Below are 55,057 nucleotides of genomic sequence, written 5' to 3'. Positions count from 1 at the left end.
CTCAGTCACTATACATAACATAACCTAAAATATTTGACTCTTACAAAGAAAAATTATATCCCCTTACAAATTTAACTTGATACAACAATAGGAATTGATAACAATTTACATCTATAATGACATTGTATAGTACATCAGACAAAAGAAACATACTATTCTCATTTGGTGATAGTCCTACTATCTTAGGCAATCAAGATGAGAAAGTATTTATAGATAAACGAGAAGTTTCTTTTCGATGGTTATCTATAACATTTTTCGCTGGAATCACCTCTGGTATTATTATAGGAGGATCACTTTTAACTTCCTTAGATGGAAATCAGAAAATAGCAATACCATCAAGGTTATCCGTTCAATCATTAGACACTAATTCCAACAATTTAAACGCTATACTATCCTCTATGCAAAGAGAGCGTTTGTCGCATTATAAAAAATCAAAATACCCTGAAAAAACAATAATTGATGTGCCGACTCTTATCAAAAGCTTTGACAAAGATATTATCAAAAAAATTCCATTTGTTTATGCTAAAATGAATTTCTCTATACCATATCCAAATGTGAAAGATTATCCGAAATTTGATCCATTAAAAATTTTTTCTGAAGGAAAAACTGAATCCTCATCACAAATGTTAATGGATACAATGAACAACGTTGAAACGTTATACGGAACAGAATCTAAACTTGAAGTCACTATTAAAAAAACTAACTTCCCTATAGATATTGATCATCTTAAATCAGATCATAACGCAAAAGAAGATGAGATAAAAAACGCAATCATAAATCAAACTACAATCTTAAATAATGAAAAAAATAAATTATTTACTCTTTATTATTCTGGTTCAGATCAATCCTCACGTAAAGAACATGAAAATTCTATTTCTCATAGTACAAAAATAAAAATAATTGAAGAAAATAGAACAATAACAACACCTAAAATATTATTAGATAAAACTCCAGAATTTGCTGATGATTTAATTCCAATACAACATAATACAACAATTTTTGATGCGATGATTCATGCTGGATATTCTAATAGTGATAGCTCTAAAATAGCCAAAGCTTTAAACAATAAAGTACACATTGATCGACTAACAAAAGATAATATTCTACGAATTGGAATCATACAAAAAAACGATAAATTTATAATTATAAGATTCAGTATATATCATAAAAAAGAACATCTATTAACGATTGCTCTTAATGATAATAATGAATATGTTCTAGGAGTAGAACCAACTAAAATAGATATGAGTAATCAGATAAGTGAAATACAAAATTCTAACGAATTACCAAGTATTTATGACGGTATATGGCGTGCTACTTCTTTTAATGGAATGAATAAAAATTTAGTGCAATTAGTACTTAGAATTTTAGCAAGTAGCGTTAATTTACAAGCACATTTAAAACCTACTGACTTTCTTGAAACTTTTTTCTCCGCTAATCCTATTAATAACCAAATTAGTAATGAATCCGAATTATTATATATACATGCTCGTTTCGGCGAAAATAGAACCCGTTTTTATCGCTACCAAGATCCCGTTGATGGATCAGTAGAATATTTTAACGAACAAGGAAAAAGTTCTAGACCATTTTTATTGCGTAATCCCGTACCATCTGGGCGCATGACCTCTGGATTTGGGATACGTCACCATCCTATATTAGGCTATTCACGCATGCATACAGGAATAGATTGGGCAGCACCAAGAGGAACACCTATCATAGCTGTAAGCGATGGTATTGTAGAAAAAGTTGGTTGGGCAGGTGGTTACGGGAAACAAACAATTATCCGCCATCGCAACAAATATGTTTCTTCTTACAATCACCAAGACGCTATTGCCAAAAACATCCATGCTGGGACAGTAGTTAAGCAAGGACAAATAATTGGCTGGATTGGGACAACAGGATTATCAACAGGCCCACACTTGCATTACGAATTAATTGTAAATGGAATAAAGGTAGATTCTATGAAAATTAGAATTCCCGAAGGGAAAACTCTAGAAGGAAATGCATTACAACGTTTTATTATGGAAACAAAAAGGATTAATAGCATACTTAAAAATAAATAAATTCAAGATAAAATCTAATAAATATATTTTTTATTTGCATAATTAAATATAAAAAAATTATAAAAATAGTAAATTTAAAATATATAATAAAATATCAAAATAAAAAAAATAACAACTTACCAACAAAATAAGCTTAAATGACATAGTACACAAAATATGTATAAATCATAAAAATTTTTATTAAAAACAAAAAAATAATTAATTATTATCACTAATAATTATATTAAATAGTTTATATTATAATTAACGATATATTATCCTTAATAAGAAAAAAATTTGAAAATAGAAAATATTTATAATTATAATCTTATTAATAATCTAAATAACTCGAAAATCAGGATTATTTTTTTCTGAAATAAAAACTTCAACTGAATCACCATCGGATATTGTTTGAGAAAGAATCATCTCGGCCAATGGATTTTGAATATATCTTTGTATCACACGCTTCAATGGACGAGCACCATAAGCAGGATCATAACCTTTGCGAGACAACCAATCAATTACTTGATCACTAAAAATCATAGAAATATTTCTCTCTTTGATAAGAGATAAAATTATATCAAGTTGAATACGAACAATTTTAACCATATCATGTTCACATAACTTCTGAAATAATATTATCTCATCCAAACGATTCAAAAATTCAGGTTTGAATGAAGAACGAACAACTCCCATTACCTTATCATATACTGAATCACAACTTTCCAATAGATATTCAGCCCCTAAATTAGAAGTCATAATAATTAAAGTATTGCGAAAATCAACTGTACGACCTTGACTATCTGTCAACCTACCATCATCCAAAACTTGCAATAAAATATTATGAACATCTGAATGTGCCTTTTCTATTTCATCAAACAATATAACTTGATAAGGATGTCTACGTACAGATTCAGTCAAAGCTCCTCCTTCTTCATACCCAACATAACCAGGGGGAGCTCCTATAAGACGCGAAACAGAATGCTTTTCCATATACTCAGACATATCTATGCGAATCATAGAATTTTCATTATCAAACAAAAAACGAGCTAAAGACTTAACTAACTCAGTTTTACCAACACCAGTCGGACCTAAAAACATAAAAGAACCCATTGGACGTTGCGGATCTTTTAAACCAGCTCGAAAACGACGCAATGCATTAGAAACAGATTTAACTGCATCACATTGTCCAATAACAGATTTAGAAAGATCTTCTTCTATCCGTAAAAACTTTTCCCTATCACTTTCCAACATTTTATCAATAGGAATACCAGTCCAACGTGATACAATACTGGCGATATTATCAGATGTCACAACTTCTTGAAGTACACCCTCTTCTAGATTATCATCTTTTTCAGCTTCATCTAATTCTTTTTCTGTTTTTGGAATCAAACCATATGCAAGTTCTCCAGCGCGTTCAAATTGTCCATTGCGCTGTGATATAGATAATTCATTACGCATAGATTCTAAACGCCTTTTGAGCTCAGCTGCATGAAAAAGTTTTCTTTTACCTTCTTGCCAGCGTAGTGTTAAAGCGCATGACTTTTCTTCTAAAGAAGATAATTCATTTTCTAAAACAATTAGACGTTCTTTAGAAAAATTATCTTTTTCCTTCTTTAAAGCTTCTTTCTCTATTTTAAGACAAATAATCCGACGATCAAGTTCATCTAAAGCTTCAGGTTTTGTATCTATTTGCATACGTACACGAGAAGAAGCTTCATCCATCAAATCAATGGCTTTATCTGGAAGAAATCGATCCGTAATATAACGATTAGAAAGGACAGCAGCACTGACTAATGCTGAATCTGATATACGAACTTTATGATGCTGTTCATATCTTTCTTTTAAACCCCGTAGAATAGATACTGTATCAGCTACTGTAGGCTCACTAACTAGGAGAGATTGAAATCTACGAGCCAAAGCAGGATCATTTTCTATGTATTTGCGGTATTCATCCAGTGTAGTTGCACCAATACAATGTAACTCTCCTCTAGCTAGATAAGGCTTAAGCAAATTAGACGCGTCCATTGCTCCATCAGTTTTTCCCGCACCTACCAATATATGCAATTCATCAATGAATAAAATTATTTCTCCATTTTCTGACTGTATTTCACTAAGAAGATATTTTAATCGCTCTTCAAATTCACCTCTAAATTTTGCACCTGCAATTAACGAACCCATATCAAGAGCCATTAATCTTTTACCTTTCAAAGATTCAGGAACATCACCGTTAATGATACGTGATGCTAAACCCTCAATAATAGCAGTTTTACCAACACCAGGATCACCTATCAACACTGGATTATTTTTAATACGACGAGACAAAATCTGAATCGCACGACGCATCTCCTCATCACGACCAATGACTGGATCAAGCTTTCCAGTGCGTGCCTCATGTGTCAAATCTCGACAATATTTTTTTAAAGCATTAAATCCTTGTTCAGAATTAACAGAATCAGCTACACGTCCCTTACGAATTTTTTTGATAGATTCTTCAAGACTTGAAATTTGAAGACCACATTTTTTTAGTAATTCCCCAACAGATCCATTTTCTATTGCCATCGCCAAAAGAAATTTTTCTACTGTAACAAAAGAATCTCCTGATTTATTCGCTATCTCTTTTGCCTTAGAAATAATAGCGGCTAAAGACCTAGATAGATAAACCTGATCTCCATCTCCTGTAACTTTAGGGATTTTATAAAGAGCTTTTTGATTATAGCTCTTAAGTTTATCAATATCTCCTCCAGAACACTGAATAAGTGAATAAACAATTCCCTTTTCATCTTCAAGGAAAATATGTAAAACATGTTCTGGCAATAAACTTTGATGACCTTGAGCCAAAGCATAAGTCTGAGAAGACTGCAGAACATTACGCATCAAGTCTGAATATTTATCAAGATCCATAAAACCACCTATTTATTGATTCATTAAACAGTGAGGATACTATATCACAAAGAACAATCTTTATCTATATTATTTATAGTTCCAGAATTGACAGCATTAGATTTTTGTAGAGCAATATTGTCTATTTCTTCTGCAGATTTATTACTTTTATTATTATGGGAACCACGTGGACGCGTAGATCTTTTACGATGCACTTTCTTACTAGACATATCTTTTTCATTTAATACATCGGGTGTTTTAAATACCGAATCTTCAACTTTAAGACGATCATTTCCATTAAAGGCAATCTTTTTTGAATCTTCAACTACTGGACTAGCCTCAAATCCACTTGGTATAGGTGCATTTTGTATATGAGACTTTTGCTCTTTAGCTAAAATATTTGCCTGTTCATCACGCTGTAATTTTTCTTGTATTTGCGCTTGAGCCATAGAAACAATACGATTGTAGTGTTCCGCATGTTGCAAATGATTCTCTGCTACCACATAATCACCAGCACTCATTGCATCTCGTGCAAGAGATGAATATCTCTCCGCTATGTGCTGAGCTGTACCACGGATCTTAACATCGTATCCATTACTATCATAGTTTCGTACCAATGGATTAAGATTTTTGCGACCGAAATTTCCATTTCCACCGTTAGATCCTCTTCCACGATTACGCTTATATTGTTGCACTACCCTCATATACTATCCATTCAATTTGTGAATACTTGCTGCTCCCTATTTTTTAATAGAAAAACTTAATTCATTAACCCATCCATTTATAATACTTTCATTTTATAATATTAAAAAAGTTTTCTTTTAAAAAACCAAATATATCAACGATAAAATAACAAGACCCTATCATTTCCACCATAATCTCTAAAAGCATTGACTAAAGATAATCCATGACTTTTAAAAATACGTATCACGTCTATTTTTTGATTATAACCAATTTCCACACTACAAAATCCATCCTTAACTAAATGACGAGACATACCATCTGCTATAGTACGATAATGAGATAATCCATCTTTTCCACCGTCAAGAGAGATTCTAGGATCAAATTCCCTTACTTCAACATCTAGAGAATCCACAATAGAAGAATCTATATAAGGAGGATTAGAAACTATCACATCAAATAAACCCTTAACAGAAGAAAACCAATCACTTTGAAGTGCACGAAACCTCTTTGAAAGGCCATTTATGAAAGCATTTTTCTTTGCAACTTCAAGTGATTCATACGAAATATCAACTCCAACACCTTCAATAAAAGGATATTCTTTCAACAAAGCAAGGCAAATTGCTCCAGTACCAGTTCCGAGATCAAGAACACGCATCGAATCCTTCTTTTTTATTCTAGGAAGGAACGATACTATAGAATCAACAACTAATTCTGTTTCAGGTCGAGGTTCAAAAGTATCCGATGAAAGAGTTAACCTTAGGTTATAAAAATCTCGCCATCCAACAATTCTATGTATTGATTCATGCTTAAGAGAGCGAATAATTGCTTTTATAAGGAAAAATCTCTGTTGATTCTCAATAATACTATCCGGATAGACCATAACCTGATACGAAGATAGTCCAGTAACTCTACATAAAAAAGAACAAGGATCTCTTAATGACTGTAGACCTGACTTCTTAAAACAACACTTTATCAAAGAAAGAAAACCCGAAACAGTACTTGGTATCTCTTGAATTAACAATGAATTATTCACTAGCAGAACCCATTAATTTTGTTTGATGTGCGGTAAGCAAGGCATTTATAATATCATCAATATAACCTTGTAAAACATATTCTAACTTGTATAACGTTAGGTTTATTCTATGATCTGTAATGCGACCTTGTGGAAAATTATATGTACGAATACGTTCAGAACGATCCCCTGATCCTATTTGTGATTTACGATTTGCAGATCTCTCATTTTCCAGACGTTTTCTTTCAACACTATACAAACGTGCCCTTAAAACCTTCATTGCTCTCAATCTATTCTGATGCTGTGACTTTTCAGAAGAGGTTACCATTATTCCAGTAGGAATATGTGTAATTCTTACAGCTGAATCTGTAGTATTAACGTGTTGCCCTCCTGAACCAGATGCACGCATAGTATCAATACGAATGTCTTCTGGAGCAATATCCACATCAATTTCTTCTGCTTCTGGCAATACCGCAACAGTTGCTGCGGAAGTATGAATACGACCATTTGTCTCAGTTACAGGAATGCGTTGTACACGATGTACACCAGATTCGAATTTCATACGAGAAAAAACTCCACGACCTGATATTGTTGCTATTATTTCTTTATAACCACCATCATTATTATCACTCGAAGACAATACCTCTACTTTCCATTTGTGAAACGCAGAATAACGCTCATACATACGAAAAAGATCACCAACAAATAAAGCTGCTTCAGACCCTCCTGTTCCAGCACGAATCTCTAGAATACAGCTTTTTTCATCATCCATATCTTTTGGAAAAAGAAAAAAACTTATTTCATGTTCTAGATCTTTAACTTCCTTTTCTATTTTTAAAATCTCAATTTGAGCAAGATCTTTAATTTCTGAATCGCTATTTTCATCATTAATGATCGTATATAAATCCTGTTCTTCAAGTTTTTTTTGATCATAAACATTAATCTTAGATATTACAGGACTGATCGCAGCATACTCTTCAGTCAACTTAATATAAGCATCTACAGAAGGAGACTCAGACATACGAGCTTCAATTTCAGAAAAACGATTCTTCAAATCGCATATTTGCTTGTGAGAAAGAAAAACCAAATCCCAAAACTCTCAGAAAACCAACAACAATGGATACTTCACTAAAACAAGGAAACTCTTTTTCAACATGTAATTAAACAGAGAACCGATTTTAATTTATCCCTGAATTTAAAATATATTTAGGTAAATAGGAATTTATCAATACCGAATAATAGATTATTTCAAACATTATAAGCCCTTAAAAACAAGAACTAACATCCACTTACAACTCTAATTCCAAGAATGGGTAACATAAAGAACTTCAAAAAAACACTAAGGAAAACAATTCTCCGATTAGTTGAAAAATTATAATTAATACTCAGAAAACACTACAATATCCAACGTACAAACTTCAATTATGTCTAATACTCACCTAACGTAATAGGGATCAGTGCGATTGTACACATCGAAAACAACTTTGCAAACCATAAATAAAAAAAAAGATAATTTCTCAGAAAATACAAATTTACACCAAAAAAAATAATTTATCTATAAAATATCTTATTTACGACTATACCTTCCTAGTCCAAAACTCTCAACATTCACACAAACAAAAAACGGAACAATTTTGCACTAAAGACCAAAGAACACCAATTCTTGAGATACCCAAAAGGAAAACAAATGATCTGCAAAAAACGATAAACAACAAATATTTACATAATACTAAAAGATCACAATAAAAAGCACGCAACAAGAATTTCGAACAATTGAGATAATAATCTTTTTCCCTAAATCGTCAAGGCACAACCATAAATAATACATTTTTGTCAACAAAAATTAAAATCACGAACAAAAAATAATTTATAACTACTACTGTCCCAAACCATAACAAGAATGTAAAGACCTTACAGCTAATTCAGCATAAGCACTATCAATTAAAACAGATATCTTTATTTCAGATGTTGTAATCGCTTTAATATTAATACCTTTTTCGTAAAAGCATGAAAAAAATGCAGATGCTACTCCCGTATGACTTTGCATACCAATACCAATGGCGGAAATTTTAACTAGTTTATCTTCATGCTGCATAACATCATAACCAATTTTATCTTTATTTTCAATTAAAATTGCAAGAGTTTTTTCTAAATTAGATGAAGGAGTCGTAAACGTCATATCTGCATACTTACCATCTTCAGAAATATTTTGAATAATCATATCAATATTAATATTAGCTTTTGCAAGAGGAGCAAAAATAGATGCGGATACTCCTGGATGATCTCGCAAACGTCTAAGTGAAACTTGGGCTTCATCTTTCGTATAAGCAATACCAGTAATGACTTCTTTTTCCATAATATTTTCCTCGCTACAAATAAATGTCCCTGATTGCTCATGTTTATTTGGACTTTCAAAACTCGAACGAACAAATAAACAAACTTTGTGAAGCATTGCCAATTCTACCGAACGAACTTGCATTACTTTAGCTCCAAGAGATGACATCTCTAACATTTCTTCGAAAGAAATTTTCTTCATCAAACGAGCTTTCGGCTCAATACGTGGATCAGTAGTATAAATTCCATCAACATCGGTATAAATATCGCAACGATCTGCCTTAATAGCAGCAGCTATCGCTACTGCAGATGTATCTGACCCACCCCTACCAAGAGTTGTTATGAAATTAGCAGAACTTACTCCTTGAAAACCAGTAATAACTAATACTTTTTTTTCATCAAGATAAGGAATAATTTTGTTTTCATCTATACTGCATATACGAGCCATCCCATGAAGATTATCTGTCACGATGGGAATCTGCCATCCTTGCAAAGAAATTGCCTTAATTCCCAGTGAATGCAAAGCAAGTACCATAAGACCAGAAGAAACCTGTTCTCCTGTAGAAATGACAACATCTCTTTCACGAGCATTATTAATAGAAGTGATAAGTCGACATAACTCTGCAAGTCTATCTGTTTCTCCACTCATAGCAGAAACAACAATCGCAACCTCGTTACCATTGTCAACTTCACGTTTAACATGCAAGGCTGCATTACGAATACAATTAACATCGGCCACAGAAGTGCCACCAAATTTCATAACAATACGTGCCATAACCCTAATAGCAGCCTTCCTAAATACAAACACTTAACAAATTATATCATTTCGTCAAAGAAAATCTTACTTGCAAATATTACAAATATATATCAATCATAATTATATAATTTTGTCAGGAGGTTCAAATGAAAAAAAAATATCCGAACTATACCACCAAAAACCAAGATGAAATAAATCAATTTTCAAACATAGCATCAGAGTGGTGGAGACCCACTGGGAAGTTTAAACCTCTTCATGAAATAAATCCAGTAAGACTTAAATATATTCAAAAAAAAATCATGCAACACTTTCAATGCGATAATCATGATATTAATCCTTTCAAAGGCTTACGCATATTAGATCTGGGATGTGGCGGAGGATTACTTTCAGAACCAATAGCACAAATGGGAGCATCTGTAACAGGGATTGATCCTTCTCCAAAGAATATTGAAATAGCAAAAAGCCATGCGAAAATGAACGACCTAAATATAGACTATCGTATAGGTTGTGCAGAGGAAATAGCAGAAAATGATGAAAAATTTGATGTTATTTTAAACATGGAAGTCATAGAACATGTTGATAATATAGATTATTTTGTCAAAATCTGCTGTTCGCTTCTTTTAAATAATGGAATAATGTTTATTTCTACAATTAATCGTAACTTTAAAGCAATGCTATTCGCCATCATAGGAGCCGAATACTTATTAAAGTGGCTACCAAAAGGAACTCACCAATACCAAAAATTTGTAAAACCTACCGAAATAGAATCCCTATTAGCAAAGAATAATGTAAAAATGATAGATAGTACTGGCGTAGTTTATAATTTATTTTGTAATAAATGGCAACTTTCTGAAAAAAACATGGATGTCAATTATATGATTTTGGCACACCTTCCCTAAACCATAATAATAATTTATAAATTGACAATCGTACCGTCTTTAATAGTAATTTGCCTATCCATTTGCGAAGCAAGATTATGATTATGCGTTGCAATAAGTGCTGACAAACCAAAACGAACGACTAAATCTTTTAAAACGCTAAAAACATTTTGTGATGTTTTTATATCCAAATTACCTGTAGGTTCATCGGCTAGAATAATCAAAGGATTATTAGCAATGGCACGGCAAATTGCTACTCTTTGTTGCTCACCTCCAGAAATATTAGAAGATCGACAATCAGCATATTGCTTCATCCCCATATAATCCAAAAGATCCAGAGCATGTTGAAGTGCTATATTATGATTTATCCCAGCAATAATTTGAGGGAAAACTATATTTTCTATAACAGAAAAATCCGTCAACAAGCGATGCGCTTGGTAAACAAAGCCAATTTTAGAACAACGCAAAAATGATTTTTTTTTATCAGATAGTTTATTACATAATTGATTATCAATAATTATATCACCTTGATCTGGAACTTCTAATAAACCAGCAATATGTAAAATAGTAGATTTACCCGTTCCAGATGGAGAAACAAGAGCGACGAGTTCACCCTTTTTCAAACTTAGATTAACATTTTCAAGTACTGAAAAATGTTTGCCAGTCTTATGATAGCTATGTTTTATATTACGTAGTAATAAAACTTCTGTATTATTCATTATATTTTCTTACTCATAGCGTAAAACTTTAACAGGATCTATACGAGAAGCTTTCCAACTAGGGAAAATTGTAGCTAAAAGAGACAAAACAATTGACATAATCATTATCCAAGAAATCTCAGTCCAAGAAATTTTAGCGGGTAATTCAGTCAATAAATATGCGTCTATATCAAATACTACCACACCAAATGTATGCAAAAAAAACTGTCTTATAGATTCAACATTGCAAGAAATCAAAACACCTAGAATCGTACCTACGAATGTACCAGCAACACCAATAAAAGATCCTATCATAAAGAATATGCTTATAATAGAAGAAATACGTGCCCCAATAGTACGCAAAATTGCTATATCCCTGTTTCTCTCTTGTACCAACATGATTAAACTAGATATAATGTTAAGGGAAGCAACTAGAACTATCAATGCAAGTATAACAAACATGGCATTACTCTCAACTTCCATAGCAGAAAAAAATACTTTATAACGTTGATGCCAATCAATAACCTCAATGCTATTTCCAAAAATATCTACAATACTATCACGTGTTTTCTCGACTTTATCAGGATCCTTTACAAATACTTCTATACCTGATACAGATTTTTCAGAATTAAAATATGATTGTGCTTCCTGAAGCGATATATAAATCATTCCATTATCATACTCAGGAAAACGCATATTAAATATTGCAATAACAGTATAAGAATTAGACCTAATTCCCTTACCCAAAGGCATAACATTAACATCTGGCGAAAGAAGATATACTTTATCTCCTATTGATATACCTAAATTACGAGCAAGATCCTGCCCTATAACTACTCCTTTTCCCTTATCAAAATCATTTGATATTTTACCAGAAAAACCAGAGAAAGAATTTTTTATTTTAGAAAAATCATCTCTAGAAATCCCACGGACAGAGATGCCAGATCCAATAGATCTGCCATAATTTAAACTATAAATAAATGCTTGACCATTAACAAAAGGCACAACCCCTTTCACATCCGGAATAGAACTCAACTTATTGGAAAGATATTGGTAATTAATAAGAGGATAATATCTCTGTTGCACAATAATATGTCCATTTATTCCTAGAATACGTTTGATAATATCAGCACGAAATCCATTCATTACAGACATAACAATAATTAAAGCCATTACTCCTATCATGATTCCGAAAAAAGATATAAAAGAAGCAATAGAAATAAAAGCATTTTTACGGCTTGAAAACAAATATCTCCAAGCTACTATAACTTCGAATCTGGGGAAAATACTCATGCTATATTCACATTAAAACAACATATAAATTACTAACTACAAAAATAAATGGAAGCATAATTAATAAATTCTTCCAATGACATATCTTCTCTTATTCCTGTCAATCTATGTTTAACCTCAACTCTTGAATTAGAAATAAATTTAGAACCAACAATTACTTGCAAAGGAAAACCCAATAAGTCAGATATTGAAAACTTGGATCCAGCATAATCATCTACATCATCAAAGAATACATCTAATCCCGCTTTAGATAGTCTTGTGTGAATCTTTTCACATGCATCACGACATAATTGATTGTCAACTTTTAGATTAATAAGATAAATTTGGAATGGAGAAACTGAATCTGGCCATATAATACCATTTTCATCATGAGAAGATTCAATAATAGCTGCAACAACACGCATAGGGCCAATTCCATATGATCCCATCTGAACATAATGATTCTTACCATCTGCACCCTTAAATGTTGCCGACATTGGAATAGAATATTTAGTACCAAAATGAAAAATATGACCTACTTCAATACCTCTTCCCGCAATTCTATTGTTTTCTGGTAAGGAATTAAATAACTTTTCATCATGCACATCAGAAGTAACAGAATAGGAAGAAGTCCATTCTTTAACAATATTTTTTAAAGAGACAATATCATCGAAATCTATATTTTCTGAAGGAATCGAGGAATCAATAAGATCCTTACAATAAAAAACTTGTGTTTCACCTTTATCTGCAAGGACAATAAATTCATGGCTCAAATTTCCACCAATTGGACCAGATTCAGCGCGTACTGGTATAAATTTCAATCCCAAACGATGAAAAATTCTAAGATAAGAAATAAACATTTTATTATAAGAATGCTCTGAATCTTCAGGAGTTAAATCAAAAGAATACGCATCTTTCATAAGAAATTCACGAGAACGCATTACTCCAAAACGTGGCCTTAATTCATCTCGAAATTTCATTTGAATTTGATAAAGAGTAAATGGAAGATCCCTATAAGATCTTATATGAGAACGGAAAATATCAGTCATAGATTCTTCATGAGTTGGTCCGTAAAGTAATGCCTTATCATTTCTATCAACAATCCGAAGCATTTCTTTCCCATAAGAATCATAACGACCACTCTCAATCCATAAATCGGCCGATTGCATAGTTGGAATGCTCATCTCAATCGCACCTGTGCGATTTTGTTCTTCACGAATAATAGTATTTACCTTGTCAAGAGCTTTTTGTCCCAAAGGAAGCCAAGAATAAATCCCCTTTGAATGTTGATGAATCATTCCTGTTCTCAACATCAATTTATGTGAAAATATTTCTGCATCTTTAGGATTTTCTTGCATAATTTGCAAGAAATACTTTGATCTCTTCACACAAGATCCTTTCTATATTCATTCAACAAATTAAAGAGTTTAAAAATATTAAATCAAATTACGTTACACAGTTAATTGATAAATATCTAAAATATAAATATAAAAAACACCAATCTAAAAAAATGCTTTTTCTCAAATAAACAATCATCGATTAGATATCTTATTAACAAAAACAGTAACAATAGGTTTTTTCCCCCAAACTTGTTTTAGGAAAGAACGCAACGCATTACTAATTGATTCTCTTAATAACTTTATTTTACGACTATGCTTAGGTAAATTAACTACGGTTGTAATAACTGTTTTCAATAATAGTTTGTGAATTTTTCCTCCATCAGCATCATAAGAAGGTATACCAATATCAACAATTTCTGGAACACCGACTATATTATAAGAATTATCAAGAAGAACATTAACAGACAAATGACCAACGAATGAAAGCTTCTTTCTCTTAGCAATTCCCAAGTCTGTAAAATTACCAACCAAAAAACCATCTTTTAGAAAACATCCATGCACAACTTCGTCTATAATTTCTATAGGATCTGGGAACAGACGTAACATTTTTCCATTTCTAACAGGAGGAATATTATCAATACCCTCCTGTAAAGCAAGTTCTTTATGCGCTACAAGATGTGATGGCTCTCCATGAATAGCGACCACAACTCGAGGACGAATCCACTGATACATACGTTTTAAATCATCACGATATGGATGACCTGAAACATGCACTGGATATTCATAATCTTCTGAAATTATACGTACACCTTGATCAACAAGTTGATTCTTTATCTGCCTTATTGCCACCTCATTACCTGGGATAGATCGAGAAGAAAAGATCACCATATCTTTCTCAGCTAATTTTACATTACGAATTCCACCACGCGACAACTGAGATAAAGCAGAGCGATATTCTCCCTGACTTCCAGTTGCAATAACAATTAATTTTTCACGAGGATATAATCCAAAACTCTCCTCTGAAAGAAATAACTGATCTTTTTTAATAAGCCCAGCACCAATAGCAACATTCACCACACGTTTTAATGAAGAGCCAAGAAGAAGTATCTTTCTTTGTACTTGATCAGCAATATCTATAATGGTACGAATCCTGCTAACGCTTGATGAAAAAGATGTGATCAATACACAACCTTCAGCCTTTTTAATGATACTATACAGATTGTTCTTAACATCTTTTTCTGATACAGAAGACTTTTTAAGCATCGCATTAGTGGAATCGCACATTAATGCAAGAATGCCTTCATCGCCTATAGAACAAAGAGCCTCTTCATCTGTGACATCACCTAATATAGCATTGTCATCAATTTTCCAATCACCTGTATGGACAATATTCCCAGATGGAGAACGGATAATTAGTGCCATTGTTTCAGGGATTGAATGATTAACTTGAACTGATTCTATAGAAAAAGATCCTATATTTACTTTATCTCCTGCTTGAAAAGAAGTACAAGGAATCTTTTTAGGTATACGTTCATATACTCCCTTTGCTTCTAAAAGACCAATTGCAAAAGGTGAAGCATATACAGGAACTTTAAGATATGACCACAAATCATGGAGAGCACCATAATGATCCTCATGAGCATGAGTAATAAAAATCGCCATAAGGTTTTTCCGCTCTTTTATAACGAAAGTAATATCTGGAAGTACAAGATCAACTCCTGGCAAATCATCTTTTGGAAACGAAACACCACAGTCAACCATTATCCATTTACGATTACTAGAATTACCATAGCCATAAAGAGCCATGTTCATACCAATTTCACCAACTCCACCCAACGGCAAGAAAACTAAATCTTCCTTTTTTGTCATATATGATCTTTCATTCTAAATAAAAATATCTCCTGTACAAATTTTACGAATACAACCTGTTTCTTCTTCTAACAATAGATATCCTAAATCATCAACCCCAGCGAAACGACCTTCAGTAAAACCATGTGGTAAATTAACAGTAATAAGATTACCTATACCATGAGCACAAAAACGCCAAGTTTTCATTATTTCTTCTCGCCCCTTATCTTTTTTCAAAGCATTCAACATCTTTGCAATATCTTGAAAAAAAACTGGGAAGACATCTTTTAAATCGAGACAACAACCCTCTTCTTTCAAAGATGTAACAGGATAAGGATTATTTGAGGGAGAATGACTGAAATTCAATCCTATTCCAATAATAATTGCATGTAAACCATTTTCTAACTTTAAGGTTTCAATCAGGATCCCAGAAATCTTACGTTGAGAAACTAATAAATCATTAGGCCATTTTATCTTAACATCTGCTCCAATAGGAAGTACAGATGATATAGTTGAATGAACAGCAACAGCAATAGCAAATGGTAATAGCGTTAGATAATCCTTCGATATAGAATCAATCAATAATAACGAAGAATAAATATTCCCCTTATCAGAAACCCATTTTTTCTTCATACGACCTCGACCATCTGTTTGACGAGACGCAACTATCCATAGATTACCTGAATCACCAGACAACGCACGCTTAATACATTCATCACTGGTAGAACCTATTGTATTAAAAAATTCATATCTAAAATTATGAATATTTTTATATTTACTACAATCAAAAAACATTTTTAAAACATCGGCATAATTATCTTTGCAATCAATGAATAAAAGCTATTTTCAATTAAAAAATAACCAATAACAAATAAAGCAGATCCGGTGATAACAGGTTTTAACTCTTTTGCAACAACCGTAATCTCTATATTTGACTTATCAAACCACATGACACTGATAATGCGCAAATAATAGTAAGCAGATACTACAGAAGAAAGTAAAGCAATTATAGTTATAACATAAAATTCTTTTTTTACAGCAGATAAAAGTAGAAAATACTTCCCAAAGAAACCAGCAAAAGGAGGAATTCCTGCTAAAGAAAAAAGAATAATAGTTAAAGCAGAAGTCAAAAAAATATCTCTTTGAGATAAACTTGATAGATCAGAAATATTACTAATATTTCTCCCATTCTTAAGACGTAAAGATAAAATACAGGAAAAAAAGCCAATCATCATAATCAGGTAAATAACCATATACCTAATCATTGCAATAATACCAAAAGTGCCAGTAGAAAAACCAATCAAAGCATATCCTGCATGACTTATGGAAGAATAAGCCATAAGACGCTTTAAACTATTCTGTTTAACAGCAAGAACAGAACCAAATACTATAGAAACAATAGAAACAAATATAAAGATATGCAACAATTCAGAAAGCACTGGCCAAAAAACACTATTTATTCTACAAAGAGCCATTGTAATTGCAAATTTAGGAACAGTTGCCAAAAAAGAAGTAACCAACATAGGAGATCCTTCATAAACATCAGGTATCCACATATGAAATGGGACTAATGCCATTTTAAAAAATAGACCTACTAAAATAAGGACAACTCCGATTATCAGAACAAAATACTGCTGCCCAACAAAAACAGATGCCATTATCTGTGGAAAACTTGTACTACCTGTGAATCCATAAATAAAAGATATCCCGTATAGCAAAAAGGTAGAAGAAAAAGAGCCTAAAACAAAATATTTAAGAGCGGCTTCAATCGAAAATATACTCTTTCGATTCATAGCAATCAGCACGTAAAACGCTAAAGATTGCAATTCTAAAGACATATAAAAAGCTATCATATCATTTGCTGATGTCATGGAAATCATACCTAAAATAGACATCAAAATAATTATAGGAAATTCGAAATTACTAAAAGGTTTTTTATGAATATGGCTAAACATCTCAATAAAAATAAAAATGCTACTAACCAAAATAATAACTTTATTAAAATATGAAAAGCGATCTGCAATATAAAATCCACCTAGTCCTATTCCATAATATGGCATAATAATAAGAGAGAGCAAAGCAGATATCAATAAAAAAACTGGAAAAAAAACCAAATGAAAGGAATTTTTACGACGAGAAAAAACACCAATTAAAAGAAGGAATAGAATTCCAAAAGCAATAATTATTTCAGGGATACAAAGACGAAAATCATTTATAAAACTCATAGGAATCATGATATTAGTTCCGCTTTCTCTATCTATCTATAGAAATACTGTTTTCTGTTTTTAACTTATAATTTTCAATCATGGAAGAAACAGGAGCAGAAAAAGTATCTAAGATTGGAATAGGATATATTCCAAAAAACACAGTTAATACTGCAAGTGGATATACTATATAAAGCTCTCTTAATGATATATCTTTTAACTTTTTCACTTCTTCACGTGCTGGTATACCAAAAACAACCTTACGATACAGCCATAAAGAGTATAATGCAGATAACACAACACCCAAAGACGCAAAAACAGCAATCATATTACTGTATTGAAAAATAGACATGATAACTAAAAATTCTCCGATAAAACCAGATGTTCCAGGAAGACCTAAATTAGCCATGGTAAAAACCATCATTACTACTGCATACCTTGGCATGTTATTTACTAACCCACCATAAGCGAAAATATCACGAGTATGCAAACGCTCATAAATTATTCCAATACAAAAAAACAATGCACTTGATACAAGTCCATGAGATAACATTTGAAATATTGCACCTTCAACACCACTTTTTATCCCAGAAAATATACCAATCGTTACATATCCCATATGAGCTATCGAAGAATATGCTATTAGTTTTTTTATATCTGTTTGTACCATTGAAATTAGAGAAGCATATATTATAGCTATTAATGATAGACAAAAAATTATAGGAGCGAAATATTGAGAAGCCAAAGGGAAAAGAGGCAATAAAAACCTAATACAGCCATAACCACCCATTTTAAGCATAATACCAGCCAAAAATACTGAACAAGCAGTTGGTGCTTGCACATGAGCGCTAGGCAACCAAGTATGAAAAGGAAACATAGGAATTTTTATTGCAAAAGAACAGAAAAAAGCTACCCACATCCAATACTGCGTATATATTGGAAATTTACTGCTTGCATAAAGACTGATAATGCTACTTGTCTGTTTATCCCAACACATAAATATGATAGCAAATAGCATAAAAACAGAACCAAAAAATGTGTAAAGAAAAAACTTATAAGCTGCGTAAACTCGATCACTTCCTCCCCATACACCTATAATAATAAACAGAGGAATCAAACTAGCTTCAAAAAATATGTAAAATAACAACATATCTAACGATAAAAAAGCCCCTATTGTCATAGATTCAAGAACAAGAAAAGCAATCATATACTCCTTGAAATTATTTTGAATAGATTTCCAACTAGACAAAATACAAAGAGTAGCAAGAAAAGCAGTAAGAACAACAAAGAGAATAGATATACCATCAACACCTAGATGATAACTGCAAAAATAATCAATCCAATGGTAATATTCTATCATTTGAAATCCGTTATTACCTTTATTAAAGGTAACCCAAATCAATAGAGAAAAAATAAAATTTATAGCGCTTATCACCAAAGCAATACAAAAAAAAGAACGACGCCCGTATCCCAAATAATAAGAGCACAAAATAATAATAACCCCTAAAAGTGGCATAAAAGTCACAATTGAAAGAAATGGCAAATTCATTAAATATTTCCCTTCAATAGCATTGCAATTATTAATATGGAAACTCCTGCTAAAATAGCAAACGCATAATGATCTAAATATCCTGTTTGCAAACGACTTGAACAATAAGAACAATAGCGCACGAAAGATGCAATACCGTTAGGACCATATTTATCTATTGATAAATCAATAAATTTCCATAGTACTTTCGATAAAAGAATTGTAGGACGCACAAATAAGAAATCATAAATTCGGTCAAAATACCAAGCATTTTTAATAAAGTAATATAGGAAAGAAAACTTTTCCGAAAGGTATTTTGAAAAATACGGGCAAACAATATACATTAAAAAAGAACTTATGAAACCAATAAAAAAAGCTATAAAAGAAGAATACTCCGCCCATATCGGTATTTCATGCAATCCATTAATAATACTATTATAAGAATTAGAGAAAAGTGCCCCTTTCCAAAAAGAAGAATATTCACTGCCAAAAAAAAAATCATGGAAAACAAAACCGAAGAATATAGAACCAATTGCTAAAATAAAAAGCGGAATCTGCATTACCAAAGGAGAATCATGAATCTTATGAGATATTTTACTATCCAATCTCATATCACCAAAAAAAGTCAAAAATATTAATCTCCACGAATAAAAACTGGTTAAAAAAGCTGTAAACAAAAGAATGTAAAAAACAAATAGAAAATTAGAAGAAGTATACGATATTGCTAAAATCATATCTTTAGAAAAAAAACCAGAGAGACCAATACTTGTTTTTGGAATACCAAAACCTGTCAACGCTAAGGTACCAACAATCATCATCAAACACGTTTTAGGTAAATGCTTATATAATCCTCCCATACGACGCATATCCTGTTCTCCAGAAACCGCATGTATAACAGAACCAGCACCAAGGAAAAGAAGCGCCTTAAAAAATGCATGTGTAAAAAGATGGAAGATAGAAGCACCATAAGCTCCACATCCCAAAGAAACGAACATATAACCTAACTGGGAACAGGTAGAATAGGCAATTACACGTTTGATATCATGTTGAACAAGACCAATTGTTGCAGCAAAAAAAGCAGTAATAGATCCTATAATAACCATGAAATCTAACACAAAAGGAGAAAGCTCAAAAAGAGGAGACATCCTAGCTACCAAAAAAACTCCCGATGTTACCATCGTAGCTGCGTGAATTAGGGCAGAAACAGGAGTTGGACCTTCCATAGCGTCAGGAAGCCATACATGCAATAAAAATTGAGCAGACTTTCCCATAGCTCCTAAAAACAACAAAAAACAAATAATATTAATAGATTCATGCGGATTTATGTACATTCCGAACAAAGAAAGATTTCTATGCGTGTTTGCTATATCTGCGTTAATATTATTTCCAATTTTCCAGTAGTTAGAAGCACTTTGAAATACAAAATCAAAATCAACAGAAGAAAAAAGGTAAATTATAGAAGAAATTGCAAGAATAAGCCCTAAATCACCTATTCTATTTACAACAAAAGCCTTCATTGAAGCTTTAAGCGCTGATTCCTTAAAAGACCAAAAACCAATAAGCAAATATGAAGCTAGCCCGACTCCTTCCCAACCAAAAAACATTTGTAAAAAATTATCCGAAGAAACCAATACAAGCATTGCAAAGGTAAAAAGAGATAAATAAGAAAAAAAACGTCGGCGACATGGATCATTATGCATATAACCTATGGAATATACGTGAACAACTGCAGAAATAGAATTAATTACCACGAACATAACAGAAGAAAGAGTATCGATTCTCAAACCCCAAGATATACTAAGACCACTAGATTTAATCCAAGGAAATACTTCTTGTTTTATTACTTGAACATCATGTCCAAAAGCTACTTTATAAAAAATAAACCAAGATAAAAAGGCAGTTACTACCATTAATATAGAGGCCAGAATCTCAGAAGTCTCTTCTTTCATAAATCGACCAAAAAAACCAGAAAAAACAGCCCCTATGAGAGGAAGAAAAATTATAACTTCATAGATCATAGCTATAAATTCAACCTTTCAATCTATTAAAATTATCAACTGATATTGAGCCACGATTCCTATAAAAAACAACCAAAATAGCTAGACCTATAGACGTTTCGGCAGCAGCAACTAACAAAATAAATAAAGAAAATACTTGACCAACGATATCATGCATATATGCAGAAAAAGAAATCATATTTAAAGTAACTGCTAAAAGCATCAACTCTATCGACATCAGTATAGTGATAACACTTTTACGATTAAAAAAAACTCCAGAAACACCAATATTAAATATAATAGCTGAGACAATAAGATAATGAGAAAGACCTATATTCATTTTAAATTCCTTTTCCTGATTTTACTTTTACCATTACGATAGAACTATCAGGATTACTCTTTAACTGGTTAGAAACATTCTGCCTTTTAATACCTTTACGAGAGTGCAACATAATCATGATAACACCAATCATAGATAACAATAAAATAAATCCAGATATTTCTAAAGGATAAGCACACTTCGTATACAAAAATTTTCCAATATTCTCTACGTTATTACCCGTAAAAACCAATCTAGAAACCTCATCTTCAGCTCCAAAAACCAAAAAATTACTAGCACATATAATCATTTCAGCAGCTAAAATTCCTATAAAAAAAGATCCTAAAAATCCACGTTTTCTTCTTGGTCCTGATTCTGAAAAATCAATATCAAGCATCATAATGATAAAAAGAAAGAAAACAATTACAGCACCTACATATACGATAATAATAATCATAGCTATAAATTCCGCACCTAAAAGGAGGAAAAGACCTGCGGAATTAACAAAAACAACAATCAAGGAAAAAACTGAATGTACTGGATTACGCGCTATAACAACTAAAAGAGCAGAAACAATAGCTACAAAGGAAAAAAAATAAAAAAACAAAGACTGTATAACCATTTCCCCGTAATTCCTCACAAAACTCTCGAACAAAAAACAATTATTTCAACATCACAAAAATATCATAATTCAATACTATCGATAAGGAGAATCAATAATTATGTTGCGAACAATTTCACTTTCCCATCTATCTCCATTATCAAGAAGCCGATCCTTATCATAATAAAGTTCTTTACGAGTTTCTGTTGCAAATTCAAAATTAGGACCTTCAACGATAGCATCAACTGGACAAGCCTCTTGACACAAACCACAATAAATACACTTGATCATATCTATATCATAACGTACGGTTCTACGCGTACCATCACTCCGACGAGGACCTGATTCTATTGAAATAGCTTGAGCAGGACAAACAGCTTCACATAATTTACATGCTATACACCTTTCTTCTCCATTTGGATAACGACGAAGAGCATGCTCTCCTCTAAAACGAGAGCTTGTCGGACTTTTCTCGAAAGGATAATTAATCGTAGCTTTAGCTTTGAAAAAATATCTAATACAAAGAAAAAAAGCTACAATAAACTCTTTTAGAAAAAGAAAACTCATATCAAACCGCAAATTCCTCATTTTAATCCCTTTATCTTATTAGATCACAATCTTGAGGAAGAAAGAAACAATCAAAACCATTAAAAGCGATAAAGGCAGAAAAACCTTCCATCCTAATCGCATTAATTGATCATAACGATATCGTGGCACAAAAGCTTTTACCATTGCAACCATAAAAAATAATCCTAAAGTTTTAAAAAGAAGCCAAAAAAAACCAGGAATATATCTAAAAAACGGAATATCGATAATAGGCAACCATCCTCCTAAAAACAAAATACTTGTCAAAGTGCACATCAGAATAATAGTTGAATATTCTGCAAGCATAAATAACAAATAAGGAGTAGAACTATATTCCACCATATAACCAGCGACTAACTCTGATTCCGCCTCAGGCAAATCGAAAGGAGGACGATTAGTTTCAGCAAGCAGAGAGATAAAAAACACAATAAACATTGGGAAAAGTGCTAACCAATACCAATCAAGTATTGAAGGCGGAAAACCGAAAAAAGTACCTATACCACTCCTTTGAGAGTGAACAATATCAGTAAGATTTAGTGAACCAGCACATAATAAAACTGTTACTATAACCAAACCAATAGACAGTTCATATGAAATCATTTGCGCTGCAGAACGCAACGAACCAAGAAATGCATATTTAGAATTTGAAGACCATCCCCCTATAATGATACCATAAACCTCAAGAGAAGAAATAGCTAGAATATAGAGTATACCAACATTAATATCTGCAATAACCCAACCCTCTGAAATAGGCATAACAGCCCACGCAGATAAAGATAAAATAGCAGAAATAACTGGTGCTAAAAGAAATAAAACCTTATTAGATTTATTGGGAACAATTGGCTCTTTCAACAAAAACTTCAAAAAATCAGCAAAAGATTGCAACATTCCCCAAGGACCTACTACATTAGGACCACGACGCAGCTGTACTGCCGCCCAAACCTTACGATCCATAAGCAAAATGTATGCAATAAATATCAAAAGGCCAATCAAAAAAAAGATTGATTTAATGACCATAAAAAATAAAGGTATAAAAAAATCTTCTAAGAAGGAAGACATTATTCTAATCCCTATGAAACATCAAAAATTCCTTTTTCACAATTTTGTACAGCAAGAGAACATTTAGCCATAGTTGCTGATGCTCTTGCTATAGAATTTGCTAAATAAAAATTATCTATGGTTGAAACAAACTTTCTTTTCTGCATTTTTCCCACTTTTTTAGCCAAAGAATAAATACCATCTACAGGAGAAGGCAGTATTGTATCTAATTGCATAAAGTGCGGATAATGAGAATATAAATGAGATCGCAATTGAGATAAAGAATTAAAAGGCAAACTACATTTTAATTCATCGGCAATAGCACAAATAATTGACCAATCTTCTCTTGCATCACCTGGAGGGAAAATAGCACGTAATCCCATTTGTACTCTTCCCTCAGTGTTAACCCATAAACCTGATTTTTCTGTATATGCAGCTCCAGGCAATATAACATCAGCTGATTGAGCTCCTTTATCACCATGAGAACCTATGTATATAGTAAAAGATTTCTTATTAGAATAATCTAATTCATCAGCTCCCAATAAAAACACAACATCAGTTTTGTCTAAAATATTAGTTGCATTTACACTATCATCAGCAGGTACAAAACCTAAATCTAAAGCACCAACACGCGAAGCAACTGTATGCAAAACCGCTAAACCATTCCATGAATCACTGATTCCTCCAATATCAATAACTAATTTCGCAACATTAGCCATTACTTCAAGGCTATCCGAACTATTAATAGCTCCTTGACCCACTATAACCAAAGGATGAGAAACTTCTTTTAGTTTATTTAAAAAAGAATGTTTTCCCTCAATAAGTTCAGATAAATCTTTGCTACCGACACCTATATGCTGATACTTGTATAGCAATTCTCCAACATCTCCAATAACGGCAATAGGACAATCACCACGCTGCCAACGTTTACGAATACGTGCATTCAAAACAGCTGCCTCTAAACGAGGATTAGAACCAATAATCAATATAGCATCCGCTTCATCTATACCTTGAATAGTTTGATTAAAAATATAACTTGAACGACCATATGAAGGATCAATATACCCACCATTTTGTCGGCAATCGAAAATATCAGATCCTAAAGACTGCATCAACAACTTAAGCGCATATATCTCTTCCACAGAAGAAAAATCTCCTATAAAAGCTCCAACTTTCACACCAGAAGACAAAACTGATGATTTAATTGCATTCAAAGCATAATCCCAATTGACAGGCTTCAAAATCCCATTGATACGTACATAAGGACAATCTAAACGCTGCACTTTAAGACCATCCCAAATAAAACGAGTTTTATCTGATATCCATTCTTCATTAATAGATTCATTTACACGAGGAAGAATTCTCATAATCTCACAACCACGAGAATCAATCCTAATTGCAGAACCAAGAGCGTCCATTACATCTATACTATCTGTCTTTGTAAATTCCCATGAACGACCTGTAAATGCAAATGGCTTTGAAGTCAAAGCACCAACAGGACAAAGATCAATAATGTTACCTTGCATTTCAGATGTTAAAGAACGTTCCAGATAAGTAGTAATTTCGGCATCTTCACCTCTTCCTACTAAACCTAACTCTGAAACCCCCGCAACTTCAGTTAGAAAACGCACGCAACGAGTACAATGTATACAACGATTCATAACCGTTTTTACTAATGGACCTATGAATTTATCTTCAACAGCTCTCTTTCCTTCACTATAACGAGAATATCCAAAACCAAAAAACAAAGCTTGATCCTGTAAATCACACTCTCCACCCTGATCACATACAGGGCAATCCAATGGATGATTAATTAAGAGAAACTCCATTACACCAGCACGAGCTTTAGTAACCATAGGAGTCTTAGTAAAGACCTCAGGCAATTCACCATTAGGCCCAGCACGCAAATCAAAAACATTCATAGCACACGAAGCTTGAGGCTTAGAAGCAATACCCTTAACCTCTACCAAACACATACGACAATTACCAGCGATAGATAATCTCTCGTGAAAACAAAAACGAGGAATTTCAGCACCAGCAAACTCACAAGCTTGAAGAAGCGTGAAATCGCTAGGAACCTCAATCTCTATACCATCAACTTTTAACTTCATCATCATGTGCATAAACCACTTGTTACAAAAAATACCCTAAAAAAATATTTGATATTTCTACCTCATATTATTAAAAATGACTCGTATTATAATGATCAATACGCTCTTCAATTAAATGTCGAAAATTCTTTATTAACCCTTGTATTGGCCAAGCTGCCGCATCACCAAGAGCACATATTGTACGCCCTTCTATATTTTTACTTACTTCAAAAAGCATATCAATTTCACGCTTTTGAGCTATACCTTTAACCATTCGTTCCATCACACGCATCATCCATCCAGTACCTTCACGGCATGGCGTACACTGACCACAACTCTCATGTTTATAAAAAACAGATAAACGCCATATAGCCTTAATGATATCTGTAGACCGATCCATAACTATTACAGCTGCAGTACCCAATCCCGATCCCATTTCTTTCAAACTATCATAATCCATAATAGCACCTCTCATTTGATCAGCTGTAAGACAGGGAACAGAAGAACCACCTGGAATAACTGCTAAAAGGTTTTCCCATCCACCTCTAATACCACCACAATGCTTTTCAATTAACTCATCAAAAGTAATCGACATAGATTCTTCAACAGTACAAGGATGATTAACATGTCCAGAAATACAAAAAAGCTTAGTACCCCTATTATTTTCTCGACCAAATCCAGAATACCAACTTGCACCACGCCTTAAAATAGTAGGAACCACTGCGATAGATTCAACATTGTTAACTGTAGTAGGACAACCATATAAACCTATATTCGCAGGGAAAGGAGGCTTAAGACGAGGTTGACCTTTCTTCCCTTCAAGACTTTCCAGCAAAGCAGTTTCTTCTCCACAAATATAAGCTCCAGCACCATGATGAACAATAATATTAACATCATAGCCAAGTATACTATTCAAACCAAGAATACCTCGATCATAACATTCATCTACCGCTACCTGAAGAGATTCACGTTCTCTTATAAATTCTCCCCTAACATAAATAAAAACGCAATGAGCACCTATAGCAAAGGCAGCAATTACACAACCTTCAATCAACGTATGTGGTTCATGTCTCATTATATCACGATCTTTACAAGTACCAGGCTCTGACTCATCAGCATTCACTACGAGATAATGAGGACGATCAGAACACACTTTCGGCATGAAAGACCATTTCATTCCAGTAGAAAAACCAGCTCCACCACGCCCACGTAAACCAGATAATTTTATTTCATTAATAATCCAATCACGACCCTTTTCTAGAATCTTATCAGTATTATCCCAATGACCTCTACTCATAGATTCACTAAGAGATTTTCCTTGCAAACCATATAAGTTAGTAAAAATACGATCTTGATCTTTTAACATATTAATACTTTCTATAATTTTCTTTATAAAGAATTATTTCTTAGACCTTCAAAAAAATCGTCATCTCCCAAATATAATTTTATTAGCGACATATATAAAAAAAAAAATAAATAAATCAAAATACTTTTAAAGATGTTTATCTTAAAACCAATGGAATATCTTACAAGAAAGAAAAGGAATCAAGATGATAACTCAAACTTATTTTCCACCTCCTTTTTTACTATTATATGCTAAAAGTGAAGTTAATCCACCTGCAGGAGAAGAACTTATTCGGTCAATCTGAGGGCCAGGACGTATACTATCACCATGCCCAGCAGAAAAAACGTCAATGATTTCTTCCAAACGTGCTGGAGTTAGATCTTCATAAGTGTCTTTCCCTATCATAACCATCGGGGCATTAACACAAGCTCCCTGACATTCAACCTCTTCCCACGAAAGAGTTCCATCTGAATTTCTACACAAAGGCTTTTGATGAATTTTATTGCGACAAACTTCAATCAAATCTTCACATCCTCGCAACATACAAGGAGTAGTACCACATACCTGAACATGAGCACGAGTTCCTACTGGAGACAATTGAAATTGCGTATAAAAAGTTACAATTTCAAGAACTCGGATATATGCCATATCCAACATATTAGCGACAACCTCAATCGATGCACGACTAATCCATCCTTCTTGCTCTTGAACACGCATCAACAACGGAACAACTACGGATTGACGACGTGAATGAGGATATTTACTAATAACTTCATTAGCCCAAACAATATTTTCCTCACTAAAAGAAAAATAAGATGGTTGCAATTCTTCTTCTGCTAATCGACGAATAGACATATCCCTTCACACGCCCTTATCAAATTAATATAAATAAAAAAAGTCTAACCAATACAAAACAATTCCCAAGTAGAATTATCTATCAACCTCACCAAAAACAATATCCAAAGATCCTAAAATAGCTGATACATCTGCTAATTGATGACCTTTACATAAAAACTCTATTGCCTGAAGATGTGAATATCCAGGTGCACGAATCTTACAACGATAAGGCTTATTACTACCATCTGAAATCAAATAAACCCCAAACTCTCCTTTAGGAGCTTCTACAGCTGCATAAACCTCACCACTTGGAACATGATATCCTTCAGTATAAAGCTTAAAATGATGAATCAATGCTTCCATAGAACGTTTCATATACGCTCTTTTAGGAGGAACAATCTTAGAATCAGAAGAAGATACTGGACCATTTTTATTTTTTCCAAGCAAAAGATTAACACATTGACGTATGATTTTTAAAGATTCACGCATCTCCATCATACGCACTAGATATCGATCATAACAATCTCCATTTTTCCCGATAGGAATATCAAAATCCATATCTGAATAACATTCATATGGTTGAGATTTACGCAAATCCCAAGGAGCACCAGATCCACGAATCATAACTCCTGAAAATCCCCATCCCCATGCATCTTCAAGCTTAACAACACCAATATTAACATTGCGCTGTTTAAATATACGATTATTAGTTAAAAGATCACTTATATCATCAAGGACAGATGGAAAAGAATCACACCAACAACCAATATCATCTACTAATTCAGGCGGAATATCCTGATGGACTCCTCCAGGACGGAAATACGCTGCATGCATACGCGATCCAGATGCACGTTCGTAAAACACCATCAGCTTTTCTCGTTCTTCAAAACCCCATAAAGGAGGAGTCAATGCCCCAACATCCATAGCCTGAGTAGTGACATTTAATAAATGAGATAGAATACGACCAATTTCAGAATAAAGAACACGAATCAATTGTCCACGAATTGGAATCTCAATTCCCAGAAGCTTTTCTACCGCCAAAGCATACGCATGCTCTTGATTCATAGGAGACACATAATCCAAACGATCAAAATATGGAACAGCTTGCAAAAAGGTTTTTGTCTCAATAAGCTTCTCAGTTCCTCTATGCAATAGCCCTATATGAGGATCAACACGCTCTACAATCTCACCATCTAACTCAAGAATAAGCCGCAAAACCCCATGTGCCGCAGGATGCTGTGGACCAAAATTTATAGTAAATACACGATCCTTTTTTTTACCCATCTATGCAGACTCCATCTTACAAAACCAAAAGGAAACTTTACTAAGGAACATTATTATTCGAATCTTTTTTAGCAAACAAAGATTCAGATCCTTCCCAAGGAGACAAAAAATCATAGTCCCTATGCTCTTGCATCAATTCTACAGGACGATAAACAACTTTTTTAGCGTCATTATCATAATGAAGCTCCACAAAGCCAGTAACAGGAAAATCCTTGCGTAAAGGATGACCTTTAAAACCATAATCTGTGAGAATACGCCTTAAATCAGGATGATTTTCAAAGTGAATACCATACATATCCCATACCTCACGTTCAAACCAACCTGCTCCAGGATAAACTTCTATTATAGAAGGCACACACTCTCCTTCGGAAATAGCTACTTTTACCCGCACACGACTATTATATTTTGGAGATAAAAAATGATAAACAACATCAAAACGACTAGTACGACTTAAAAAATCTACACCACACAAATCTACAATGTTAACAAAACAACAATTATGATCATCTCGAAGAAAATAACAAAGCGAAACCAATTCATTGCGATTAACATCAATAGATAACTCTCCTATTGAATTAATTCTCAATTCTATAGAACCATCAAAGGAACTAACTATGTAATCACCTATATTTTTAATCTTCTTAACCACAACACTTCCTTTTTAACGCTTGATATTTCCGACACGACGAATTTTCTTCTGCAATAAAAGAACGCCATAAAGAAGAGCTTCTGCTGTAGGAGGGCATCCAGGAACATATATATCTACAGGAACAATACGATCACATCCTCGTACAACAGAGTATGAATAATGGTAATATCCACCTCCATTAGCACACGAACCCATAGAAATAACATAACGAGGCTCAGGCATCTGATCATATACCTTACGAAGAGCCGAAGCCATCTTATTAGTCAATGTACCAGCAACAATCATAACATCTGATTGCCTTGGCGAAGCACGCGGAGCAAAACCAAAACGCTCAAGATCATAACGGGGCATAGAAGCCTGCATCATTTCAACAGCACAACACGCCAACCCAAAAGTCATCCACATTAATGATCCAGTACGAGCCCAAGTCACCAATTGATCAACCGAGGTTACAAGGAAACCTTTATTAGACAAATCACTATTAATTTCAATAAAATTCGAGCTTTCCCTATCTGACGACAAGCCACAATTATGACCAAAAACGATCTTCTCATTAATCCTTTTCAATCCCATTCTAAAGCCCCTTTTTTCCACTCATAAATGAATCCAATAACCAAAATACCTAGAAATATCATCATAGAACAAAAACCCAACCAACTAATCCCTTTAAAACAAACTGCCCAAGGAAATAAAAAGGCGATCTCTAAGTCAAAAATGATAAACAAAACAGAGACTAGACAGAATCTAATATCAAATTTTACACGAGCATTATCAAAAGGATCAAAACCACACTCATAAGTAGATAATTTTTCCGAATCAGGAGATTTAACAGCAATAATAAAAGGAGAAATCATAAGAGATAGAACTATTGCAGATACAATAGCTATAAATACTATAATCGGCGCATAAGAAGTTAAAAAATCACCCATATTGAAAATTTCCACTATACAAAGTACGTAACAACACTAAACAAATTAATTATTGCAAAAATCACATAATATTGCATTAAAAAAATAATACGCTGCACGAAATAATCATTTATATGGCGCGAGTGACGGGGCTCGAACCCGTGACCTCCGGCGTGACAGGCCGGCGCTCTAACCAACTGAGCTACACCCGCTTAACTAGCAACATAAAATAGTCAAAAAAATAAGTGATGTCTATACTACTATATAATAAAAAATAAAAACAATATCACCAGGATTATCTACTACAATAATAGTATATAACACAACAAAAATAAATTAAGTCACAGAAAAATTATCAAAAAAGATACAGAAACTTTAATACATAACAAACCCTTATACAATCTACAAACATAGTAAAATAATTTATATAATTAAGAAAAACTTTATGTATTTTTTATCAACAAAAAAATACCCTATTTTTATTTTTTTATTTGCGAATATCAAAAAATTATTGTATCAGATTGTAGTTGAGGGCGATTAGCTCAGTGGTAGAGCGCCTCGTTTACACCGAGGATGTCGGGAGTTCGACTCTCTCATTGCCCACCATGATAAAAAGATAAATAATCATATTTATATATTCGTTGTAGCACTTGGATAGATTATTTTCTTATAGCGTTTTTCATTATTAAAATTGTTCTGACATAATCTCGCATTGTTGTTTTATATTTTTTTCCTATGTACCTAATTAGAAAAAGTTAATAAAGACAGGATATAAAAGTAAATCCTCAAAAAAAAATATATATTTATAATATATAATAATATTGTTTCTGCGAACTAATAAAAAAATTACTTTATTTTCAAGATCAAAAATAAAATGAACTTATTATACAAAATATACATTTATCTATATTTATAAAATAGATAAAATATGCCTTTTATATAGTGAAAAGAATTTTGCAATAATAAGAATAGAAAAATTATAAGTAATCAATTATATTTTCCCATAATAAAGGAGAGAAGATACTCCAAGAGTATCTTCTCTCCAATCGGTAAAATATATAGCGATAAGAAAATGATTTACATCATATCCATACCACCCATACCACCCATACCACCACCAGCAGGCATTTGAGGAGATGCTGTTTCTTCTTTTGGAAGATCAACAACAACTGCTTCGGTAATCAATAGCATAGATGAAACAGATGCAGCAAACTGTAGAGCATTACGGACAACCTTTACAGGATCAATGATACCCATTTCAAACATATCACCGAAAACACCTGTTTGAGCATTATACCCATAATTAACATTTTTATTTTCTTGTATTTTGCTAACAATAAGTGCAGCTTCATCACCCGCATTTTCAATGATCTGCCGACATGGATAAGAAAGAGTCTTGCGAATAATTTCTATACCTGCAGACTGGTCTTCATTATCACCCTTAACAGATAAGGCCTGAGCAGCACGAACAAGAGCAAGACCACCACCTGCAACAATACCTTCATCAGATGCAGCACGTGTAGCATCAAGTGAATCCTGATAGCGATCTTTTTTCTCACTTAAAGCTGCTTCTGTTACATCTCCAACTTCTATAACAGCAACACCACCAGCCAACTTAGCTAGACGCTCTTTAAGTTTATCACGATCATAATCTGATTTAGTTTCCTCAATAGACCTTTGAATTTCGCTAACACGAGATTTCACTTTTTCCGGAGAACCATTTCCACCAACGATTGTTGTCTCATCTTTAGTCATAACAATTTTTTTAGCAGAACCTAAATCAGCAAGCGTAACTTTCTCAAGTTTAAGCCCAACTTCATCAGAAATAACAGTAGCACCAACCAAAACAGCAATATCCTGAAGCATTGCTTTACGACGATCACCAAAAGCAGGTGTTTTAGTTCCAATAACTGATAGGTTACAACGTAATCTATTAACAACAAGAGTTGCCAAAGCATCCCCTTCTATATCTTCAGCAATAATACATAGAGGTCTACCAGATTGAGCTACACTTTCAAGTATTGGAATAAGAGGTTGAAGAGCTGATATTTTCTTATCGTAAAGTAAAATATATGGGTTCTCAGCTTCAGCTGTCATTCTTTCTGAATTGGTCACAAAGTAAGGAGAGATATAACCCCTATCAAATTGCATACCTTTAACAACCCTAACCTCAGTAGTAGCTGTTTTAGATTGATCAATAGTGATAATTCCATGTGGACCTATTTTTTCCATTGCATAAGCAATCTGTTCACCAATATCTTTATCACCATTAGCAGAAATAGTTGCTACCTGGATAATTTCTTCACGACTTCCAACTTTCTTATGATTTACCTTGAGATAATCGACAACTTCTTGAACAGCGAGATTGATACCACGTCTTATATCCATAGGATTAAGACCAGCGGCAACGTATTTTCGACCTTCATTAATAATTGCTTGAGCAAGACAAGTAGCAGTAGTTGTACCATCCCCTGAATTATCTTCCGCATTAGTCGCTACATCCCGTATCATACGAGCACCGACTTCATGAAAAGGATTTTTAAAACTTATACTTTTAGCAACACTCACACCATCCTTAGTAACACGAGGAGCACCAAAGGAATTAGCGATCACAACACAACGCCCCTTAGGACCAAGAGTACATTTAACAGCATCAGCAAGCATATTAACGCCATATGCAACACTGTCTCGAGCACTCATACCCAACTTAATGTCTTTAGCAGCCATAGACTAAAACTCCTAGATTCTATATAAAATCAAATAATCTAAAGGGATCCATAAGATCCCATCATCTCTAAAATATTATTTATTTATCTTTTTTTTCTCATTAACAACGACACCTATGATATCTGATTCCTGCATCACAAGATATTCATCGTCTCCCCCAAGATTTATTTCTGTCCCAGACCATTTACCAAAAAGCACGACATCACCTGGTTTTACTTCTGGTTCTATCACTTTTCCTGACTGATCTAGAACACCATTACCAACCCACATAACTTCACCACCACAAGCAGAAGGCTTTTCAGAGACAGTAGGAGGTATTATAAGACCACTTTCTGTCATTGTTTCACTTTGAAGACGGCGTACAACCACACGACCTCTTGACGGACGCAAATATCGTTTATCCACCATATCTAAACTCCTACATTAATAACAAAAAAACTAAATCAACAACGACTTCCAAATAAATCTTCGCTATTGCACCACCCTACAAAAACGAGTGCTAGCAATAATCATCTAGGAATAAACCATTGCGAAGTCAAGAGGAGCAATAATAATAAAAGAACTCATTGCATAATAAATGCGATCAAAGAACAAATTGACAAACAAATATAAAACTGAATATCGGTTATTGTAGATGTGCTTGCAAATAAAGGAATACAAATGACGAAAGAAATCGCATCTTTATGCACAATTTTACCATATTATGATATTATTCTTTGTGATGTATGGGGCGTAATTCATGATGGGAAAAAAATTTTTCACAACAGCATTTATGCTTTACAGAAAGCACGTGCAAACGGTTTAAAAGTAATATTGTTAACTAATTCCCCACGTCTATCTTCAAACGTTGTTTTACAAATAAAATCATTTGAACCAATACCTAAATTCTGGGATGATATTATAACTTCTGGAGACTTAACACATACCCTGATAAAAGAGGAATCACTAGATATTTTTTTTATAGGCCCTAAAAGAGATTATACTCTACTTGAAAATCTCAAAGTTAAAATATCAGATGAGAAATCTGCAAAAAAAATAATATGCACTGGCCTCTATAATGATGAAACAGAAAAACCCGAAGAATATATTACACTTTTAGATCGTTTTGCCCATCGACATATCCCTTTTATATGTGCTAATCCAGATATTTATGCTAGTCGTGGTAATAAAATTATTCCTTGTGCTGGAGCATTAGCACTAATTTATCAAGGAATGAATGGAATAGTTAAAATGGTAGGGAAACCCCATTTGCCTATCTACGAAATGGCATTTAAAAAAATATCCACTTTATGCAAATCATTAAACAAAAGACGAGTACTTGCTATCGGAGATGGTATAGAAACCGATATAAAAGGAGCCCTTCAATTTGGAATAGATGCATTATATGTAAGCGAAGGCATTCATAGAAATGAATACTTATCAAATAATAATACTAACGAAAAAATGCTACAAATTTTCTTTTCTAAAAGAAATTTGCATCCTAATTGGTGGATTAGGAAATTAAAATAATATAAGAAGGACAACTATGCACGTTTTCCATAACATTGAAATTAATCAAACATTACCCAATCACTTAAAAGGAGGAGTGGTTGTCATCGGTAATTTCGATGGAATACATCTCGGACATAACTTTATATTAAAACACGCAATTAAAATAGCTAATGGATCTCCTAGTATAGTTCTATCATTTAATCCTCATCCTCGTAATATTCTATACTCTTCTTCTCCAATTTTTACATTAACACAACCCTCAATTCAGGAAAAAATATTAGAAAATATGGGATTTTCTGCACTAATTAGATATAAATTTACTTTAGAAACCGCCAATTATTCCGCCGAACAATTTATACAAAAAATATTAGTAGAATGGCTCAAAATAAGCAAAGTTATTATAGGAACTAAGTTCTGTTTCGGTAAAAATCGCTCTGGAAACGAAAATATATTGAAAAAAAATGGAGAAAAATACGGTTTTAATACTATTTCCATTGATGAATTACGTGATAAAAATTCTCAAATAGTGTCTTCAAGCAATATTAGAACTGCACTAACACAAGGGCGGATAACTGATGCAAATCACCTGCTCGGATATCGTTTTACTATTGAAGCACCCGTAACTCATGGAAAAAAAATCGGACGCACCATAGGATTTCCTACAGCTAATATGAAACTGTCACCTGAAATCTTACTAAAAGAAGGAGTATATGCAATCCGCTTCCGCATACAAGACAAAACATCTTATGATGGAATTGCAAACTTTGGTAGAAATCCAACAATAATATCAAATGGCCCTCTTATATTAGAGAGTTTTATCTTTGACTTTTCTAAAGAAATATACGGACAAATATGTAGTGTTTCATTCTTTGATTACTTGCGAGAAGAAATCAAATTTAAAGATCTACAAGAGTTAAAAAAACATACAGAACAAGATGAAAAAAAAACAAGAAAAATACTCAATAATTCTCATCCATTAAGCGAAATAGATCGCATAATATGCTTCTAATATTATAACCTTTTGTTTAAATAAATTATTCATGATAAAAATATTAAAAATAATAGGACATCATCAAAATAATAAAAATTTTTATATTCTCGATGATAATTGCTCTTTTATTTTAATATGCTATCCTTATTATGATCTCTTAATTAAAAGGAAAATTTCTTTATGTATTTGCGTTTTTCTTATAAAACTTTACTATTACTCACTTTTACTACCCAATATCTAATATTATTCTGCTATGAAATACCTGCTTGTCCAAAAAATATGTTAGAGGAGTCAAAAGAAATAACCAGCAGTGAAAAGAAGAAAAAAACTTCAATTCATAGTAAAAGGAACCACGATACAATCAATTCATCTAATAAAGAAGACATGAATAAAAATATTTCTCTTAAAAAAACAAAAGATATAGTAGATGCTTTTCCTCTTCCTAATCCACCTATCAAATATTATAAGTTCTAATTTCTAGAATAATAATAATGTCTTAGTAATAAAAAAATTTAATATAATTAGGGAATTTTGCCTCATTTAATAATGGCATATTTCTAATTAACGAGGGAAAATGATATAATAAAAAAATATTATCATAGTTTAGTATGGAATAACAAATTTGTTAAATTTACTATATCTTATAATACTAGACAAATAACACTTAATATATTAAAATAAGATATAACGTTAATTAAATGGTTATTATGTGGGTGATTAGCTCAGTGGTAGAGCAGCTGACTCTTAATCAGCCGGTCGCTGGTTCGAACCCTGCATCACCCACCAATTTATTTAAAAATTATTTTTTGTTCATATTCATAGATTAATCTTGATTATTACTATCAAAACCTTCGTAATACTTTAGCTTTTATTATTTATCTTAATAGATAATTATAGTTCTACAGGCTTGTAAGCATATGTTAAAATAATAAACAACTTCATAGTAATAACAATAATAATATATTAATATTTATTACTGCTATTATTAACCTTGAATTAAAAATAAAGTTTAATATAATAAATTAAAAAAAATACATGCTATATTATATGAATCAACATAGACAAACCCAATCCTACGAATATCTTATTACTGATTAAGAATAGGAAAAAATTATGAAATATATAATTACTAGCAACGTTAAGTACACAAAAATTTATGCATTTTTATTATTCTTTTTATTCGGAGGAATAACAAGTCTTAATTCTATTCTTATACCAAAACTACAAAACAGCTTTTCTCTTACATATTTTCAAGCAATGCTCGTTGAAACAGTTTTTTTTTCATGTTATTTCTTTTTCTCCATACCATCTGGTATGTTTATTCAGCGATACGGTTACATGAAAGGCATCTGCATAGGATTACTGATTATGTCTTTAGGATGCATACTTTTTATAACCACTACTCAAGTTACGACATTTTCAGCTTTTTTATTTCCCTTATGCATCTTAGCAGTAGGAGTTGTAATAATCCAAGTCGCTTTAAACCCTCTTATTTCTCTTCTTGGCCCCCCTGAAACAGCAGCTAGTAGATTGACTTTTGCACAATCTTTCAATTCTTTAGGAACAGTTGTTTTCCCTTATATAGGATCCATATTAATATTAAGAAATCTTACGAGTTCAAATTCATCAATGTCATCGGATGCTATTATAGTATACAGGGAAAATACAGCATACATTATATCACAAATATATTTAGTGCTTGCAGCTATCATTCTTTTTGTTACTTTTTTATGCTGGAAACAAAGAACTATTCTTGCCGATTATAGAGAAGAATCCACAGACTTTTCCAAAATGCTAAATATATTAGCAAGCCCTAGATTTACAATAGGAACAATTTGTATATTCCTTTACGTTGGAGCAGAAGTAGCTATTGGTAGTATTATGGTAAACTATCTAATGCGCCAAGATACACTATCATTAGAAGGGATATCTGCTGGTCAGCATACCTCAATGTATTGGGGTAGTGCAATGATTGGTCGTTTAATAGGATACTGGATACTATCACGTTTTTCTACAGAAAAAATCCTATTTTCATTTGCAACAACAGCATTTTCATTGATCATGATTTCCTCTTATACTACTGGATTTATATCAGGATGGTCTATAATAGCAGTTGGCCTATGCAATTCTATTATGTTTCCAACAATATTTTCCCTAGCAATTTTTAAACTAAAAGACAGAGTCTCTGAAGCATCAGGAATAATATGTACAAGCATATCAGGAGGTGTAATTATACCTTTGATTTTTGGACATATTACGGATATTGTAGGCATAAGGGAAGCTTTTTTTATACCAGCTATATGTTATATTATCATTGCTTCATACGGTATGTTATGCTTTTACAAGAAAAATAATTTTTAGAGAAAGAAATAAAATATATCATAAACTTCTCACAAAAAGGGATTGACGCATAACTTGACGTCGTAGAGGTATCATTTTTTTCAAAACATGAAATGTTCCAACACGCAACAGATGTAAAAGAGGATATTGTGCGAATAATGATCTATTAAATAAATCTATGCCTATCATCCTCTTAAGAATATCCACACTACGCATAGAATGATAACGATTTCCTATATCCCCAAAAGAAATCTTATCGCTTTGAATCAAGCTCAATAAAACGATAACATCTTGAATAGATAAATTAAAACCTTGTCCATATATCGGAGGAAACGCATGAGCAGATTCTCCAGCTAGTACTAACCTATTCTTGCCAAAACAATTCGACATCATACCTGATAATTGAAAGCTTTGCACATCTGTTATAACTTCAATCTTTCCAACTACAGGATAAAGATACTGTTCAAGCCTACGAGATATTTCATGCGCAGGTAGCTTATGATAAAAATCTGCCTCTTGATCTTCCATCATCCATACCAAGCTAGAACAATTTCCCCGTAAAGGAATTTGAGTAACAGTTCCTAGATGCTTATGAAGCTCTACACATAAACCATTATGAGGCATAGAATGATGAAAATTTAAAACAAGTGCTTTTTGTGGATAAGACCATTTTTTTTCTCCGCAAGACATTTGTCTACGAATAGATGAATTTCGACCATCACTACCAACAATAAATTTACCAATAATTTTTTGCCCTGTAGAAAGAGTCAATGTAATATCTTTATCTCTTATTTGCAGATCATCAGCTAGAGCATCAAAACAATGAATTAAAGATTCATGAGAAATCTTCTTTTTCATAACTTCTATAAATGGATAATTAGGAATATTATATCCAAACGCATCTAGACCAATTTCAGAAGAATCGAATACAGAATCTGGAGCCGTGATAAAACGATCTGTTCTATCAACTAATTTAAAAGAAGATACTGGTTCTGCAAAATTTTGAATAGAATCCCATATATTAAGTTCTTTTAAAAATCCAACTCCTTCATCCATAACCATAGTAGTGCGCAAATCATTAAAATTAGATACAGGAGAAACAAGAGCTGTTAACAAACCCTTTTTAGCAGCACCAATCGCGGCAATAGAACCGACAAGACCACTACCGACAATAATCACATCAAAATGATTCATCTCACTATACCTTCACTTGAAATTATTTTTTTTGCTATCTCAAATACATATACCGATAATGCCAACAATGTATTATTGTATATCTTCTGGATTATGTTGACTAGTAGGTAAAAACGAAATAATAATGATTGCTATAATATCTCTTGAATTAATAGAATCCCCGTATAGTAACGTTCAATGATCGTAAAAATGAATTATAAAAATTTTCCACATAAACGTGTTAGAGCATTTTCAGTTCATATCTTTACAGCTTTTGGATCTTTCGTTGCTTTTCTTGGTGTCACGGCAGCATCTCAGTATAGAATCGTTGATATGTTCTGGTGGCTAGGATTAGCTCTTATTATAGATGGATTTGATGGTCCTATAGCTCGTAAGATGCGCGTAAAGGAAGTTCTTCCTAATTGGTCTGGAGATACTCTTGATAATATTATTGATTATTTAACATATGTTATTCTTCCTGCTTTTGCATTATACCAGAGTAATAAGTTAGGAAGTAGCGGATCATCTATTGCCGCAGGAATGATTGTTATATCAGGTGCCATTTATTATGCTTATACAAACATAAAGACAGAAGAAAACTTCTTTTCTGGATTTCCAGCAGCATGGAATATGATTGTGTTTTTTATAATATCAACTGACGCAAGCATTCTTATATCATCAATAATTATTACAACATCAGTTGTTCTAACATTCGTTCCAATTAATTTCTTACATCCAATCCGAGTTGTTAGATTACGTCCTATTAATATTTTCGTATTCTTTTGCTGGTGTGCTTTGGGATTCTATGCATTAACATCAAATTTTCAGGTATCCCGCTTGTTCTGTTTTGTTTTTAGCTTATGCGGAATTTACTTGTATAGCATAGGTGCAATACTACAAATTTTTCCTAACCTTGGAAGAAAAATAAAGCTTAACAACAAAATATAAGTAATAATTTCTCCCAAAATATATCAATAACGGATAGTTATTTTTTAAATATTTTAGAGAAAAAATTAAAATATAAAATCACTAAAAGTGTTAATTTTTTAGATTTATTATTTAATAGAATGTATATAATTACCATTCTAGATAAAATATTATATTTATTTGATAATTTTAATGGCTGGGATGCCTGGATTCGAACCAGGGATCGCGGTACCAAAAACCACTGCCTTGCCACTTGGCTACATCCCAATTAAACAATCTTATGGTAACCTTATACTATATTATAGAACTTAAGATCAACGAATACGTATCAATAATTATATAATATTTTGATCTAATATCTTATATACAGCAATAACATCGTGTTTTGTAAAAGTATTTTCATTATCCATATTATTTTCTTATATATGTTATTATTTATTGAAAAAAACTATTTATAGCAACTTATAAAAAACCAAGATTTAACAATATTATAAATTATTTTTTCACTTTTATTATGGAGAAAATTAAATATTAATTTTTCTAACTAATTTTTACGTTTTTAACAGGCAAAATCATACCTTATTATCTTTACAATAAATATTATATTTTAAATTAAAATTAAAATTTAAATTCCTACGATAGACCAAAACGCAATAAATCCAAAAAGTGAATGATACCTATAACTCTTTGATTATTATCCAAAACCATAAGAACAGAAATATTATGTTGTTGTAAAAGTTGCATTGCAACTGTTAAAAGGGTGTCTTCTAAAATAAACTTAGGAGTTTTTGTCATAACATCTTCAACAGTAAGCAAATTTAGATCTCTTTGAAAGTTTCTGAATATATCTCCCTCAGTCACGATTCCCTTTAATTTTTTATCTTCATCAACAACAGCCACACAGCCAAATCTTTTTTTTGAAATAACATGAATAGAGTCTACTAAAGACGAGTTTATATTCACAATAGGAAGTCTCTCACCATAATGCATTACTTCTGAAGCACGAATAAACAATGATCCTAACTTACCACCTGGATGCAAGGTATGAAAATCTTTTTCTGTAAAATTACGCGATTTCATAAGAGCCATAGCTAAAGCATCTCCTATTGCCAATTGCATAATAGTAGAAGTAGTTGGAGCTAAACCATGTGGGCATGATTCTAATTCTTTCGGCAATTGTAAAACGATATCTGCATGCAATGCCAAAACTGATTTTCTTTCAGAGGTAATAGCAATTAATGGAATAGAAAATCTACGAGCATGACATAAAATAGCCTTTAATTCATTACTTTCCCCACTCCATGATAAAGCAATAATCAAATCATCTTTTGTAATCATACCGAGATCACCGTGATTTGCTTCAGCAGCATGTACAAAAAAAGAAGGAGTTCCTGTAGAAGAAAATGTGGAAGCTAATTTTAAACCAATATGACCACTTTTGCCAATTCCAGTAATAATAACACGTCCTTTGATATTATTGATGCTTTCTACGGCACGAATAAAATGAGAAGACAATTCTCCTCTCAAAGATAACTCTAAAGAACATAATCCTTTTTTCTCTGCTATAACACATTGAAGAGCAGATTTAATAGCTGAATTTTCCATAAGGAAATTACCTTTTCTAATAAAATATATAAAACGAAGAAAATATCTAATAATTGTACTAAAAAATTTAAAATTCATTATATATCTTAATTTTAATATTTATTTTTCAATATAAGGTAACAATTTACATCTTTCTTATTTAATTATTTTTTTATTATACTAATTACAATTTAGATAAAATATTAATTATAGAATGAAATAACTTTTTATAATCGTCCAGACATTTTCCCAAATCCTTCAATCATAGCTTCTTGGGATTCAATCTTATGGATTTGAATATGAATTTCATTCAAGATAGACATCAAAAGAGCAGTTTTTTTTTCTTCTCCATTTGCAGTTACTTGTGCTATTTGCTTTTCTATCTCTTCTTTTTGACGCGACAATAACCGAAAACGTTTATATAATGATAGAGCTTGTTGATAACCTTGTCTAACATCTACAATATGTGCTTCAGAAGTTGCACTCCAAAGTCCTGCTTCTCGAACTTGTTTATCAAGATTTTTTAATAATTCACCAAAACCACGTGCACAAAGTCTTTCATTTATTACTTGATGCGAAAAATCTTTTTGTAAAAAAAAATCACTAAATAAAAAAGACCACATTTTTTGTAATTCGCTATTATCATAGCAAATATCAGATAATTCTTGATATTGTTCTTGCAAAATATTTGGATGATTAATCAAAGTTAATAATAGCGCAGCTTCGCGCAAAGATGGTTTTTTAGAAAATTTGCCTTTTACAAGAGAAGACTGCATTAATCTTTGAGAAGGTCCTTTTTTATCTCTATATCTTTCATTTTTTTTCCAATATTGACTTAAATAATATGATTCCTTAGTCTTCTTAAACAAAGAATAAAGGCGATCTCGAATTACTTGAAAATAATAATATCGTAATTTTTTATCTTTAATATGATCAATACAGCTTTTAAGGCGTATCTCTAATTCAGCTCGCTCATCAGGAGTATCAAAAGAACGATGTTCTGTTTCACGCTTCCAAAGCATATCAACCAATGGCAATGATTCCAAAACCAATTTTTCAAAAGCTACTTTACCATGGAATCGCACAAAACTATCGGGATCCTCTCCTCCTGACAATAAAACAAAACTAACTCTTTTCCCAGGAATTAAGTTATATAATACAAGATCAACAGCTCTATATGATGCACGCAAACCAGGATCATCACCATCAAAACATAATACTACACGAGAAGACAGCTTCCATAGAAGAAGTAATTGATATTCTGTTAAAGCAGTACCTAGAGAAGATACAACATTTTTTATGCCAGCCTGATATAAAGAAAGAACATCCATATAACCTTCTACAAGCAAAATGAAGGAAGAACTCTTCCATTGCAAATCTTGTCTTGTTGATTTTTGAAGATAATTAAAAGCTCCGCAAAAATTATAAAGATTTTTTCCTTTATGAAAAAGAATTGTCTCTGGTGAATTAAGATACTTAACATTATCATCTTTTGAAAGAGTGCGTCCTCCAAAAGCAATAACTTTTCCTTTAGAAGAAAAGATAGGAAAAATAAGACGATTTCGAAACCTATCATAAGAAATAGTTATATTATCTCCATGAATCAAAAGGCCTGCTTCAATTATTTTTTCATGAGGGAAACATTCTTGCAGTAAATATTCCTTTAAATAATCACGATTATCTGGAGCATATCCTAATTTAAATGTCTCTATAGCATGAGAATTTATGCCACGTTTATCTAGATAAGAACGCAAATGCTTGTTATTATTGTTTTTCAAAGAACGGTGAAAAAAATCAGCAGCTGTTTCCATAAGATGTATTAAGCCAGTCTGAATTTTTTCTGTTTTATCTATTTTAGAATCAAAAACTGGTAATGTAACACCTACTATCACAGCTAATTTTTGTACAGATTCGACAAAAGAACATCCAAATAATGCTGATAAAAAAGACAGATGATCACCTGTTGCATGACAACTAAAACAATAATAGATCCCTTTTCTATCAATACAATGAAAGCTTGGTGTTTTTTCCTTATGAAAAGGACAACAAGCCCAATAATCACCTTTTACCGCATTAGTCTTTTTTCGATCCCAATCAACATACTTACCAATTAAAATGGAAATAGGAATACGAATAAGAAGATCTTTTATAAAATCACGCGAATAGTTCATATTTTTATCTGCTTATATGGAATTTAATTATCATTAATTATATTTATGAATACGGCATATTTAAAGTAGAATTATCATTTTAATACTTGAACCACTTTTGTTATACCTGGAATATGTTTAAGATCAAAGGCAATTTCAGGCGATATATAATATTGATCCATAGTTACTTCTATTTCAATTTTTCCTTGTAACTTAATGAAAATAAGGCCTATTTTTCCTATTTTATCATAATTTTTAATTTTTCGACTTTGAAAATATTTATGAATTTCTTCAAGGGAACTGCGATCTTGAATATATATTTTCAAAGAATCCAACATTTCCTTAGATTCCTCTTCCAAAGATCTAACGTAGGACAAACGAACAGAATCTCTTTTGAATGATGGCTTACCTTCTGAAGAAATCATGATAATGTATGCTTTTTTTTCTCTCAATAAAAATGTTTTTTGTCCTTCTATTGATTCATATTGTTCTTTCAAAGAAGGATCATTTTCAGTTTCTTGCAAGTTAATTTCCATCATATGATCAAAACAATCCTCAATACATAAAAAATCGTCCTCTTTATCTTTGTATTTATTTTTGTATTTATTTTCTCGTTTAGGGAAAAAAACTGCCTCATATTCATTATCTGGTTCAGAAAAAGTAACCCATCCTATTCTAGATCCTTTTCGCGTTTTCTTTTGCTCTTTATTCATTACAACAGCAGCTAATCGGATGGAATCATTTTCTTCTTTTAAATTAGCAATACCTTCTTCATATCCCTTAATATCCAATTTTTGTAATATTGTCTTATATACATCAAGTGGATGTCCTGAAAGATAGAAACCTAATACCCTTAGTTCATTTTCAAATCTTTCAGAAGAATTTTCAACCGAGAATTCTTCCAAAGTTATTTTGTCGTGAAACTTGTGCTTTCCATCAGAAAAAATATTTTCTTGTTCATTCATACGATTTTTTTCAATCCACTGAGAATACTTTTGAATATTATCAATAGATTGCAACAATTGCTTACGATTATATCCAAAACAATCCAAAGCTCCTGCAAATATTAAACTCTCTAATACTCGACGATTTAATTGTTTTGAATCAATTCTTGAACAAAAATCTTCTAAACTATCGAATTGTTTATCTTCACGTGCTTTCATTATATGACGTGCTGTTATTGTTCCAACGCCTTTTATAGCCCCCAAAGAATAGTAAATACAATTTACACCTACTTCAAAATTTACACACGAAGTTCTAACAGATGGAGGAATAATTTTAATATTAAACTGATGTGCATCCTTACAAAATTTTTTAATTTTTTCTACATTATCCATTTCTATAGTCATAGAAACAGCTAAAAATTCAACAGGATAATGTGCTTTTATCCATGCAGTTCGGTAAGAAATAACCGCATAGGCAGCTGCATGAGACTTATTAAATCCATAATCTGCAAATTTTGCTAAGTCTTCAAAAATACGAGTAGCATCTTTTTCGCTTATATTATTTTTTCTTGCTCCAGAAATGAAACGCTCTTTTTGTTGATCCATTTCTGTTTTTATTTTTTTCCCCATTGCACGTCGTAAAACATCTGCTTCACTGAGAGAATATCCAGAAAGTATTTGAGCTATTTGCATAACTTGTTCTTGATAAATAATAACTCCCTGCGTTTCTTTTAGAATTGGATCGATTAATGGATGAATAGAATCTATTACTACTTTCTTGTTTTTTCGATTATTATAAACTTCAATATTATCAATTGGGCCTGGACGATACAATGAGACAAGAGCGATTATATCTTCAATACAATCTGGTTGCATACCTTCCAACGCTTGACGCATTCCAGAACTTTCCAACTGGAATATTCCCAATGTACCTTTTTCAGTTAAAAGATTATATGTTTTACAATCATCAAAAGGAATCAGTGAAAAATCAATTTTTATTCCCCTTTTAAATAATAAATCAATGCATTTTTGCAATAACGTCAAAGTCTTAAGACCTAGAAAATCAAACTTAACTAAACCTGCTTTTTCAACCCATTTCATATTGAATTGTGTTACTGGGAGATTAGATCTTACATCACGATACATGGGTATTAATTTTGATAATGGACGATCTCCTATCACAATACCCGCTGCATGAGTTGAAGTGTGTCGATATAATCCTTCTAATTTTAGAGAAATTTCAATAAGATGCTTTACCAAATCATCCTCTGAAATTTCTTCTCGCAAACGAGAATCCTCCTCTACAGCTTGCTTAAGGGAAACAGGATGTGCTGGATTATTTGGTATTAACTTACAAATACGATTAACTTTAGAATACGGAATTTGCAAAGCACGACCTACATCACGCAATGCCGCTCTAGCTTGTAAAGATCCAAAAGTAATAATCTGAGCTACTCGTTCATGTCCATATTTATCTTGCACATATCGAATAACTTCATCACGTCGATCTTGACAAAAATCAATATCAAAATCAGGCATAGACATACGATCTGGATTTAAAAATCTCTCAAAAAGAAGAGAAAAACGTAAAGGATCAATGTCAGTAATTGTCAAAGCATAAGCAACAACAGATCCTGCTCCTGAACCTCGTCCAGGACCTACTGGAATGTTATGTTTTTTAGCCCATTGTATAAAATCAGCCACAATCAAGAAATATCCTGAAAATCTCATACGTGCAATAATATCCAACTCATAATCAAGACGTTGTCTATAATCTTGCACATTATATCCCTTTGCTATACCTTGAGAAAGACGAATTTCTAAACCTTTCATCGCCTTATTGCGTAATTCACTTTCTTCTACTAATTCAATATTATCACATTCTTGTTCAATAAAACGTGGTAAAATTGGCTTATGTAATTGAAGTATAAAAGAACATCTACGAGCAATTTCTATTGTATTTTCAAGCGCTTCTGGCAAATCAGAAAACATAGAAATCATCTCAGAACGACTTTTCAAGTAGTGATCAGAAGTAACTTGCGGACGATCGTCTTGAGATATAAAAGTTGAATGAGCAATTGCCATCAAGACATCATGTGCTTCGTAATCTTCTTCAGATAGAAAAAGACAATTATTAGTTGCTACTAATGGTAGTTCATGATTATAAGCCAACTGAATCACTTGACTTTCACGATAGCGATCATAACCCTTGTGACGATTTAAGCTAACATATAGACGATTACCAAAAAGATTCTTAAAGGTAAGGATTCGTTCTTCTGCTATTTGAGGATTGTTTAATAAAAAGGCTCTATCTATCGGACCAGAACTACCACCTGTCAACATAATCAAGCCTTCTGTACCTATTTCTTGCAACCAAGATAAACAAATACGGACAGATTCCTTACCTTGATCTTTGAGATACATACGACTTACAAGCTCAATTAATTTTTTATATCCCTCATCAGTGGATGCTAGAAGTATAATTGAAGGAACATTTGGAAAAAATAACCGGTCTTGATTGTGCATTGTTAAGATATCTTGCATATCAATATCTAGTTGACAGCCTATAATAGGCTGAATACCAGCTGAACAAGCTTTTTGAGAAAACTCTAATGCACCAAAAAGATTGTTCGTATCAGTTATAGCAATGGCAGGTTGTTGATCATTGAAAGTTTTATCTAAAATATTATTTAAAGAAATAGCTCCTTCTAACAATGAATAAGATGAATGTACTTGTAAATGTATGAAACCAGGTGATTTTTCTATATTTTTCGACGAAGTAAATTCCTTTTTTTGTGAATGTTCACTAATAAAAACCATCTCTTTAAAAAGAAATCCTAAAATTATACTGCATTAAAAGATTTATAACATACATAAATTAGTATCCACGAAGATTCCATATGAAATCCATTGCTATTTATTTTTAGGGGAAAATACATCTATGATATCAAGCAATATTTAGTAATAAGTATTACTAATAAATAACTAAGATTACTATAAAGATATGTTTTAATTCTCTAAGCAAGCATTTATTTTTTTCGTACTAAATTACGTAGTTCGCGAATGATAGGTTCAATAGCCTCATCCGGATTACTAAACCAATCTACCGACCAAATACGTCTAGTACGCCATCCCATACGCTCTAAAACTTCTTTTCGTAAACAATCTCTATCGCGTGCAGATTTTGCGGAATTATATACATCACCATCACATTCGATACCCATCAAATAATATCCCGGATTATTTGGATCATATACAGCTACATCAATGGAAAACCCCATATTTCCCAATTTAGAATCACAAGAAAAACCAGCTTTTTCAAGTTCTTTTATAACAGATACAGAAAAATCATTATCATTATCTTTATTTTTATTTTTTGTTTTAAGAGAATGCTCCATATATCCTGTTTCAGCAAAATGTAGAAAATCACGCATTACTCGAACGCCAAGATTCGAATCTTCATCCACCCTTACATCTAAATACCTCATCGTACTGAAAACATCTATACGTTTTCTTGCACGGGTAAATAGTACATTAAGACGCCTCCATCCAACATCTGAATTAATAGGACCAAAACGTTGGAAAATACGCCCACCTGGCTCATTTGGGCCATAGGTAAATGATATAAAAATTCTATCCCTCTCATCTCCTTGAACATTTTCTAAATTTTTGACGAAGAAAGGATCTTCATGCATACGCAACTTACTAATAGCATTGCCTACTTCACTATCTTTACTACATAATTTATTAATTGCGCTTTCAATAAGATAACGTTGTTTAGCATTCATTGCTATAACTCCCAAAGACTCTCCAGGATTCTTTAGAGCATGATCTTTTACAGCAAGCGCAATAATTCTAGCTTCTTCAGGATTACCTTGATCAACTGTCACACCATTTTTTACATGAGTAAATCCAATCCCATATCCATCAACTTTAATACACGGAGAAGGGAATACAACAAGGCTATTATCATAAAAATAGTAATTTGAACAAGCAATAAGATTTTCATTAAGTGATCTATAATGCCACTGCAAACGACGCATAGAAAATAGAGGCAACAATGCATCTAGAATACTCTCTGTCTGACTAACTGCCGCAACTTCTTCATCATAACCTTCTTGATCATCTTCATAATCAAAAAATCTAGTAGGAGGCAACTGTTTTGGATCCCCTACAACAACGATTTGTTCTCCACGAGCAATAACCCCCAAAGCATCTTCTGGCTTAATTTGAGAGGATTCATCCATAATCACAAGATCAAACTTGATATCCTTAGGTTCCAGATAATAAGCCACGGACATAGGACTCATCATAAAACAAGGCTTTAACTGAAGCATGGAATTTTTAGCACGAGAAATCAACTGTCTAATAGGTATATTCCTAGATTTCTTCCCCAATTCACTGCGAATCAAAGATAGCTCAGTGTACTCAGATTTAAGCCCTCCAGAAATCCCTTGAGGGATTTTCTGATTGCCAATTACACTAGCAATACGCTGTCTTTGGAGAATCTGTAATCGCTTGTCATATTCATAAAATCTATCTTGTTTTGTAGAAAATTGAACAGAAGAATAATGCATTAAATGTTGTTTTTCAGTCAAAATCTCACGAGAAAGCTGATTATATATAGCCGCTAGTAAGCTAGATTCTAAATAACTAACACTAAGAGTATTATTAAAAACAGATTCTTGAATTACCTTTAAACCATTGTCCCGCATATCTTTGACCATATGGATTAAATTAATCCATCCATTCAACCAACGTGGTTTCTTAATAGCCTCCAAATTACGCGCAATCAATGAATCAAGATCACCATTACAACGTGCTGTCCATTGTGCCATATCTAATTGCGTATTTTCTACAAAATATTCTTGTTTTTTAATCTGTTTCTGCCAAATCATTCTCAATTTTTTAGAATCTTTTATAAAATCATTATAGGCAGATCGATCATCAATATGATTGATTCCTTGGATTAATTCATCTAAAAGAACATTTTCTTTTATAGAGTTTCTAAATTCCAAAGTACTATTGATAATAGATAAAAATTGACTATTCTCCTTACTATTTCCATCAAAAACGATTGGTTTAATTTCTTCTCCAAAAAAATCTTTAATTGATGAGGATTCTTCCAATGAAAAATTTCTCTGCTGTATTTGATGAAGATTTATACTCAAATCTTGAACCTCTCTTAAAGGCATATCACTATCTTTAAAACAATTTTTCCAATGATCAAAAGCATTAGATAATTTTTTAATCAAAGAATCAAAAATATTACCTTCTCCAACAAAAATAGAAGAAATATTATTTAAATCTTTTTGTTTAGATAAAAGTTTCTCAAGATCCTGAATATTCTGAAGAACTTCGGTTATTTTTTTACTTAATTCTTCACTATGAAGTTTTTGAATTCTTTTAAAAAGTTGGCTATCTAACATTAAAAAGCGATTAATGAGATCTTTATCTAAACCAACATTTTCCTTACGAATTTGATGAACCTTGCGATACCAAGCTCTTATATTTTTTAATGCTAATATATCAGTCGATAATCCTTGATAATGCTCTCCTAGCGTATTGTAAAAATTCCTTTTCTCAAGCTTTTCTTTTTCAATTACGAACTGATAAGCATTTGGTAATTGGTGATATAATTTTTTCCACGAAATACTAGGATTCTTTGCTAAACTAAGAAGAGATGCTTTAGCCTGTTTCCACTGTTTACTGAAAGAAGAAAATAATCCTGATGAGTGAAGTACCTTATTAAGGTTGTGTAAAAATTTTGAATCTGGAAGTTTTTTTATATTAAAAATATCTTCTATAGATTTATTAAGATTATTTAAAGAATCCAATCTTTCAAATAGCTCCTCTAATACAGAATCTATACTGCTTTCATTGAAAAAATCATCTCTCAAACGCAACAGCGATATCGGCAACTCAGATGATAATTCCATAAGCAAAACAGCATTTTTAAAACCTTGGCGATTAGGAACAATCTTCTGCGAAAAAGCTAAAGGCAAACATTGCATCAATTCTGAAAAACATTCCCAATACTTTTCGCACGATACCATTATCTTCTGCAACGAAGAGATAATATTACTTACATCTTTGAAAGAACTATCTGGACTAATACCAAATTCTTCGCATAAATCAGGGAAAACTAGTATACATTTGCAACTTTTTAAATCATCTATTATTTTAGGTAATAGATAAATTTTGATATGATTGAAATCATCTCGCAAGCGATTAAAATCTATAATCCACTTATTAATAGACTCTACAGAAGAATCTTCTAATTTTTTAAATGTCTTAAAACAAGTTAGTCGAGGCAAAGTAGGTAAATTGTCAACTGAATTTACTAACTTTTCTTGCCAACATAATAACTGATTACTTTTACATTCAATACCATATCTATTTAAAAAAATCTCAAGATATTTCTTAAATTCAACAAGAGCAGACTGCCAATTATTTAAAGAAGAAAGAGCATAATTATAATTAAGTATATGAACATCAGAACTATTAACACCATACCAAGGATGGTTCATCAATTCCATACTGTCACCCGCTTGTTTATGAAATTCTACAATAACATCCTTAAAAGACTTTACTTGATCTTCTAAACGCGAACGAAACAAACGGTCTGCATTTTCTCCTGACAATCCCTCTATATGCAATTGAGCAGGATCTAATGGCAAACCATGACGATATCTAACAGCCCCCATCAAAATTTGATGAATACTTAACTCAGTATTTTTCCAAATTTGATTAATTTCTTGAGCATATTTATTTAATTGATCTTTTAATTCTTCATAGCGTGTAACTTCAACATCAATTTCTTTGGAAAGTACCTTTTTATTTCCTCTATTATCAATACATTTACGAAGATCATCAAGAACAGCACGTTTATGTGCCTTATGACTATGTAATTCTAAACAGAAATCTCCTAAACCAGTCTTTTCTAAACGTCTTTTAACCACTTCAATAGCAGCCATTTTTTGAGCACAAAATAATACTTTTTTACCATGTAACATTGCCGTAGCAATAATATTAGTAATAGTTTGTGATTTTCCTGTTCCTGGAGGTCCTTCTATGACTAAATTTTTACCATTTATCACATCAATCAAAGCACTATGCTGAGAACTATCAGAATTATCAATCAAAGGAAAACGATGATGAATATCAGCTATCTCATCAATTTTATATTCCATATTCTGATTAGAAGATTCACTTTCTTTATCATGATCAAGTGATTGTGCAACGAAAAGACGCTGTATAATATCATGATTTAGAATATTATCTTCTCCTTCTGGCCAACGTATAGGATCAAGATCAAGACACATCAACATTTTACTAAAGTTTAATAATCCTAATACACCATAACGACGTACCGACCAATGTGATTTGCTTTCTTCTATAATTTTTTGAATTTGCAAAAAATAATCTTCTGGCCACATACCCTCTTCAATTGGCGGCAATATAATGCCAAAATCACTTTGCAGTTTTTCTTTCAGTGAAAAATTAAGAAGAATTTCTTCGCACGTATAACGCAATTGATATTGAGTAAGACATGGTTGCGAAGTAGAATTTCTCTTTTCTAATACAACAGGAATCGTAAAAAGAGGTGCTAATCGCGGATTATCATAATCATCTATTTCATACCATTCAAGAAAACCTAAAACGACATACAGTATAGAAGTACCAGTTTCTTTTATAGAACTCTGTGATTTTTCGCTTATTAATCGTAATACGTTTTCTAATTTATCTTGAAAATAAGCTGTTTGTATTTGATTGTCTTTCAAAATATTCTGAAAAAAAGGTGCTTTTAAAGGCTTATTATCTTTAATTGCGCGTTCTAAGTCTTCTATGTCTAAATAACCATAGTTCCTTATGATAGAATTCAATTTCTGTAAGCTAATCTCTGTTTTACTCTCTATCATGCTTATATCTATGGCACCATTAGAGTTCTTTATATTATCAGCTATTAAATCTCTTACTTGTTTAAGAATAATGTAATTTTGTTCTTCATCATTAAAACTATATTCTACAGGCAAATCATAATTAATGCTAAATCCTAACTTTTCAATCCAAACATCTTCATCTATAGAATGATACTTATTAGTATCTAAAAAACCATGTGCTTTAGCTTGTTTTTTAGTTGGCATAGGAAGTGGCATGAATTGCATTACTTCTTCTCTAAAAATTTGCTGATATAACTGATTAGGAGATGTGTTAAAAATACGTAGTACAGATTGTTGATCTATGCTAAAATTCAGTAGTTTATTATTCATACTACGATCGAAAAGTTTACGACGCATATCATCAAGACATTGACGTACATGTTTTCTTTTATAATTATCCATCAAAAAATTTCCTGCCTATGTGTATTCATTACAAGCACATTCAAATACATAGGAATAAAAAAATAGGCCCTTTACATTACTTGATTAATTAATTTTCCTCATAAATGATTTGCTAACATACCTATATCTAATTAACAAATTAAACCGCAAAGAAATCATTTTCATGTAGCAATACATTTTTTTAGATATCTTTCTACTAAGATCCAAATAGTATTGTACATTCTATATTTTAATAAAAATAAACTTATTAAGGTTAATAGATTCAATTTTTTATAACTTATAACTATATTAGTAAGTAAATTATGAAAAATAACAATTTTTTATTTTATTAATTAATTCTATAAGTATAAAAATAATTTTTATGTCAATAATATTTATTAAAATCTTTTCAATAAAATTAAATACGAATAAATATTAAATAAAATTAGTTATTGAGAAAAAAATAATTTATAAATAAAGCAATAATTAAATTTTATTTATATAACAAACGTATTCCTTATTTTTCTTTTGTGCTATAATTTTTATGAGATAAAAATAAAGTATAATTGGGAAAATAAAATGGATTCTCCTGAAGATTCAAAAACAAATAAGAATAAACGCTCTGTCAAAAAAACAATTCCTTTGGAAAGTGACTTTCTTTATATAAAAAATGATTTAAGGGATATAAAAATCGATATACGAGAATTTCGTGCTGATATCTATAGCGAATTACATGAAGCAAGCTCTGTTTATACTTTATTAAAAAATGGAAATATAAGGGCATTTTCATCAATACAAATGTTAAGAGATTTAATTGAAGATAGTATCGAACATAATAATAATAAGATAGAAGAAATAAAAAAAAGAATACATAAAACTCAATTTATTTTGATTAGTTCTATGATAATAATCATTTTAATTAACTTAATAATACTAATAAAATAAAATATATAAAAAATTTTATATTATATAATTAATTAGAGATAAATTAAAAAAAAATACTTTTTTTATCTTGCCTTAAAAATCTATTGTAAAATTATCAAATTAAATAATTTTTAAACACCTATTGGGATATTTATATTATAAATAACACAATTTGGATTATTCTTAGTTACCATTATTTTATTATAAATAATGCAAAAATAAACAATTAATAAATGATTGAAGATAGAGAAACCAACAATTTCAATTACAAGCAATATATAATTTTCTTAAAAATTATCATTAATTTTATATTTTTTAAATAATAAAATTATAAAATATAAGAAAAAAC

General features: G+C 31.9%; 38 protein-coding genes, 4 tRNA genes and 1 pseudogene. 10 read left to right on the top strand and 33 right to left on the bottom strand.

Going from position 1 to position 55,057, the window contains the following annotated elements:
- The first annotated feature begins 116 nt into the window (after positions 1-116).
- The gene (locus GY664_RS03805) at positions 117-2,063 is read left to right on the top strand and encodes a M23 family metallopeptidase (protein WP_333948142.1); all 1,947 of its coding nucleotides are present in this window, start codon (positions 117-119) and stop codon (positions 2,061-2,063) included.
- Between the two features lie 318 nt (positions 2,064-2,381).
- Here the strand turns inward: GY664_RS03805 and clpB are convergent, their stop codons facing one another.
- The 5 genes from clpB to GY664_RS03780 form a co-directional block, all read right to left on the bottom strand.
- A complete protein-coding gene (gene clpB / locus GY664_RS03800) occupies positions 2,382-4,946 on the bottom strand; it encodes an ATP-dependent chaperone ClpB (protein WP_333948141.1) in 2,565 nt (854 codons plus the stop codon).
- A 44-nt stretch (positions 4,947-4,990) separates the two neighbouring features.
- The gene (locus GY664_RS03795) at positions 4,991-5,629 is read right to left on the bottom strand and encodes a DUF4167 domain-containing protein (RefSeq protein WP_333948140.1); all 639 of its coding nucleotides are present in this window, start codon (positions 5,627-5,629) and stop codon (positions 4,991-4,993) included.
- Positions 5,630-5,763: 134 nt separating this feature from the next.
- On the bottom strand, positions 5,764-6,642 hold the full coding sequence (gene prmC / locus GY664_RS03790; protein ID WP_333948139.1) for a peptide chain release factor N(5)-glutamine methyltransferase: 879 nt from the start codon (positions 6,640-6,642) through the stop codon (positions 5,764-5,766).
- The gene (gene prfA / locus GY664_RS03785; protein ID WP_333948138.1) at positions 6,635-7,708 is read right to left on the bottom strand and encodes a peptide chain release factor 1; all 1,074 of its coding nucleotides are present in this window, start codon (positions 7,706-7,708) and stop codon (positions 6,635-6,637) included. The genes prmC and prfA overlap by 8 nt, the downstream gene beginning before the upstream one ends.
- Positions 7,709-8,497: 789 nt before the next feature.
- Positions 8,498-9,730 carry an aspartate kinase gene (locus GY664_RS03780; RefSeq protein ID WP_333948137.1) on the bottom strand — a complete coding sequence of 411 codons (1,233 nt, stop codon included), beginning with the start codon at positions 9,728-9,730 and terminating at the stop codon, positions 8,498-8,500.
- A gap of 128 nt (positions 9,731-9,858) precedes the next feature.
- Here GY664_RS03780 and ubiG point away from each other — a divergent pair, with 128 nt between their 5' ends.
- Entirely contained in the window at positions 9,859-10,611 is a 753-nt protein-coding gene (ubiG, locus tag GY664_RS03775) for a bifunctional 2-polyprenyl-6-hydroxyphenol methylase/3-demethylubiquinol 3-O-methyltransferase UbiG (RefSeq protein ID WP_333948136.1), read from the top strand.
- 14 nt (positions 10,612-10,625) lie between these two features.
- On the opposite strand, the gene GY664_RS03770 is transcribed toward ubiG, so the two are convergent.
- From GY664_RS03770 to GY664_RS03675, 20 genes and pseudogenes are all read right to left on the bottom strand, one after another.
- A complete protein-coding gene (locus GY664_RS03770) occupies positions 10,626-11,309 on the bottom strand; it encodes an ABC transporter ATP-binding protein (RefSeq protein WP_333948135.1) in 684 nt (227 codons plus the stop codon).
- A gap of 9 nt (positions 11,310-11,318) precedes the next feature.
- The gene (locus tag GY664_RS03765) at positions 11,319-12,581 is read right to left on the bottom strand and encodes a lipoprotein-releasing ABC transporter permease subunit (protein WP_333948134.1); all 1,263 of its coding nucleotides are present in this window, start codon (positions 12,579-12,581) and stop codon (positions 11,319-11,321) included.
- A 32-nt stretch (positions 12,582-12,613) separates the two neighbouring features.
- The gene (gene proS, locus GY664_RS03760; protein WP_333948133.1) at positions 12,614-13,948 is read right to left on the bottom strand and encodes a proline--tRNA ligase; all 1,335 of its coding nucleotides are present in this window, start codon (positions 13,946-13,948) and stop codon (positions 12,614-12,616) included.
- A gap of 144 nt (positions 13,949-14,092) precedes the next feature.
- Positions 14,093-15,769 carry a ribonuclease J gene (locus GY664_RS03755; protein ID WP_333948132.1) on the bottom strand — a complete coding sequence of 559 codons (1,677 nt, stop codon included), beginning with the start codon at positions 15,767-15,769 and terminating at the stop codon, positions 14,093-14,095.
- Between the two features lie 15 nt (positions 15,770-15,784).
- The gene (locus GY664_RS03750) at positions 15,785-16,543 is read right to left on the bottom strand and encodes a biotin--[acetyl-CoA-carboxylase] ligase (RefSeq protein WP_333948131.1); all 759 of its coding nucleotides are present in this window, start codon (positions 16,541-16,543) and stop codon (positions 15,785-15,787) included.
- Positions 16,544-16,545: 2 nt separating this feature from the next.
- On the bottom strand, positions 16,546-17,982 hold the full coding sequence (locus GY664_RS03745) for an NADH-quinone oxidoreductase subunit N (RefSeq protein ID WP_333948130.1): 1,437 nt from the start codon (positions 17,980-17,982) through the stop codon (positions 16,546-16,548).
- Between the two features lie 19 nt (positions 17,983-18,001).
- Positions 18,002-19,501, bottom strand: coding sequence for an NADH-quinone oxidoreductase subunit M (locus tag GY664_RS03740; protein WP_333948129.1), 1,500 nt, complete (start codon positions 19,499-19,501; stop codon positions 18,002-18,004).
- Positions 19,501-21,498 (bottom strand): NADH-quinone oxidoreductase subunit L, encoded by a 1,998-nt coding sequence (gene nuoL, locus GY664_RS03735; protein ID WP_333948128.1) that lies wholly within the window; start codon positions 21,496-21,498, stop codon positions 19,501-19,503. Before nuoL ends, GY664_RS03740 begins: the two co-directional genes overlap by 1 nt.
- Before the next feature lie 10 nt (positions 21,499-21,508).
- Entirely contained in the window at positions 21,509-21,817 is a 309-nt protein-coding gene (nuoK, locus tag GY664_RS03730) for an NADH-quinone oxidoreductase subunit NuoK (protein ID WP_333948127.1), read from the bottom strand.
- Position 21,818: 1 nt separating this feature from the next.
- Entirely contained in the window at positions 21,819-22,418 is a 600-nt protein-coding gene (locus tag GY664_RS03725; protein ID WP_333948126.1) for an NADH-quinone oxidoreductase subunit J, read from the bottom strand.
- A gap of 75 nt (positions 22,419-22,493) precedes the next feature.
- Positions 22,494-22,985 carry an NADH-quinone oxidoreductase subunit NuoI gene (gene nuoI, locus GY664_RS03720; protein ID WP_333948125.1) on the bottom strand — a complete coding sequence of 164 codons (492 nt, stop codon included), beginning with the start codon at positions 22,983-22,985 and terminating at the stop codon, positions 22,494-22,496.
- 18 nt (positions 22,986-23,003) lie between these two features.
- Positions 23,004-24,041, bottom strand: coding sequence for an NADH-quinone oxidoreductase subunit NuoH (nuoH, locus tag GY664_RS03715; RefSeq protein WP_333948124.1), 1,038 nt, complete (start codon positions 24,039-24,041; stop codon positions 23,004-23,006).
- 11 nt (positions 24,042-24,052) lie between these two features.
- On the bottom strand, positions 24,053-26,134 hold the full coding sequence (nuoG, locus tag GY664_RS03710; RefSeq protein WP_333948144.1) for an NADH-quinone oxidoreductase subunit NuoG: 2,082 nt from the start codon (positions 26,132-26,134) through the stop codon (positions 24,053-24,055).
- A 67-nt stretch (positions 26,135-26,201) separates the two neighbouring features.
- A complete protein-coding gene (nuoF, locus tag GY664_RS03705) occupies positions 26,202-27,476 on the bottom strand; it encodes an NADH-quinone oxidoreductase subunit NuoF (RefSeq protein WP_333948123.1) in 1,275 nt (424 codons plus the stop codon).
- A gap of 216 nt (positions 27,477-27,692) precedes the next feature.
- Positions 27,693-28,310 (bottom strand): annotated as a pseudogene (gene nuoE, locus GY664_RS03700) (NADH-quinone oxidoreductase subunit NuoE); the annotation flags it as partial.
- Between the two features lie 75 nt (positions 28,311-28,385).
- Positions 28,386-29,576, bottom strand: coding sequence for an NADH-quinone oxidoreductase subunit D (locus GY664_RS03695; RefSeq protein ID WP_333948122.1), 1,191 nt, complete (start codon positions 29,574-29,576; stop codon positions 28,386-28,388).
- A 40-nt stretch (positions 29,577-29,616) separates the two neighbouring features.
- A complete protein-coding gene (locus tag GY664_RS03690; RefSeq protein WP_333948121.1) occupies positions 29,617-30,225 on the bottom strand; it encodes an NADH-quinone oxidoreductase subunit C in 609 nt (202 codons plus the stop codon).
- Positions 30,226-30,237: 12 nt separating this feature from the next.
- On the bottom strand, positions 30,238-30,798 hold the full coding sequence (locus GY664_RS03685) for a NuoB/complex I 20 kDa subunit family protein (RefSeq protein WP_333948120.1): 561 nt from the start codon (positions 30,796-30,798) through the stop codon (positions 30,238-30,240).
- Positions 30,789-31,154, bottom strand: coding sequence for an NADH-quinone oxidoreductase subunit A (locus GY664_RS03680; RefSeq protein ID WP_333948119.1), 366 nt, complete (start codon positions 31,152-31,154; stop codon positions 30,789-30,791). Before GY664_RS03680 ends, GY664_RS03685 begins: the two co-directional genes overlap by 10 nt.
- A 114-nt stretch (positions 31,155-31,268) precedes the next feature.
- A tRNA-Asp gene (locus tag GY664_RS03675) sits at positions 31,269-31,345 on the bottom strand.
- Between the two features lie 319 nt (positions 31,346-31,664).
- Here GY664_RS03675 and GY664_RS03670 point away from each other — a divergent pair.
- Positions 31,665-31,739: transfer RNA gene (locus tag GY664_RS03670), tRNA-Val, on the top strand.
- A 471-nt stretch (positions 31,740-32,210) separates the two neighbouring features.
- Here GY664_RS03670 and groL read toward each other — a convergent pair.
- Positions 32,211-33,860 carry a chaperonin GroEL gene (gene groL, locus GY664_RS03665; protein ID WP_333948118.1) on the bottom strand — a complete coding sequence of 550 codons (1,650 nt, stop codon included), beginning with the start codon at positions 33,858-33,860 and terminating at the stop codon, positions 32,211-32,213.
- Positions 33,861-33,935: 75 nt separating this feature from the next.
- The gene (locus tag GY664_RS03660) at positions 33,936-34,268 is read right to left on the bottom strand and encodes a co-chaperone GroES (RefSeq protein WP_333948117.1); all 333 of its coding nucleotides are present in this window, start codon (positions 34,266-34,268) and stop codon (positions 33,936-33,938) included.
- 252 nt (positions 34,269-34,520) lie between these two features.
- Here GY664_RS03660 and GY664_RS03655 point away from each other — a divergent pair, with 252 nt between their 5' ends.
- The 5 genes from GY664_RS03655 (at position 34,521) to GY664_RS03635 (ending at position 38,703) form a co-directional block, all read left to right on the top strand.
- Positions 34,521-35,369 (top strand): TIGR01459 family HAD-type hydrolase, encoded by an 849-nt coding sequence (locus tag GY664_RS03655; protein WP_333948116.1) that lies wholly within the window; start codon positions 34,521-34,523, stop codon positions 35,367-35,369.
- Positions 35,370-35,385: 16 nt separating this feature from the next.
- A complete protein-coding gene (locus tag GY664_RS03650) occupies positions 35,386-36,360 on the top strand; it encodes a bifunctional riboflavin kinase/FAD synthetase (RefSeq protein ID WP_333948115.1) in 975 nt (324 codons plus the stop codon).
- Positions 36,361-36,522: 162 nt separating this feature from the next.
- The gene (locus GY664_RS03645) at positions 36,523-36,816 is read left to right on the top strand and encodes a hypothetical protein (protein WP_333948114.1); all 294 of its coding nucleotides are present in this window, start codon (positions 36,523-36,525) and stop codon (positions 36,814-36,816) included.
- A gap of 237 nt (positions 36,817-37,053) precedes the next feature.
- A tRNA-Lys gene (locus GY664_RS03640) sits at positions 37,054-37,128 on the top strand.
- 327 nt (positions 37,129-37,455) lie between these two features.
- Positions 37,456-38,703, top strand: coding sequence for a sugar MFS transporter (locus GY664_RS03635; RefSeq protein ID WP_333948113.1), 1,248 nt, complete (start codon positions 37,456-37,458; stop codon positions 38,701-38,703).
- Positions 38,704-38,721: 18 nt separating this feature from the next.
- Here GY664_RS03635 and GY664_RS03630 read toward each other — a convergent pair whose 3' ends face one another.
- Positions 38,722-39,876, bottom strand: coding sequence for an FAD-dependent monooxygenase (locus tag GY664_RS03630; protein ID WP_333948112.1), 1,155 nt, complete (start codon positions 39,874-39,876; stop codon positions 38,722-38,724).
- A 189-nt stretch (positions 39,877-40,065) separates the two neighbouring features.
- On the opposite strand from GY664_RS03630, the gene GY664_RS03625 reads away from it, so the two are divergent.
- Entirely contained in the window at positions 40,066-40,803 is a 738-nt protein-coding gene (locus GY664_RS03625; RefSeq protein WP_408612132.1) for a CDP-alcohol phosphatidyltransferase family protein, read from the top strand.
- Positions 40,804-40,975: 172 nt separating this feature from the next.
- On the opposite strand, the gene GY664_RS03620 is transcribed toward GY664_RS03625, so the two are convergent.
- The 5 genes from GY664_RS03620 to GY664_RS03600 form a co-directional block, all read right to left on the bottom strand.
- Positions 40,976-41,049: transfer RNA gene (locus GY664_RS03620), tRNA-Gln, on the bottom strand.
- Positions 41,050-41,415: 366 nt separating this feature from the next.
- Positions 41,416-42,387: a KpsF/GutQ family sugar-phosphate isomerase gene (locus tag GY664_RS03615; RefSeq protein ID WP_333948111.1), complete on the bottom strand. Its 972-nt coding sequence runs from the start codon at positions 42,385-42,387 to the stop codon at positions 41,416-41,418.
- A 206-nt stretch (positions 42,388-42,593) separates the two neighbouring features.
- On the bottom strand, positions 42,594-44,537 hold the full coding sequence (gene dnaG / locus GY664_RS03610; protein ID WP_333948110.1) for a DNA primase: 1,944 nt from the start codon (positions 44,535-44,537) through the stop codon (positions 42,594-42,596).
- A 74-nt stretch (positions 44,538-44,611) separates the two neighbouring features.
- Positions 44,612-48,280, bottom strand: a complete 3,669-nt coding sequence (dnaE, locus tag GY664_RS03605) for a DNA polymerase III subunit alpha (RefSeq protein ID WP_333948109.1) — start codon at positions 48,278-48,280, stop codon at positions 44,612-44,614.
- Between the two features lie 209 nt (positions 48,281-48,489).
- Positions 48,490-53,805, bottom strand: coding sequence for a DUF4011 domain-containing protein (locus GY664_RS03600; RefSeq protein ID WP_333948108.1), 5,316 nt, complete (start codon positions 53,803-53,805; stop codon positions 48,490-48,492).
- A 558-nt stretch (positions 53,806-54,363) separates the two neighbouring features.
- Here GY664_RS03600 and GY664_RS03595 point away from each other — a divergent pair.
- Positions 54,364-54,729: a hypothetical protein gene (locus GY664_RS03595; RefSeq protein ID WP_333948107.1), complete on the top strand. Its 366-nt coding sequence runs from the start codon at positions 54,364-54,366 to the stop codon at positions 54,727-54,729.
- Positions 54,730-55,057 lie beyond the last annotated feature (328 nt).

The organism is Candidatus Liberibacter brunswickensis, assembly GCF_036858155.1.
GTDB classification, from domain to species: Bacteria; Pseudomonadota; Alphaproteobacteria; order Rhizobiales; family Rhizobiaceae; genus Liberibacter; species Liberibacter brunswickensis.
Note: the sequence above shows the minus strand (reverse complement) of the source record. Positions and strands in the feature narration are given on the sequence as shown.

Coding starts and splice junctions, on each gene's coding strand:
- GY664_RS03655 (WP_333948116.1), top strand. CDS start 34,521: ATGACGAAAGAAATCGCATCTTTATGCACAATTTTACCATATTATGAT.
- nuoI (WP_333948125.1), bottom strand. CDS start 22,985: ATGAGGAATTTGCGGTTTGATATGAGTTTTCTTTTTCTAAAAGAGTTT.
- GY664_RS03630 (WP_333948112.1), bottom strand. CDS start 39,876: ATGAATCATTTTGATGTGATTATTGTCGGTAGTGGTCTTGTCGGTTCT.
- GY664_RS03595 (WP_333948107.1), top strand. CDS start 54,364: ATGGATTCTCCTGAAGATTCAAAAACAAATAAGAATAAACGCTCTGTC.
- GY664_RS03805 (WP_333948142.1), top strand. CDS start 117: ATGACATTGTATAGTACATCAGACAAAAGAAACATACTATTCTCATTT.
- nuoF (WP_333948123.1), bottom strand. CDS start 27,476: ATGTTAAAAGATCAAGATCGTATTTTTACTAACTTATATGGTTTGCAA.
- nuoL (WP_333948128.1), bottom strand. CDS start 21,498: ATGATCTATGAAGTTATAATTTTTCTTCCTCTCATAGGGGCTGTTTTT.
- groL (WP_333948118.1), bottom strand. CDS start 33,860: ATGGCTGCTAAAGACATTAAGTTGGGTATGAGTGCTCGAGACAGTGTT.
- dnaE (WP_333948109.1), bottom strand. CDS start 48,280: ATGGTTTTTATTAGTGAACATTCACAAAAAAAGGAATTTACTTCGTCG.
- GY664_RS03635 (WP_333948113.1), top strand. CDS start 37,456: ATGAAATATATAATTACTAGCAACGTTAAGTACACAAAAATTTATGCA.
- nuoG (WP_333948144.1), bottom strand. CDS start 26,134: ATGATGAAGTTAAAAGTTGATGGTATAGAGATTGAGGTTCCTAGCGAT.
- ubiG (WP_333948136.1), top strand. CDS start 9,859: ATGAAAAAAAAATATCCGAACTATACCACCAAAAACCAAGATGAAATA.
- GY664_RS03645 (WP_333948114.1), top strand. CDS start 36,523: ATGTATTTGCGTTTTTCTTATAAAACTTTACTATTACTCACTTTTACT.
- GY664_RS03750 (WP_333948131.1), bottom strand. CDS start 16,543: ATGTTTTTTGATTGTAGTAAATATAAAAATATTCATAATTTTAGATAT.
- nuoK (WP_333948127.1), bottom strand. CDS start 21,817: ATGAATATAGGTCTTTCTCATTATCTTATTGTCTCAGCTATTATATTT.
- dnaG (WP_333948110.1), bottom strand. CDS start 44,537: ATGAACTATTCGCGTGATTTTATAAAAGATCTTCTTATTCGTATTCCT.
- GY664_RS03745 (WP_333948130.1), bottom strand. CDS start 17,982: ATGATTCCTATGAGTTTTATAAATGATTTTCGTCTTTGTATCCCTGAA.
- GY664_RS03695 (WP_333948122.1), bottom strand. CDS start 29,576: ATGGGTAAAAAAAAGGATCGTGTATTTACTATAAATTTTGGTCCACAG.
- GY664_RS03660 (WP_333948117.1), bottom strand. CDS start 34,268: ATGGTGGATAAACGATATTTGCGTCCGTCAAGAGGTCGTGTGGTTGTA.
- GY664_RS03685 (WP_333948120.1), bottom strand. CDS start 30,798: ATGGGATTGAAAAGGATTAATGAGAAGATCGTTTTTGGTCATAATTGT.
- GY664_RS03755 (WP_333948132.1), bottom strand. CDS start 15,769: ATGACAAAAAAGGAAGATTTAGTTTTCTTGCCGTTGGGTGGAGTTGGT.
- GY664_RS03780 (WP_333948137.1), bottom strand. CDS start 9,730: ATGGCACGTATTGTTATGAAATTTGGTGGCACTTCTGTGGCCGATGTT.
- GY664_RS03740 (WP_333948129.1), bottom strand. CDS start 19,501: ATGAATTTGCCATTTCTTTCAATTGTGACTTTTATGCCACTTTTAGGG.
- GY664_RS03650 (WP_333948115.1), top strand. CDS start 35,386: ATGCACGTTTTCCATAACATTGAAATTAATCAAACATTACCCAATCAC.
- GY664_RS03795 (WP_333948140.1), bottom strand. CDS start 5,629: ATGAGGGTAGTGCAACAATATAAGCGTAATCGTGGAAGAGGATCTAAC.
- clpB (WP_333948141.1), bottom strand. CDS start 4,946: ATGGATCTTGATAAATATTCAGACTTGATGCGTAATGTTCTGCAGTCT.
- GY664_RS03680 (WP_333948119.1), bottom strand. CDS start 31,154: ATGGGTGATTTTTTAACTTCTTATGCGCCGATTATAGTATTTATAGCT.
- GY664_RS03600 (WP_333948108.1), bottom strand. CDS start 53,805: ATGGATAATTATAAAAGAAAACATGTACGTCAATGTCTTGATGATATG.
- GY664_RS03770 (WP_333948135.1), bottom strand. CDS start 11,309: ATGAATAATACAGAAGTTTTATTACTACGTAATATAAAACATAGCTAT.
- GY664_RS03625 (WP_408612132.1), top strand. CDS start 40,066: ATGAATTATAAAAATTTTCCACATAAACGTGTTAGAGCATTTTCAGTT.
- GY664_RS03615 (WP_333948111.1), bottom strand. CDS start 42,387: ATGGAAAATTCAGCTATTAAATCTGCTCTTCAATGTGTTATAGCAGAG.
- GY664_RS03765 (WP_333948134.1), bottom strand. CDS start 12,581: ATGAGTATTTTCCCCAGATTCGAAGTTATAGTAGCTTGGAGATATTTG.
- GY664_RS03725 (WP_333948126.1), bottom strand. CDS start 22,418: ATGGTTATACAGTCTTTGTTTTTTTATTTTTTTTCCTTTGTAGCTATT.
- nuoH (WP_333948124.1), bottom strand. CDS start 24,041: ATGTCTTCCTTCTTAGAAGATTTTTTTATACCTTTATTTTTTATGGTC.